This is a genomic window from Sphingobium sp. (assembly GCF_049304695.1).
Taxonomy (GTDB): domain Bacteria; phylum Pseudomonadota; class Alphaproteobacteria; order Sphingomonadales; family Sphingomonadaceae; genus Sphingobium.
In genome coordinates, this window is the sequence record NZ_JBAQOK010000078.1 from 57,672 (window position 1) to 115,342 (window position 57,671).

Consider the following 57,671-nt stretch of genomic DNA (forward strand, 5'->3'; position numbering starts at 1 on the left):
CGCCGCCGACGTAGACATCGACACGATCGGCACGACCCGGATGGGCGACATGGATGTCGAGGTGGTCGATCCCGTCACCCTTTACGCAGACCTGATGGAAAGCCTGTTCGACTTCCCCGCCATCCGCGCAAAAATCGCCGACGGCTTCGGCATCGCGTTCGATTCCATGAGCGCCGTGACTGGTCCCTATGCGGTCGAGATATTCGAACGGCGCCTCGGCGCGCCGCAAGGCACGGTGATGAACGGCACGCCTCTGCCCGACTTCGGCCATCACCATCCCGACCCGAACCTCGTTCACGCAAAAGAACTCTACGACCGCATGATGGCCCCCGACGCGCCCGATTTCGGCGCAGCGTCCGACGGCGATGGCGACCGCAACCTCATCATCGGACGGCACAGCTATGTCACGCCATCCGATTCGCTCGCGGTGCTGGCCGCCAATGCGCATCTCGCCCCCGGCTATGCGGCGGGCCTCAAGGGCATCGCCCGTTCCATGCCGACCAGCGGCGCGGCCGATCGCGTTGCGCAAAAGCTGGGCATACCGCTCTATGAGACGCCGACCGGCTGGAAATTCTTCGGCAACCTGCTCGATGCAGGCATGTGTACCATCTGCGGCGAAGAAAGCGCAGGCACCGGATCGGATCATGTGCGTGAGAAGGACGGCATCTGGGCCGTGCTGCTGTGGCTCAACATCCTGGCCGTGCGCGGGCAAAGCGTCGCGGATATTATGGCGGACCATTGGGCAACCTATGGCCGCAATTACTACGCCCGCCACGATTATGAAGCAATCGCCAGCGACAAGGCCGACGCCCTGATGGCCGCCCTGCGCACCAAACTGTCCAGCCTGCCGGGCACCACCAACAGCGGCGGCGTCGTAAAAAGCGCCGACGATTTCGCTTACACCGATCCCACCGATCAATCCGTGAGCCGCAATCAGGGCGTGCGCATCCTGTTCGAAGACGGATCGCGGGTCGTGTTCCGCCTGTCCGGCACCGGCACGCAGGGCGCTACCTTACGCGTCTATATCGAACGCTATGTCGCCCCGGACGGCAACCTTGGCCTCGACACCGGCGACGCGCTCGCCCCCCTGATCGCGGCAGCGCAGCAGGTGGCGGACATATCCGGTTTCACCGGCATGAACGCACCCAGCGTCATCACCTGACGCACATCAAAGCTCATGGTCGGGCAACATGATGGAAACAGCCCGGCATTAGAGGACAGGCTCCTCTAAAGCCCGAGTATTCCCGATGCGCCGCCTGATCCTCTGCCTGTCCCTCGCCTTCTCCATCCCCGCCATGGCGCAGACGCGGCAGGACGAACAACTCTGGGTCAACCTGACCGCGATGGGATCGGTAAAGGACGATCTGGTCTATTTCGCCGAAATTCAGCCCCGCGTCGGCGACGGCCTGTCGCGTATCGACCAGGCGCTGTTTCGCGGCGCGATTGGCTGGAAATTCTCGCCCACCATCACCCTCTATCAGGGTTACGCCCATGTCGTCGTGCCCGTCGAGGGCGGCAGAGACGTGAACGAGGAACGCAGTTTCCAGCAACTGAACTGGGCGCTAGGCCGCCCATGGCGCGGCGAACTTTCCTCCCGCACCCGGCTGGAGCAGCGCTGGCGATCGGACGGCGACGACATGGGCTGGCGCCTGCGCGAAATGATCCGCTACGAAAAGCCCCTGAAACCCGGCAGCGATGCCGTCAACGCACTGGTCTATGCCGAAGGCTTCGTGGCGCTCAACGACACCGACTGGGGCGCACGCGGTGGCTTCGACCAACTGCGTAGCTTCATCGGCGCGGAAGTCGGGCTACCGGGCGCATCCACGCTGGAAATCGGCTATCTCAATCAGGTCATCGACCAGACGCGCGGGCGCACCCGCATCAATCATGTGGCGTCGCTGACTCTGTTTTTTCGACATTAGAGCGTTTCTAATCAGACGGACTCGTCTGATGACTCGGAAATCGCGGCAACCGATTTTGGCCCATGAAGATTCGCCCATAGCTGTGCCGTCCCCGCCTCCTGCGCGGAGTTCGTGAACTGCGCCGCGATCAGCCATCCCTTGATCGGCCGCATCGGCAGCAACGTGGTCAGGATCAGCACCGGCACGCCAACGGCCAGATGCACCCACACACCCGGCCGCGCGATGATTTCCAGCATAATCATGAAGATGACGCCCGGCACGCAGGCAAAGAGCTGCACGAATACGGCGGGGCCATCGGCGGGATCGGCAAAGCTGTAATTCAGCCCGCACACCTCGCAATCCTCGCGCATCGTCAGAAACCCGGTAAAAATATGTCCTTCGCCACAGCGCGGACAACGCCCGAACACGCCCGTTTCATAGGCCGGGCGCTTTGGCCAACGCTTACCCGAAGCATCGACCCAATGGGTTTCGTCATTCTGTTCCATCGACCATCTATGACGCCACAATCGCGCGCTTGGCAATTGGCCCATTTGTCCTACCCCGACGACGATGCGCGGCGAAGGCTGGCCAAGCGCCCGGCAAAGCGCTATCGCGCGCGCCAATCCTTCCGATCTTAAAAGGCAGTCAAATGGGTTTTCGTTGCGGTATCGTCGGCCTTCCCAATGTGGGCAAATCCACCCTGTTCAACGCGCTGACCGAAACGCAGGCGGCGCAGGCGGCCAATTACCCCTTTTGCACGATCGAACCCAATGAGGGCCGCGTAGCTGTGCCCGACCCGCGCCTCGACATGATCGCCCGGATCGGCGGCAGCGCAAAGATCATCGAAACGCAACTGTCCTTCGTGGACATCGCAGGCTTGGTCCGGGGCGCGTCGAAGGGCGAAGGGCTGGGCAACCAGTTCCTGGCCAACATCCGCGAAACCGACGCCATCGTCCATGTACTGCGCTGTTTCGAAGATGACGACATCACCCATGTAGAGGGAAAGGTCGATCCGATCGCCGACGCTGAAACCGTCGAGACCGAACTGATGCTCGCCGATCTGGAAAGCCTGGAAAAGCGCGTCCCTGCGCTGGCCAAGAAAGCGGCCCAGGGCGACAAGGAAGCAAAAGCTGCCGCCGCCGTGCTGGGTCAGGCGCTCGACCTGCTGCGCGACGGCAAGCCCGCCCGCCTGACGAAACCCCGCGACGAGGAAGAAGAACGCCTGTTCGCGCAGGCGCAATTGCTGACGGCAAAACCCGTCCTCTACGTCTGCAATGTCGAGGAAGGCGCAGCGTCGGAAGGCAATGCATTTTCCGCACGCGTGTTCGAAAAGGCGGCAGCGGAAAATGCCAGCGCCGTCATCGTCTCCGCCGCGATCGAAGCGGAACTCGTCACCATGCCGGTAGAGGAACGCGGCGAATATCTCGAAGCGCTCGGCCTGACCGAAGCGGGCCTCGCCCGCATCATCCGGGCGGGCTACGAACTGCTCGGCCTCATCACCTTCTTCACCGTCGGGCCAAAGGAAGCCCGCGCCTGGACCGTATTCAAGGGGTCGAAGGCACCGCAGGCCGCTGGCGCGATCCATACCGATTTCGAAAAGGGCTTCATCCGCGCCGAAACCATGGCCTATGCCGATTTCGTCCAGTTCAACGGCGAAGCCGGCGTCAAGGAAGCGGGCAAATGGCGCTCCGAAGGCAAGGAATATGTGACGCAGGACGGCGACATCATGCTCTTCCGCTTCAACGTATAACCCGCTCCCCCCAAACCCGTCACCCCAGCGAAAGCTGGGGTCTCAGGCAGGCAATCACCGACGCCTGAACTGGACTTCCGCCTTTGCGGGAGCACGTCAGGAATAGAAATAATGCCCCTCAAATTCGCCTTCCCGCCCAGCGTGGACGCGCAGACCCGGCTGCTGATTTTGGGCAGCCTGCCGGGTGACGCCTCGATCAAGCAGGGCGAATATTATGCCCATCGCGGCAACGCCTTCTGGCATCTGGTCGGCGACATGCTGGGTGAAGACCTGCGTGCCACTCCCTATGCCATGCGCCTCAAACGCCTGCGCGTACGCGGTGTTGGCCTGTGGGACGTCATCGAAAGTGCCGACCGCCCCGGCAGTCTGGACGCTGCGATCCGGGGCGCTGAACTGCGCGACCTCGCTACCTTCACGACGCGCCTTCCCGCACTCGCCGCCATCGCCTTCAATGGCAAGGCCGCCGCGCAGCACGGGCGTGGCCAGCTGACCGGACGCCCCGACCTGACGCTGATCGACCTGCCATCGTCCAGCGGCGCCAACGCCAGCCTGTCGCGCGACAAGAAAGCGGAAATCTGGCGGCAATTACGCGAATGGATCGCCTAAGACCGTTGCGCCATCCTGTCATATTGCGAAGCTAGGGGCGATGGCTAATACAGCCGTATAACAGTCTATCCAAAAGGTCGCCTGTCGCATGTTCAACCGCCGCCAATTCCTGACCGCCGCCACCATCGCACCGACGCTGGGCGCACCCGCCATACTCAAGGCGCAAAGCTGGTTTGCTTGCTATCCCTTTTCGCTCGGCGTGACATCGGGTGATCCATCGCCGGACGGTTTCGTCATCTGGACCAAGCTCGCCCCCAAACCGTTCGAGCAGCATGGCGGCATGCCCATGGTCCCACTGCCGGTGAAGTGGGAAGTCGCCAGCGACGACCGCTTCAGGACCATCGTCGCGTCGGGCGAGGAACAGGCCCGCCCGGAACTCGGCCACAGCGTCCATGTCGAAGTCACCGGCCTGCAACCCGACCGCCCCTATTGGTATCGCTTTTTCCTCGGCAGCGACCGCTCGACGCAGGGCCGTGCCCGCACCATGCCGCTTGCCTCCTCCAGCCCCGCCGCGCTCAAATTCGGGGTGGCCGGTTGCCAGTTTTACGAGGACGGCCTGTTCACCGCCTTCCGCCATCTCGCGCGAGAGGACGACCTGTCCTTCGTCTATCATTACGGCGATTTCATCTACGAATATACGCAGCGGACACCCGACTATGACAAGGACGACCTGCCCGTCCCGCATGTACGCCAGCATATCGGGCAGGACTGTTTCGACCTCACCGACTATCGCCTGCGCTACGCCCAATATCTCTCCGACTATGATCTGCAAGCCGCCCGCGCGCGCCACACATGGTTCTCCACCTTCGACGATCATGAAATCGAAAATAACTGGGTCGGCGATATCTCCGGCAAGGGTCTGGCCCCCAATGATGTCTTCCGCCTGCGCCGTCAGGCGGGGCTTCAGGCCTGGTATGAATATATGCCGGTCCGCGCGGCCCTGCTGCCACGCAACGGCATCATCACAAACGCCTATCGCGAAGCGCGCTTCGGCAACCTCCTGTCGATCGACTTTCTCGACACCCGCTCCTTCCGCACGGACCAGCCCTGCGACGACGGCTTCAAACCCTATTGCCCCGGCATCGACGATAGCAAGGCGCAGGTGATCTCGGCAGAAGAGGAAAGCTGGCTGGTCCGCAACATGACACGTGGCCAGACCCGCTGGAACTGCGTGGCGCAGCAGGTGATGATGATGTCGCTCGACCGTCGCCGCTATGCTGATGAAAAGCAGAAAATCTACAATATCGATAGCTGGGCCGCTTATGCCAAGCCGCGCGACCGGCTGCTCGCCAAGATGCGCGGGCTGGACAATATCGTCGTACTGACCGGCGATGAACATCAGAATTTCGCCGGGCTACTCGACAATGGCGACCGCACCGTCGCGGTCGAATTTGTCTCCACGTCCATATCGTCGGGCGGTGACGGGTCGGACCTGCGCGTGGGCAGCGACATCATCCTGAAAAACAACCCGCAACTCAAATTCATCAACGACCAGCGCGGTTATCTGGTCTGCGAAGTCACGCCCGAAAGCTGGACGACGCAGGCCCGCGTGGTGGATCAGATATCGACCCCCGGCGGCACGATCAGCACCCGCGCGACCATGACCGTGCCGCACGGACGCCCCTCACTCCAGATTGGCTGACATTGACGTTAACGTCAACTTGACTTAGGCCGGTCCATGACGAAGGAGCCGACGGCAATGGAAGACATAATCTATTTCGAAGACATCGCAATCGGCGATAGTTTCGACTTCGGCCCACTCACCATTTCGCGTGCAGAAACCGTAGCGTTCGCTCAGGAATTTGATGCGCAACCTTTCCACCTGTCGGACGAAGCTGCCGCCACCACGCACTTCGGCACCCTGTCCGCCAGCGGCTGGCACACCACCGCTTTGTTCATGAAGATGTTCGTCGCCGAAATACAGAAAAACCCCGGCCGCCAGGCTGCCAGCCTGGGCGCGATGGGCGTTGACGAGTTGCGATGGCTCCGCCCTGTCCGCCCCGGCGACACGCTACGCGGCATTAACGAAGTCATCGACAAGAAAGCCTCGCGCAGTCGGCCTGAAATGGGCATCGTCCGCAACAAGGTCACCGTCTATAACCAGCATGACGAACCGGTCCTCACCATGATCCCCATCGCCATGTGGCGCACTCGCCCGCAGGCGGCATAGGCTCAGCGCACCGGCTGATTGGCCAGCTTGTCCGCGACCATCACGCGGATCGCCTCCGCCTTCGATCCAGCGATCTGCACCACATGCCGTCCAGCGGGCAGGTCGAACCAGACGATCTTGCGGATGCCCGAACAGGGTTCGCCATGGCCATGCTCCACCGATGCCTGCGCCTTGGTCCCCGTCACCACATCGACCCACGCCGGGCCGTCCAGCCCGATGCCGATCCGCCCCGCCACCTTGACCGACAGTGTAAACAGCCCGCCATATCCCACTTTTGCGCCCTTGCCGGGCGCCGAAGCGAACTGCACATAGTCGGCGGGCGTCAGCGTCGCCGTCACCGGCTTGCCCAGGATCAGCACAGGCGCCCCCAGCACCTGCGCCCCCGCCTTCGCCTGCCCACTCTGCGACCAACTCGTCCATGGCTCGGCAATCGCGCACGCCGGATCGACGGCAGGCGCAGGCGCAGCGGACAGCAGCAACGCGGCTAGGATCGTCATTGGCTCATTTCCTCCCGAACAGTTTCTCAATATCCCCATGGCCCAGCTTCACCCAAGTCGGGCGGCCATGATTGCACTGCCCCGACCGCGGCGTCACTTCCATCTCGCGCAGCAGCGCATTCATCTCCGCCACGCTCAGCACCCGGCCCGCCCGCACCGACCCATGACAGGCCATCGTCGCCGCCACCAGATCGAGCCGTTCCTTCAACGAAAGGGCACTGTCATAGGCCGCCAGATCATCGGCCAGATCATTGACCAGACCATGGACATCCGCCTGCCCCAGCATCGCCGGGACAGCCCGCACCAGCATGGCCGCTGGCCCAAACCGCTCCAGATCCAGCCCGAAGTCATGCAATTCCGCGATCCGCGCCTCCAGCCGATCGCAGGCCGGTTCGTCCAGTTCGACCACTTCGGGCAACAGCAGCGCCTGGCTCGCAACGCCCTGCCCCTCCATGGCCCGCCGCATCCGCTCCAGCGTCAACCGCTCATGCGCCGCATGCTGGTCCACGATCACCAGCCCGTCATCCGCTTCGGCCACAATATAGGTCCGCGCCACCTGCCCCCGCGCTACGCCAAGTGGAAAACTCTGCCCCTCTGGCGCTGGCGCAGCGGCAGGTTCAGCCCGTGCCTGCGGCGGCGGCGTGATGAATCCAGACCGACGATCACCAAAAGAAGACGCGGCAGACGGATTATACGCAACCGCCTCAAATATCGGCATCGCCCCGATCGGCGTGGGAGATACCGGCTCTGCCCGCCAGGCATTGAGCGCAGCCGCATCGGCATGCTGCACCGCCCGAAACCCTTCCGCATCCAGCGCCCGCCGCAAACCCGACACGATCATCCCGCGGATCATAGTGGGATCGCGAAAGCGCACTTCCGTTTTGGCCGGATGGACATTGACGTCCACTTCCAGCGGCGGCACGTCCAGAAACAGCGCGACCACCGGATGCCGGTCCCGCGCCAGCATGTCGGCATAGGCACCGCGCAGCGCCCCGATCAGCAACCGGTCGCGAACCGGACGACCATTGACGAATAGATATTGATGGTCGCCCACGCCCCGATTGTAGGTCGGAATCGACGCCACGCCTGAAAGGCGCACGCCCTCCCTTTCCAGGCTGACGATCACATGATTCTCTGCCAACGCCCGATCGGTCAGCGCCGCGACCCTTTCCTCGCGCGCTTCGCCAGCCTGCACGCCCAGCGCGCGACGGCCATCATGCTCCAGCGAGAAGGCAACAGCCGGATGCGCCATGGCCAGACGGCGCACGATGTCGATGCAGGCGGCATATTCCGCCTTTGCCGATCGCAGGAATTTGCGCCGCGCAGGCACCTTCGCGAACAATTGCTCCACCGTAACCCGCGTGCCGGGCGGCAGCGCCGCCGGTCCCTCCGCCACCAACTGCCCATTGTCGATCGTGCGGTTCCACCCGTCGGCGCCCATCACCCGGCTGTCGATCGACAGCCGCGCCACGCTGGCGATCGACGGCAACGCTTCGCCGCGAAAGCCCAAAGTAGCTACATTTTCAATGGCATCGTCGGGCAGCTTGGACGTGGCGTGCCGCTCCAGCGCCAGCGCCATGTCCACTGGACTCATGCCGCATCCGTCGTCGCTCACCTCGATCCGATCCAGCCCTCCACTGGACAGGCGGATGGCAATGCGAGTCGAACCAGCGTCGATCGCATTTTCAACAATTTCCTTCAGCGCGCTGGCGGGTCTTTCGACCACTTCACCGGCAGCGATACGATTGACCAGATGTTCGGGCAGGCGGCGTATTGACATTGATTAGGGACTAGCCCAATCGAGCCCTTTCCGCGACCCGCGAGCCTGATTTTTTTGCACTGCAAAGCGCAAGCATGTCCAGGAGAGCGGTAACAGCAGAACAGATTCCGGGCGTTCCCCATATCGCGTCGCGGGGACGACGGACGATACAGGATAAGGCATGTCGATCTTCTCGCGTCTCTTCAAATTCTCCTCGCAAGATATGGCCATCGACCTCGGCACCGCCAATACGGTGGTGTATGTACGCGGTCGCGGCATCGTGCTGAACGAACCTTCGGTGGTGGCGGTCGAGACGCTGAATGGCGTGAAGCGGGTGAAGGCGGTCGGCGTCGACGCCAAGCTGATGATGGGCAAGACTCCTGACTCGATCGAGGCAATCCGGCCTCTGCGCGACGGCGTGATCGCCGACATCGATGTCGCCGAACAGATGATCAAGCATTTCATTACCAAGGTACACGGCGGCAAGCACAGCCCGTGGCGTGCCCCTGAAATCGTGATCTGCGTACCGTCGGGATCGACCAGCGTCGAACGCCGCGCCATTCGCGACGCGGCCAGCAATGCCGGTGCCCGGCAGGTGTTCCTGATCGAAGAGCCGATGGCCGCCGCGATTGGCGCCGACATGCCCGTCACCGAACCGATCGGCTCGATGGTGGTCGATATCGGCGGCGGCACGACCGAAGTCGCCGTCCTCTCGCTGCGCGGTCTGGCCTACACCACGTCCGTGCGCGTGGGCGGTGACAAGATGGACGAGGCGATCGTCTCCTTCGTGCGTCGCCATCACAATCTGCTGATCGGTGAAGCCACGGCGGAGCGGATCAAGAAGCAATATGGCGTCGCCCAGCCGCCCGAAGATGGTGTGGGTGAAACCATCCATATCAAGGGTCGCGACCTGGTGAACGGCGTGCCGAAAGAAATCAGCATCAACCAGGGTCAGATCGCCGACGCGCTGGCCGAACCGATCAGCACGATCGTGGAAGGTGTGCGGATCGCTCTGGAAAACACCGCGCCTGAACTGGCCGCCGATATCGTCGATCAGGGCATCGTCCTGACCGGCGGCGGCGCTCTGCTCAAGGGGCTGGACGACGAACTGCGCGACGAGACAGGCTTGCCCGTCACAATCGCTGAAGATCCGCTGACCTGCGTCGCGATCGGCACGGGTCGCGCGATGGAAGATCCTATCTTCCGGGGCGTTTTACAGACCGCCTGATCGAAGGGGAAGCGTAGATGGCGCGGCCAACCAGCCGCCGCCCCGGAGTAAACCGGAAGGCGCAATATAGCCTGTTCGCCAGCTATGTCGTGGCAGTCACCGGCGCGGCTATCGGTTTGCTGCTGGTCGTCTTATCGATATTCGATCCTACCGGTTTCGCCGGCATCCGTACCCTAACGGCGGAACTGACGCGTCCGCTGTCCACGGGCCTTAAGAATATGGTCAGCGGTGTCGCGTCCACTGATGAACTGCTGGCCGCCTATTGGCGGGCGGGCGGGCAGAATATCGCGCTGCGACGTCAGGTCGAAGCCGACCGCAACCGCAGTATCGAAGCCAAAGCGATCGCGCAGGAAAATGTGCGCCTCAAACGCCTGCTGCGCCTCGTCGATGAAGACCGCAGCGAATTGCTGACCGCGCGCCTTATCGCGTCCTCTTCTTCCAGCGCACGGCGCTTCGCCCGTCTGAACGCGGGCAGTTGGCAGAATGTGAAGACCGGCATGCCCGTTCGCGCGGCCGAAGGGCTGATCGGACGCATCCACAGCACCACTCCCAACACCTCCGAAGTCCAGCTGCTGACTGATCCCAATAATATTGTGCCCGTTCGCCGCGCCAATGACAGCGTGCCCGCCATCTCAACGGGCGGGGGCGACGGATCGCTTGAAATCCGCGCGCTGACGGCGGGTCGCAATCCCTTCAAGCTGGGCGACCTGCTTGTCACCTCGGGTATTGGTGGCATCTATCAGCCCAATATCCCGGTTGCCGTCATCGTGCGGGTACAGGGCGAAATTGCCTGGGGCGTGCCGCTCGCCAACCCCTCTCGCGTCGATGCGGTCGTGGTGGAACGCGCATTTGAACAGGTGGTGACACGCGGGGATCCTGCTGCTCCTGCGCAAAGCCAAACCGCCGCTCCACCGCCGCCCGTCGGCGTCACAGGGCCATGATCGACCGGCACCTCAACCACGTACCGCGCCTTGGCCGCTATCCATCCCGCCTGCGTCTGGGCGGCATTCCTGTCGCGACAGTGATGCTGGGATCGACCATCACCGCCTTGCCGCTCATCGCGCAGGCGCCGGTCATGCCGCCCTTTGGCCTGTTGTTGCTGCTATCTTGGCGGCTGCTGCGGCCCGACCTGTGGCGCGCATGGATCGGCCTGCCGCTCGGTCTGTTCGATGACATGTTGAGCGGCCAGCCGATCGGATCGGCCATGTTCCTGTGGACGGTGATGCTGATGGGCATAGACGCGATCGAACATCGCATGATCTGGCGCAGCTATCGGCAGGACTGGCTAATTGCAGCGCTTGGCATTATCTTCTGCATCGCTGGTGGTCTGTTCTTCGTGCGGATTACCGGCGCAGGTCAGGTGAGATTCTCGTTGGTTGCACCCCAGATGCTCTGGACGATATTGCTGTTTCCCTTCGTCGTCCGGCAATGCGCACGGATCGACCGCTGGCGCGTGATGGCATGAAATTCTCCGGTTCCAAGCGCAAGATCATTACTGAAGCTGCCCAGACCTTCACCTTCACCCGCCGCGCCATGGTCGTCGGCGCACTTCAGGGTGGCGTAGGGGCAATGCTCGCTGCGCGCATGGCGTGGATCAGCGTCGCGGAAAACCGCAAATATAGTCTGTTGTCGGAAAGCAACCGGGTCAACCTGACGCTCATTCCGCCGCGCCGGGGCTGGATCATCGACCGCAACGGCCTGCCGCTTGCCAACAACCGCACCGACTTTCGCGTCGATCTGATCCCGCAGCGGGTGGTCGATGCCGAAGCAACCGTTCAACATCTGGCCCAACTTCTGGGTTTGGAGTCGGACGAGGTCGATCGTATCCGCGAAGAACTGGACAAGTCCGCCGGTTTCCGCCCCGTGCAGGTCGCCGACAAACTGACCTACGATCAATATGCCGCCGTCAGCGTCCGCTTGCCTGACCTGCCCGGCGTCGCGCCCAGCCAGGGCTTCTCCCGGTACTATCCCGCCGGATCCACCGTCGGCCATCTGCTCGGCTATGTCGGCGCAGCCACGGCGGAGGAGTATAAGGAACGCAAGGATCCGTTGCTCATCACGCCGGGTTTCAAAGTCGGCAAAGATGGCCTCGAACGCGCATTCGACCAGCACCTGACCGGCAAGCCCGGTGCCAAGCGTGTGGAAGTGACTGCGCGCGGCAAAATCGTGCGCGAACTCACCACGCGACCGGATTCCCCCGGAAACGCGATCAAGCTGACGATCGACGCGGGCCTACAGGAATATGCCGGCCGCCGCCTCGCCACCCAAAGCGGATCGATCGTCGTCATCGATTGCGCCAATGGCGACGTGTTGGCGATGGCGTCGATGCCCAGCTTCGACCCCAACAGCTTTTCCGACGGCATCGGCCATCTGGAATGGGACATGCTGTCGAAGGACGATCATGTCCCCCTGCGCAACAAAACGCTGCAAGGTCTCTATCCGCCAGGCTCGACGGTCAAGCCAATGGTAGCGCTTGCGCTGCTGGAGGCAGGAATAGGCCCGCAGGAATCCGTCAACTGCCCCGGCGCGATCCGCGTCGGCAACACCCTGTTCCATTGTCACAAAAGGCGTGGCCACGGCAGCGTGAACATGCGCACCGCCATCGCCCAAAGCTGCGACATCTATTTCTATCAAATGGCCCAGCGCGTCGGTATGGACCGGATCGCGGGCATGGCCCGGCGCGTGGGCATGGGCCAGAAATTCGACCTGCCCTTCCGCAGCCAGAGTTTCGGCACCGTACCCGATCCGGCATGGAAGCTACGCAAATATAATCAGAAATGGCAGGTGTACGACACCGTCAACGCCACCATCGGTCAGGGCTATATGCTCATCAACCCATTGCAGATGGCGGTGATGGCCTCCCGCCTCGCAACCGGCAGGCAGTTGATGCCCAACTTCATTCACGGCGCAAAAAGGCCCGCGCCCGAACCGGTCGGCGCGACGCCCGAACATCTGGTCGTCATCCGCGAAGCCATGAACGCCGTCGTCAATGGCGGCGGCACCGGCGGCGCGGCGCGCATGTCCATTCCCGGCGTGTTGATCGCGGGTAAGACCGGCACGGCGCAGGTGCGGCGCATCACCATGTCCGAACGCGCAGGCGGCGTGCGCGGCAACAGTTCGCTCGCCTTCAAGCTGCGCGATCACGCCCTGTTTCAGGGGTTCGCACCCTATGACAATCCGCGCTACGCCGTCGCCTGCATCATCGAACATGGCGGTCATATGATCCGCAACGAAGACGCGCCGATGATCGCGAGCGACACATTGTCCTATTTGTTCGATCCCAAGAAGGCGGTGGAGAAGCTGGAAACGCTGGAAAAGGGCTGGGGCGGCACGCCGACTGAGCGACAGGCGCGGCAAATGGCAGCCTTTCGCCTGGCACGCGCCATCGAAAAGGGCGAAGCCCCGCCACCAGCGCCAGCCCCCGCCGCAAACGCCGCCAGCGCGGACAATGCCGCAGTACCCATCCCCGCCGCCGCGCCTCCCGCCACTGCCGAAGACGACGACGTTCCCCCGGCAGCAGGCACGCCATGAGCATCGTCCCAAAGCCCCTGACCCAATTCCCATGGCGCGTTTTGGCGCTCCTGCTGGCGATTGCGATCTTCGGCACGCTCGTCCTCTACAGCGCGGCTGGCGGCAGCATCTTTCCATGGGCCGTCAATCAAGGCGTCCGCTTCTGTATCTTCTCCGGCATGGCGCTGGTCCTCAGCCGCATTCCGTTGGAAATCTTCGCCCGCTTCGCTTTTCCTGCTTATGGCGCGGTATTGGTCGCGCTGTTTCTGGTCGAACTGATCGGCGGTGTCGCAGGCGGCAGCCAGCGGTGGATCAATCTGGGCTTCATGCAATTGCAGCCATCGGAATTTATGAAACCAATCATCGTTCTGGCGGTCGCACGCTTTTATTCCATGTTGCCGGTCGGCGAAATCCGGCGCTGGAACGCCATCTGGCCTGCACTCGTACTGATCGGCCTGCCATGGTCGTTGGTGCTGATACAGCCCGATCTGGGGACCGCCACGATGATCCTGGCGGGCGGCATTACCGTCATGTTCCTCGCGGGCCTTCCCATGCGCCTGTTTGTCGGTTCAGGCCTCGCCCTCATGGCCGTCGTCCCGATCGCCTTCAGCTTCCTGCATGACTATCAGAAAAACCGCGTCCTCATCTTCATGGACCCCGAAAGCGATCCGCTTGGCGCAGGCTATCATATCAGCCAGTCAAAGATCGCGATCGGATCGGGCGGCGTCTGGGGCAAGGGGTTCCTTCAGGGAACCCAAAGCCATCTCGACTATCTGCCAGAAGGTCACACCGATTTCGTCTTCGCCACCATGGCGGAGGAATGGGGGCTGGCTGGCGGCATCTTGCTTATCGGCGCATTCATGCTGCTCTTCCGCTGGGGGCTGCGCGTGTCGATGCGATCGACGGACAAATATGCCCGTCTCGTCGCGGCGGGCCTCACCACCACCATCTTCTTTTATGTCGCGATCAACCTCATGATGGTCATGGGCCTGGCCCCCGTCGTCGGCATCCCCCTGCCCTTCATGTCCTATGGTGGATCGTCGATGCTGACGGTGATGCTATGCATCGGCATCATCATGGCAATAGACCGGGCGAACAGGCGCGGAAATCAACCGGGCAATTGGGGCTGATCGCACCGATCGTCGGGCCCGAGCGATTTTTATAGGCCGCATAACGATTTAGGGTTTGCGAATCCCAACGACGCTGCTAATTGCCCGCCCACGCCAACGGACGCTGATCAGTTCAGACAGTCCGATGCCGGTGTGGACGCATAGCTCAGTTGGTAGAGCAGCTGACTCTTAATCAGCGGGTCCTTGGTTCGAGCCCAAGTGCGTCCACCATATCTTTCAAAGGCTTAGAGGCCAGTTTGAGGTCGAAAGCTGGACCCACCCCCTCCAGTTTACAGCTTGGTTTACAATTTCCTCCGGTTTTCGAGCTTCGAAATGGCCGTTTCCGCCATCTCGGAATCCCGCTTGAGATAGTGCGTATCGAGGATCGTCTCGACGTCCTTGAGGCTATGCCCGGTGATCGTCGCGATCTGCGGAACACTCGCTCCTGCGATCGCGAGGCGGGTCACGACAGTGCCCCGCAGGTCATGGAAAGTGAGACCAGCGACACCGGCTTTCACACACGCCTTGCGCCACGATGTCCGAAAGCCGTCACTCGTCCAGGATTGCCCGCGTTCGGTGAGCAGGATCGTTGCCGGCAACGACTTCCCCTCGACGTCGTAGCGGGCCTTCAAAGCGTCCAGCGCAAGCTTGAGCGGTGCTCCCACAGGAACGATCACCCGCTTGGGCTTGCGGTTCTTCACCTTGCTCTTTGTCTTGCTCTGCGTGAGACGGATTTCCGCGCCGTCATACGCCGCCCAGGGCAGGTTGATGAGATCGCCCTGACGCTGCCCTGTCCACAATGCGAGCGTCATGGCCAAATGGAGGTGGGGCGGCGCGTGCTTGTAGAAGGCGTCCTCGTCACCATCTTTCCAGACGGAATCGACGCGGCCGGATTGATATAGACGGCCGGGCCGTTTGCAGGGGTTGGCGATGACCAGTCCGCGATCAAGCGCCCATGCAAGAATCCGCGCCAAAACCGCAAAGCGATAATCCGCCGTGCGTTCCGATGTGCCGGCAATGCGATCGCGCCAAGCCAGAAACTCGCCGCGCGTGCGCGGGTCACCCAGTGCGCCTATCGGAAAGTCTCCGAACTCCGTTTCGATGAATCTCAGATGCTTCCCATAGTCCTTGCGGGTGCGGGGAGCGAGACGGGTATAATCGGTGGATTGCTCGAAAGCCCGAAACACGCCGTTGAGCGTGTCGCTTGGTTTGGGCCTGCTTTTTCGCTCATGGTGCGCTGTGACATAAGCCTGATGGAATTCCGGTGTGCCGAACTTGGCCTCGATGCGGGGCCCTCCACGCCACGCATAATAGTAGGTTGCGTATAGGCCGCTTGCCAGTTTCTTGCGTACCCTGTGGACACCTTTAAGATTGACGCGCATCGCGCCGCGCCTTCCATTCGTCGAACGGGGTCGACGAAACCGCGGATGGTTCCGTTTCCAGATGCACGAGGATGATCCGCCCATCAGGGTGGATCTCGGTGCGCACGATCGTCAGTCCACCCTCGCAGGCCATACGGATGGCCTGGGCGAGACTGTGGCGTCGTGGTGAGGATTTACGCTGTCCGGCCACAGCACGCTGCCAAAGACCGCAGGACGCGAACCCAACTCGTGTTCCCCTGCCTGGCGCACTCCCCACTCCCTCCCTTGGCGAGCCGGTTGGTGAGATCTGACGTTATATCTGGCTGTGACGAAGAGCGCCGTATCCAGTTGAGCGCCGCTGTAGATGGATGGGCCTCAGCGTCCGGGCAGCGGACGATAGTCGCTGCAACTCCCACTGGGACAAGAGTCGGCCCCGAAGTCCGAAAGATGGCAAAACGCATTGTGCGCTCCTCACTGGAGCACCCACGCGATGTCACGAAGCAAAAGTAATAATATCATATTTTTTAGTAAGTTGAAGGCGGTTATTCGTTAGTGCTCTCATTTCAGTTGTACGGTAGCGGGCGAAGTTCCAGGCACGAACACATCGTTCCCGAACCTTCCGCTCAGGTGCATGGCCACAGAGGCGATATAGTTTCGCTGACGCCACGTTGTCGGGCTGTGGTAGACGCCAACGGCCTTCCAATAGTCCCCCGTCGTCCGCAGAGCGGACAGAAACACCCACCGTGCGGCCTCGGCGTTGAAACAGGGATCAAAACGGAGCCAATGACGCACATGGGCTTTGGGCCGGCCGATATGCGCTGCGATGCGTCCGACCCACCAACTGTTGATCTGCAAGGGCCCCAGGTCATGGGTGCCGTTGGTGTTGGCGACCTCGGCGCCGATCCAGCCTGCCTCCTGGTCGCGCAAACCCCAGAGCGTCTTTTCGAGCCAGGGCCTGCCAAGTGAGGCCTTGCGGATACACGCACCGATCAGACGTTCCTCATCCGGATTGCGCGTCCTGGCCTGCGCCAAGGACGGTGAAATTATCACTCCGCACAGCAATATACCGATGAGATAGGGAACGAAACGCATCATACACCCCTCATCGCCTTTGACGCCACTCGGTCATGGTGCCCTATGCCGGTGAAGTCTGGAAACGGCCCATCTGTCAGCAAGGCGAGAAGCGCGCGACCGGGAATGATTTCGATAGTGCTGCCATGCGCGACGGCGGCCCGGCTTTGCAGCCCGGTCCGTCCCGTATGGATGAAGAGGCCGCGCCGCCCCTTCGTGCGACAGAGCGCGTCAAATGCCGCGACATGTTCCGGCCGAATCGTATCAGCATAGCGCTTGGCCTGGATCAGCCAGACTGCGCCATTGATGACCACCTGTCCATCGATCCCGCCATCACCGGTGTAACGGCGGTTTCGAATGACCTTGTGACCACGGCGCTCGAAACTTTCGAGCAGAAGCTCCTCGAACGCGAGCGGGTCCATGGCGCGCAGGCGGGCATAAAGGAGTTGTGGCGGCTGCAACCGGTCCCGCCCGCGAAGTTGGGCCGCCATGGCCCTGGCCTGCCGCCTCCGCCAGCGATGCTTCACGGGCACCCGAAATCGACGGACGAAAAAAGCCAGAAGGATGAGCAGCAGCGCGGACAGGATAAACAGCATGGGAAAGGACCTTATCGCTCGGGACCGTGAGACGGCTCGGGGTGATGGACAGGAAATGGCGTTGGCCGCGTCGGCTGATTGTCCGGTGCCCCGCGATCGGTGCGGGCGCGGTCGAGAATGCCCTCGAGGAAGTGGTCTAGGACCTGTGCAATACTGCGCGCGCCCTCGGCGAGATGTTCGGCGGCGCCGCGCGGCGGACGCTCCCGGCGATCAAGATGCCGTTCGAGCATGCGATCTCGGCGTTGTGCGCGCAATTGCTCCTGTTCGGCCTTGAGATTGGCCAGATGCTGTCCATGGCGGTTAGAGAGTGCATCGACACGGTCTGCCTTCAGCCGCCCCAACCCTTCCGACGAAGATGTTTTCTCGCCCGACTGCCGCTCGAGCTTGGCGATCAACGCCTCGACGTCGTTGGTCCAAAGCCTCGCGCCGAAGGCCGCGCGGGTGATGGCCGTGTAGAAATTCTGGGCGTTGACCAGCGGCGATTCGACCGGGGCGAGAACGAAGACGCGCGGATAGGTCTTGGACTGGGCGGAATAAACGGTCTCGGCATAGCCGTGATCCCATGTCCTGTGTTCGGAGAGATCGACAGTTTGCACACGTCCCTCCCGGTCCCAGCGGATCGTTCCCAGCGCCCCTTCCAGCTTTTCCACGGTCCCACGCTCGGCGTTGCGCAGATCCAGTTCACGGTTGACGAGACGCCACTGGATACGGTCGCCCTCCGTAAGATCACGATGTTCCGGATTGAATATGTTGATGTGCCGGGCCCCGGTGGTCTGCGGATCCCATCGGATTGTGCGTCCTTGCTCATCGACGAGGCGCACGACCTGCCGGCCATTGGGTTCACGCCCCAGTCCGACGACGCGATAATCGGCATTGCGGGCGACACCGAGACCGACGATATCGCGGGCGAAACGCACGATCTGACCAGAGCCGTAAAAACGCGCCATATGCTTTTCAATGTCGGTCAGGCCGGCGGGTGCGAGGATGGACAGTCGGCTGTCCTGGGCGGCGAGACCATTCTCATCCTTCAGCGCATCGCGAATCTTGCTGTTGACGATAAGGCGGGTCGCATTGTCGAGGACGAGAATATTGGTGCCGGCCCGCGAGTCCGGCTTGAGCCGTATCCAGGCATGGACGACCTGCTCGGCCATCTTCTCATTGTCGGTGACAGTGCTGACGCTATCGAGCTTTGCCAATGCCTCGGCGAAGTTGCCCGAGCGTGCGGCAGTGACGGCCGCCTTGATCGATTTGGTTTCCTGACGCACGGCCTCGGTAAGTTCGACCGTCGGCAGGCCCAGTTTGCGCATCAGCCAGAACGGCTTGCCCTGCTCGATGGCGCCAGTCTGTTTCTCGTCGCCCAGCAGCAGCAATCGTGCGCCCGTCGTCCTGCTGATTTCAAGCAGCCGCTGTGCCTGGCGGTTACTCAGTTGCCCAGCCTCGTCGAGGACCAGCACATGACGGTCGGTGATTCCCTGCCCGCCTCGCGCGACGAAGCCAGCAACAGTATAGGAGGCGATATCTGCCTTCTTGCCAAGTTCGGCGGCCGCCGAAGATGTGGGCGCCAAGGCGATCAAGGTCGTGCCGGGCTCAGCCGCCTCTCCCAACACTCTGACCAGCGTCGATTTGCCGGATCCCGCGACACCGTGGATGGCGGTGATGCGATCGCGTGCCAGCGCCGTCTCGAGAAGGGCATTCTGCTGCTGTTTGTTGAGGCTTGTCCCCTCCAGCACGGTAAGTAATCGATCACTTGAGGCAATCGGGCGAGCATCATTCAGGCCGAGCGCGATATGCTGGGTGAGCGCCAGTTCCAGCCGCCAGGATTTGCGACTGGTTCTCCCGCGCGTCAGTATCTTGTCGCCGGTCTGCTCATGGGTCGGCAGCAGCTTGCGCACCAGTTCGTGGTTTTCAATCCGGGGACGGATATCCTCGAGCCGGACTTCGCCGACATGGGCGGCGAGACCAGTGCGCAGAATATCGCCCAGATTGTTGACCGCTTCCGTCGTCTCCAATTGCCGCAAGCCGAACAGCGCGGCACGCGATGCCTCCCGTTCGGTGGGTGGCAGGTGCCTGCCTTCTCGCTCATGCGTTTCGTCGGTGATCAACCGAAGCGCGTCGAGCCGTAGCCCGGTCCGCTGGTGCCACCGTGCGACAAGGTCATCCTTGCCGATCTTCACCTTGGCCTTGCGCGTGGCGTAGAATGAGGCGCGCTGGGCCTTCTGCCCGACCAGCCCGTGTTCGCGGGCATGTTCCTCGATCGCCTCGGCGCGCTGCGAGAATTGTTGAATCAGATCAACGGGAACACCGCGTATCTCGAAGAGGCCCGATCGCGGATTGGTGTCGATCTCATAGCCCGCCTCGCGCAACCCGAAGGCCAGGGCATTGCGATAGAGCTGACCCGCGACGCGCTGTTCGCCATACATGACCCTGCTTTCCAGGCTAGCCATGGGATCGCCGGGTTCACGGTTGGTCATGTTGAGGACGACCAGATGGGTGTGGAGATGGGGATCGAGTTCGCGACTGCCATGTTCGGTAAAGCGCGCGACGAGGATGCGACCGGTGGTTTCGTGAACGATTTTGCCTTCGTCCCGGCGGCGTAACTGTGCCTGTTCCTCCAGATAGGAAATAGCGGTGGTCACCGCTCCCTCATGGGCGGCAAGCACGCGTTCATCCCCGGCTACCAGCGCCATGATCGACACGGACTTTGGCGCGTTGACCGCGAAGTCCCAGCCGGGATGGTGTTGGATCTGCCCATCGGCGCGATGGCGCCCCAGTTGCTGGTCGCCAACCTTGCCAGTCAGAAGGTCGCGAAACAGCTTCGGATCGACCGCGCCTGACAGCCCAAGATCAGCCGCGAGGTTGCCGGCCCATTCCGAAGGCTCGTTCCCACTTTTGGTGTAATAGTCGCCGACCGTATAATAGCGGGCAATGTTGGCGGGCCGACCATGGAGACGCTGGGGCTGGATCATGCCGGCCTCGCCTGCTCACGCGGCCCATCTTCATGGCCATGCTGGACAAGTTCGGAGCGGATTTCTCCCTGCTTGCCGGCAAGGATGGTCCACAGGGTTCGCGCGGGAGCCGGAAGCTCGGCATGATCTTCATTCAGCAGGATGTCCTCGACCCGCTGCGGATCGATATCGGGCGCCGGAGGGCTAAACAGATCCGGCTGTGGTGAAGGCGGCGTTGGCGTCTCCTGGGATACCGGGGGCTTCTTCGACGGCTTTTCTCCGGCGTTGGGGGCTGGCGGCGTCTGCGCAGCCTCGCGCTCCATGGCTTCACGGACCCGAGATTCGGCGTGGGCAATGCGAACGAGTGTTTGCGCCTTGTCGATCTGGGCGGGCGGATCAGTACGTTCGGCGAAGGCCTCTCCCAGCGATGGAATGTTGTTGAACCGGCTATCGAACCGGACCACAGGCAAATTGCGGCCGAAGCGCAGGAAGCCCACCAGATTGGGCAGGTTGGTGACCTCGGTCGGCATGACCAGCGGCCGTGTCACCTGCATGCGCGACAGGTTGACGCCGTCGCGCATGTCGTTGACGCCATAGGACATGCCCTCATTGGCCTCGACCTGTTCGACCTGACCAAGGTTGATCGAGACATGATCGGCGGTATCCGTATCATTCGCCCGCAGCGCCACCCAGGTCGAGCAATAGCCGGTGATCGCCGCGGCATCTTCCTTGCCGTAGGTCGCCTTGAGCTGTGGATAGGACTGGAATCCTAATATGCCGCATCCGCCATATTTGCGGGCCCGCGCAAGAAAGTCCGAAAGCGACGGCAACTTATGCAGTGTCGGCAGTTCGTCGATCACGCAATAGAGCCGCCGGTCGCGATCCGGCGCCAGGCTCATGATCGCACTGATCGCGATATCGAGCCACACCGTGATCAGCGGTCGCAGCGAGGGAAGCTGATCGGCTTTCACGGTGATGAAGAGCCAGCTCCCCTCCGCGCCTTTCTCTACCCAGTCGCGGATCGAGAAGCCGTCCTCGGTATCGTCGAGATAGCTGAAGCTGCGCATGACCGAGGCGAGTTCGGCCTGGATACCGGCGGATGTCCGTTCGCCTTCCGTGCTGATGAAGGCTGCGGCGTCCGTGCCGGTGACGAAGGCGGCCAGATCCTTGAGCTTCGAACGCAAGAGCCGATCGAGCAGTACCGAAACATAGGTATGCTTCTGACGCGCGAGTTTGCGCATGACCGCGACCAGCGTGCCCCGCGCAGCCTTCGCCCAGAAGGGATCGCCATGCTTGTCGGGAATCGTCGACTCGGCGATTTGATCATAATGATAGTCGCGCGGCACATCGACCCAGGGCGACCATCGCGCCGTACGCTGGTCGAGCGGGTTGAGCAGCATGTCGGTGCCTTGCCGATAGAATTTCTCGACGAAGGTGCCGGCGGTGTCATAGACGATCGCGCGACGGCCTGATTTGCGGATACCCTCAAGCATGCCGACGATGAGATTGGTCTTGCCGGTACCCGGAGCGCCGCACAGCAGGATATGCTCGGGCTCGAAGGCTTCGGGAACTGGAACGGCCCCGATCACGAGCGGTCCCTTTTTCTGGCCCCACAGCGCACGTCGGACCTGGCGGATGGTGCCGAAGCGCGCGCCGCGTAGATATTCGTTGGAGCCGAGCCCCCTGCCCGTCCGCGTGAAATAGAACCACGCCCAGGCGAGCATGACAAACGCGAACAGCCCCGAAATTAGCGCCCCGTGCAGCAGATAGCCCTCGAAAGACCGCAGGGTCTTCGTCGCGAGCGCCGAGGCGACCAGCCAGTCCGCCGAAGTCCAGTAATCCAGGCCTTCCGGCGTGCGAAACTGTACCGGGTCATTGGTCCCGCCAGCCGCATCGACCTTGATCGTCGCCTCGACCAGCTTGAGCAGAACGAAACGCTCATATTCGGTCGATTTTTCGAACGCATACCAAAGCGTGCCGATGATCCAGATGATGAAGCCGGCTAATATCGTCTGGTAAAAGACCTGTGTGGTCATGCGGACGTTGTGGACGATCGCCTGCCCGCCGCGCGTCCAGGAGCCCAGCATATCGTTGCGGAAGATGCTCATGGGAGATCGTCCCCACCGAGCAGGCCGCGTTCGGCGAGAATAGCGCGGGCTTGCGCCATCCCCTGCTCGAGCGCCTTGGGAGACTGCTCGCCGACGGACGTCGCGACGATCGATAATATCTGGATCGAAGTGGCGAGAATCTCGTCCTGGGAGGAGAAGACGTAGCGCTTGCGTTCGTCGACCGCCTGCTCAAGCAGTTGCCGTATGAAGCCGGACAAGGACAGGTTCGCACCGCGAGCACGGCGCATCAAGGCAGCATGTAGCGACTCATCTAGACGGAAATTGAGCTTGGGCAAGCGAAGTGTCTCCTTGTTCGGAGACCTTCGCAGATGTCATGAAGCTCTGGCATGTTACCGAATCCGCATTCGCGACGCAAGTTACGAGAATTCAAAAATCTCTAGCCAGAAGAATTATAGAAACGCTTTTCGGCTGTTACCGACCGCGGGGTGTTTCAAGCGAGGAGTATGGATATGCTTCTTCGCGGCGATTCGCCTTGATCGCGTGCGGAGATTGCGCATTGCCAGATCGCGTGTTTGGGCAGGAGGAAGGCATCAGTGGAAGAATCAGACGACCTCTCCCGCTGGTCACGCCTTACTGACAAGCATCGCGCTTGCCTCGACCTTGTTATTGAACGCAAGAGTTCGAAGGAAATCGCACGGGTTCTTCAGATTTCCAAGCCCACCGTCGATCAGCGCATCACCGCCGCCCGAAAAATTCTCGGTGCAGCCGACCGCGATCAGGCGGCAGTCATCTACGCCAGGTTGAAGAGTGTATATGATCGCGTCACATATGATCCAGTGCAGCTTCCCCCGCTGCCTGTCCTGGTGCCATCCAACTTTTCGGACGGCGACCCGTCATCGGTTCTTTTGCTGAGCGATAGTATCGCGCCCAGCATCAGGACCGGGGACATAGGGAAGGATTTTCTGGCGCCGTTCCAGGAAGGGTGGAGACACGATTACGGCATCCCGGCGCGCATAATGATCATGGTGGCTATGCTCACCGCCCTGGTCATCGTCGTGTTTCTGGGCCTCGGCATTGCCGAGACGCTTACGCGCCTCGTTTCCAACTAATCCTGACAATCTGGCCCAACATTGCCCGGAAGCGCTTCGCGCTTCCGGCGAAGGAGAAACTATGTCCAATTCCGAATCGCTCGCGGTAGCCCGTTTGCAACGCGATGTGCCTGGTGCCGAAGCCCGGATCGACGACGCAATCATCGCGCTTTCCACGCTCATGACCAGCGTCGTGACTGCCCGGCGTGAGATCGGTGTTGCCGCGAAAACGGGACAGGCGACCATCATACGTCTCGCAAAGGCGCAGATGTCGCTGATCGATATCAGCAACGACGTTCTACGGGCCCATGGCGAACTTGCCGATATCGGCAAGGAGACCGCAGGTCTCGATCTCCACGAATGTCCTTCGATGGCCGTAGCGCCCCCTCACCTCGCCGCCGTTGCCTAAAGTCGATTGACCAGGAGCCATCGACATGATTTGGAAACGGAATGTTACGCATTGCCCTGTTTCTGATATTCCTGTCGATGGCGATCGGATACGCCATCTGGAAGGGAGGAATGCCGGAACGGGCTATGGCCGCTATCCTGATAGCCATGGCCCTGATGGATCAGGCTCTTCACCTCTTCATACCGGCCCACTTTGCGACGGTCGACACCGGCCATCTTGCGATCGATCTCTTTGCGGCGGCATCGACGATCTCGCTGGCCATCGTGGCGCACAGGTTCTGGCCGATGGTGGCTGCCGTCCTTCAGATACTTCCACTTCTGGCGCATTTCAGCCGGGCGCTGGATCTGAGCATGCATCCGATCGCGTATCTGACGATGCAGGTTGCCTCATCCTGGCTTCTCCCGCCGCTTCTGGCCCTCGGAACCTGGCGACATCGGCTGCGCCTGCAACGCAACGGCAGCGATCCATCCTGGCAGACTTCATTGAAATCATCGAGCCGGTCGATGGAGACCAGCTAGCAAACGCCCTCTTCGACGAATTTCGTAGCCTCGGGCGCATTTTCGCTCAAAGCCCCCAGTCGCTGGAGCGTGTGCTTGGCGGTCATACAGCCGTCGCCCGGATATTGTTGGGTGCCCGCCTGGTGCTCCTTGAAGGAATGCGGGAGGAATTTGCTTCTCTTCCGATCAGTCCAGACTGCCCCAATTTGCTTCAATATCTGATGGCTTCGATGGGCGCTCTGCCCGATGAGGTCTTGCGGGTCATATTTCTTGACAGCGCGGGGCATCTGATCGCCGATGAGCAACTGCAGCTTGGTTCTCTCCGGCAAATGGCACTTTATCCGCGCACTATTTTTCGCCGGGCTATGGAACTCGAGGCTGCCGGATTGATCCTTGTCCACAATCACCCAAGTGGAGATCCGCATCCTAGCGAAAGCGACGTTGTCGTCACACGGACCTTGTCGGAAATAGGTCGTTCTCTGGACATCGATATCGTTGATCATATCGTGGTTACCGCAACCCGGGCCATGAGCATGTCATCCCTCAACACGTTCCAGCCCCATCGACCGACTGAAAGCTCGCATGTCGTCCTTAAAGACAGCATGGGGCCCAAAGCTGGATCGCCCTATGATCGAGGTCCCGCGGCCCTTGAGAACGCAAGAGCCGTCCGCGAGCGCCGCAGCTTCCGTCGCGCCCTGATCGGATCGCCGGAACTGTTCGGTGAGCCGGCCTGGGAAATGTTGGTCGAGGCCTTTATCCAGGAAGCCGAAGGTGTCAAAATCGCGGTGAACGCCTTATGCAGCTCCTCCACCGCCACGCCCAGTACCGCGCTTCGTATATTCAACAAGCTCTGCCAGGCAAGGCTCTTGGTAAAGGTCAGCGATCCCAATGACGGTCGCCGTCACTTCGTTGAGCTGACGCTTCGGGCCAGAAAAGCGCTCGATGCCTATTTTGGCATAGAGAAAAATTGACTTGCAGGCGCGGATGCAAACACGTCATTAATTAAAAGCAGAACGGCTGTACTTGGCCTAGGCAGGCAAACCGACGGCATGGCGGGATTGCAATCATTTCCGAAAACAGGACTATATTGAGGACGCTGCCGCGGCGCAATTCAACCGATTGTCGCGCATCATCGTGCATGCCCCGGTCTTGGACTTTCTTGCCGCTAGCGCCGATATCAAAATAACCGCTGTTGTCAGAAACGGATGTGCCGAACGATCTCTCGGAGGTTCAGCTGCCGGCTTCGATGCAATTTGAACTGCATTCGCGAAATCGCGATCTTGTGCAACGGATGCCTGCGAGCGAGTCGGGCGGTGGCTAGTATCGAAAGCGTGTTAGGGGAGGTCGCGTGACAACCGAACTACCGATACCAGGAGCCAAGCTCGAAGGCGCCCTCGCGAATGTCGCCGAGGACGGCGGGAAGACATTGACCAGCGCGCTTCGAACGATTCTGTCGGCCTGGGCCGATAAGAAGGCGGCCGTGAATGCCGCGACGGCCGAACAGATCAAGCTGGATATTGCCGACGAGCATGAGCGTGCGCGGGAGCGCACTGCGATCGCAGAGCGTCGCAAACATGAAATTGAGGAGCTCGATCATCGCATCGGCTTGATCGAGCGCGCGCGTGGACGCGTGCTCAACGAAATCGCACACACCCAGCAGTCCATCGAATATGTGGCACAAAAGGCGATCGAGTATAACGCGGCCGAGTTGGACTCGTGCGAGGAACGTGACGTCGAGCAGGATTGGCTCCGTCGGTTTTTTCGATACGCGGCCGAGGTCGACGAGAAGACGATCCTCGACATTTTCGCCAAGGCGCTGTCCGACTCAGCGATCCGCGGACGCGCGCTTCTGTCGCCGCGAGCACTCGATACCCTGCGGTTCTTCGAATCCTACAGCTTCGAAATGTTCCGCCTTTGCGCTGGCGTTGTGGGGATGTTCGAGACCGTACCGCGCGGATTACTAGAGCGGCACGCTCATAACGTCGGACAAGACCTCGACCTGTCACTCATGCTGGAGATGGGGCTGATCAAGAATGACGTCCAGCGAAATCTAAACGCCGTGATCGGCGGGTTTGACCTCTCTTTTTACTATCCGCCGGCGAACCGCGCCCAGATTGAGATTGTCCGGTTGACGCATGTCGGCCGTTCCATCGCGGGACTCATGAACGGCGCACACCGCGAGCTTATCGACCCCGTCACCTTTGAGGGTTCGCCAGATGCATTGCTCGAGTTGCAAAAGGCGCTTGGGCTAACCCCTAGGGTTGCAAAGGACCTTGGCAGGTCGTTGGTCGCGACACTCGCGGATGCCGATGGGATCGAAGTCCAGGTGCGCGTGTGCCGGCAGCAGCGATACCGGAACACCAAGACCAATTATGATGATCCGTTCGGAGTGACGGCCTCGATCGACCTCTCCGGATTGTCGCAGGAAACGCGCGCGCTCGCGGCGATCGTCATCAGCGAGCTGGTCGATTTTGATACCAACCAACTGGAGTCGATGAGAGGTCAGCATGCTGTCTATGCGGACCAACCTCCTCAAGACGCGGGCGAATGATTTGCTGCGATTGGCAATAGGCGACTAGATTTGCAGCTCGTACGGATTTTGCGGGTCGTCCGACTGCTTTTTTCAGGAGCAGACGTTCATTCGTCCGACAATGAATGACATGGCGTAATCGCGGAAGGGCGATTCGCCTGATGCTGGTCGGCAATTTACGAAGCTGCGGATTTCAGGAGGGTAGCTGTTCCCCGATATGATGGAGAAACGGGCTCACGATTTGCACCGGGCCCAAGCATCGAACGGAGAACAGCCGTGGCGCAGTATATAGGCTTGGACGTATCGCTGAAAGAAACTTTCATCTCGGTTCGGGAGAACGGCCGACGGATCTGGCGGGGCAAATGCCCGTCCGATCCCAAGTTACTAGCAGAGGATATCCGCAAGCACGCTCCGGACGCCGAGCGGATTGTGTTTGAGACCGGCCCCTTGTCGACCTGGTACTATCATGAGCTCAAAGCTGCCGGACTTCCCGCCATCTGCTATCGGCTTCTCCGTGATTCCGTCTGCGCAGAGCGATCCGGCAAAGAGCAGGCCAATGTAGAAGGGCAAGTGGGTGGGCGTTGAGTTCCGGCAAGGCTGGGGGTGGCTAGTTCTTGCCGCCTTGACAGTTTCGACGATCGGCGACGAAATCACGCTGCTGACGCTGATGGTCCGTACCGCCGAGAAAGCGACGGCCTATGCGGTGCCTGTGCTGCTTATCATGGAGTTGGTGCCCGGCCTTTTTGCCGCCCCCTATGCGGGCCGCCTGATTGACCGCCGGGACGCGGCACGCATTCTGGTGATTACATCGGCGCTGCAGGCGGGCGTAATCGCGCTCATCGCCCACTATCCCACATTCACGCTAGCAGGGGCCGCGCTGTTGAGCGTGTTGTTCACGGTCAGCAGCGCCGCGACATTCGCGCTGATACCAGTGCTGGCAAGCGGGTTGGGTATGACCCTCGCGCGCGCCAACTCCCTTTTAGAAATGGTCCGCAGCCTTGGAATGCTCGCTGGTCCTGTCGCTGGCGGCGTGCTGGTAGGATGGATCGGATCGCGCAATACGCTTTTGGTCGATGCCTTCAGTTTTGCCCTTCTGGCGCTCGTCGTGATGGGAAGCGGTCTACGCCGCAAGCCGCAACGGGGCGATCAGGAGGAACAAACCCTGTTCGCGGACTATCTGCCGCTGCTTCGCAATCGACGCTTGATGGTGGTGACGGCCGCGCTCAGCCTCGAAGTGTTCGCGACCGCCATTGCCGACGTTGCTTTCGTGTTCCTCGTCATGGTGACACTGGGGAGCGGGCCGACCGCCTTCGGAATGCTCACGGCACTATGGGCGGGCGGAATGTTGATCGGCGCTGGGCTTGCCGAAAAGGTCATTGGCCATAGGATCGGCCTGACCGCGTTCGGCACTGCCACCGTCATGGGCGTGACAATGCTACTGATCGGCCTCGCGCCGATTGGATTTGCGATCGTCGCTGTCGCCTTCATTCTGGGCGGGGGCGCGAACAGCATCCACAATGTCGCTGTCCGCACCCTGCTTCAATCCGAATGCCCGCCCGCTGATCATGGAAAGGTAGCCGCGATCTATGGCGCGGTGACGCGCACGGCCGTAATCGGCGGCTATGTCGCCGGTGGCTTCTTCGTCCCGAACGGTGCGCCAACCGCCTACCTAGTCGGTGGCCTGCTGGGCGTTGCAGCGGGCGTAATAGGATGGCGCATATTCAATGGTGGATGGCGCACAGCACCAATCTAAAGTTCGAAGTGCCGAGATTGACCTGATTTCCGTACAAATAGACCTCACGGATTTCAAAGGTTATGCCAATCGATGATCGTCAGCGCCGGCCAGCAGCTCCGCCAGCGCGCGACCTTCGCCTCGTAGATGGCTTGCGTAATCTGAGCCTTGTTCGGCCGCACCGTGCAGCTCAGCAGATCGGATAGCCCAAAGGGGGCGAAGATTGACAGACCCGCCCCACCAGGCCGGATCGCCACCGCTCCGGCTGTCGTCGGAAAGGTTGAAATGGCATGTTCGCTCGATTGGTAGGGTGGAATCGGATAGCCGAACTTCGCTTCATACCACAGGTGGACGCGGGCCTCGTTCTTGGCGTCGATCCATAGCGGCACATCGGGAAACAGGGTGCGGATGCGCGTCGCTTGCTTTACCTCGCCCTCTTCCGACAGATCGGCATCGTCGAAATAGACCAGATCGATATCCGCCAGGCCATACTCCGGCGACAGGCCGAACGCGGCGTTCCATGCCGTTTGCGCGATGGCGCTGCCCGATAGCCAGCAGTCGGGCAAGGCGATGGCATCCCAGCGACCCAGGATGGTGCTTAAGACGGGACTAGCCGTCACGATTGAACTCAATCTGCTATCCGCCGCTGCGACATTGCGGTGGGGTCCTGAAGTCGTTGCTTCGACCCAATCTGCCAAGAATGAGGCCGCTGTATCAGCGGATAAATGCGTTATGTCGAGGCGCTTACTGAGGTCACCAGTCCTCTCGATCAAGCGGCGTGTGACGGTCCGGTCTACGTAGGAAGCATCTTGTAATTTTCCACGCTCAGCGCGTTCCGCGCTCACGATGCGTCGCCGATGTTCGGCAGCCTCGCATACAAGCGCTACCGAGAAGAATGGCCACCGTCGCTGGTCAGCCAAGTGCTCGATGGTCCCCCAGCTCTCCCAACCCCATTTTGAATCGTCGAAATAGGCGTCGGTGAAAATCACCGTTTCGTTGTCGGGCAGGCGTAGAACCTGCTGAAAAGCAGCGGCTCGCGAAGCGCGGACGGCATCATAAAAGCCGGGTGATCGAAACTCGGTCAGAGCGAACGCAACATTATAGATCGCATGGTTGTCGAGCACGCGCGCATTAAGACGGATCGCCATCTGACGCGCGATCGTCAGCTTGCCCACACCGGGGGCCCCGTTGATATGTATAAGCTTACCCATGCCCGTTGCGTATCGAACAGCCCCGGCGACCACCAGCGAGGATTAATCAAGTCATGCTCCCTGTCCGAACGGCGCTTCCGCAAATCGACTCGTCCTCTTCTCACGGCAAACACACATCGCGGGCGGCGGCTATCGCCTGATTTTCGTCGCACCGCCGATATCTTAAGAAAATGCCGTCACAATGCCGGGTCGGGAAGAACGGAAACGGGCGGACATGGCTGACATAGAATTACCACGACCGTTCGCGTTCGACGAATTTTACGCGATGCTCAAAAAGTATGTGAACGATCCCAAGGCACGGGAAGCACTCGCGGACTACGACGCCGAAGCTATCGAAGGCAGAGGGCAACTCGATGACTCATCAACGTCATCGGAATTGGCTTATGACGCTGACGGCATATTCCAACAGATTGGTTGGTCAATCTTGGTTAGTCATGGTTGGCCTATCTATTATGAGATGATTCAGTCAACAGGCCAAAATCACGAATTGCGGATGGAGTTCCTGTCAACAGCCGCAAACTTCAGGAGTATAGCAAAGCTGCTAATCCGCGAGCGCAAGGAAGATGATCTTCCGCGATGGTTGAGAGAGGGAGATACGTTTCCGGACAAGGACTTCGACATCTACGATCCCGCAAGCGTGCTTCACCTTCTGGGAATGTGGTCCGAAAAGCATCCGAGACATCTGCCCTATACTCTGACGGCATCTGAACGCGCACAATCACCAGACACATCAATTTCGGACAGCGATCGTTGCCAACGCATCCGGCATCGCGGTGCCGGCATCCAGGCGAGACATCGGCAGGCAATTGTGTTACAAGGTACACAGCGACCGGAGGAATGCGACATGGGTGCCAGCACGACGATGACCATTCGGGTGACGCCCGACCTCAAAGAGAAGCTCGGCCGCCTCGCGCAGAACACGCGCCGCACGAAGTCCTATCTCGCTGCCGAAGCTGTCGAAGCCTATGTGAATCGTGAATTGCAGATCATCGAAGGCATCCAACGGGGGCTTGCTGATATGGAAGCAGGCAGAGTTACACCGCACAAAGAAGCGATGGACCGGATTGATGCTGCAATCGCAGCCGCAGGCAACAATGCCGTATGAGGCATGTGCAGTGGTCGGATGACGCGCTTGATGATCTCGAAAAGCAGGTAGTCCATATTGCACGAGACAATCTGGCGGCGGCGCGGCGGGTCGCAAAGCGGATAAGTGAAATAGGCGACGCGCTCGGCGAGTTTGCGACCGGCCACCCAGGTCGTGTCAGCGGCACCTACGAGAAATCTGTCAACCGCCTCCCTTACATCGTGGCCTACGCGCTGAACGAAGACGACACGGTGCTGACGATCCTCCATGTCATTCACACCTCGCGCAATTGGCTGCCTAACGATTGGCCAGAATGACGGGAACACCTGTTTGTCGCACCTCACTAACGACGCATCACAGGCACCAGTCCACTATCGAACATGGTCCGAAGAATAGCTATCTGTTGGACGACGGACGACACCCATTTCGGCGGCGAGCGACAGCCTGCAGGTTCTGCAAGCCTGCCATTCAACGCAGGAAGAATTCCACTGGAACAACCAACTCGAGCGTATCGCCGACCCTCTCCGTCGGTGGCTTCGGCAGTGGCTGCGCGCGCGTCGGCAGGGCGACAGCCTCACGATCAAGATCGGGAACGCCCGATGAGCGTTCCAGCCGGACAGATAGCACCTTGCCCTCCCGGTCCATGACGAAGCGGATGTAGGGCACGCCCTGCTGTCGCCGGGCCTGTGCGATGCGCGGGTAGCGGCGATGCCCATTCAGTTGTGCGAGCACCCGTCCTTCCCATGTGTCGGAGGCGGGGTTCGAAACCTGCGGCGCGGGGGGAGCGGGCGCCGTCCTCGGCGCTGCCGTCTCCAGATCTTGCGGCGCGAGCTCGGTGGACGTGGGTTTGACAACCGGGCTCGGCACCATCACTGGCGAGACCATGGTCGGCTCGATGGGCATCACCGGAGCCGGTTCTGGCTTCGTCACCTTTTTCTTGACTGGCCTGGGCGCTTCCCGCTTCTCCGGTGGCGCTTCGGGTGGCGAGGTGGGAGCCTTGAGATCGAACATGGCCAATGCCGGAGGCGTGGCCTTTTGGCCGACCGTGGCTGTGATGGTGATGAAAAAGCCGATTGCGCCGATGGTATAGATCAGGATCGTGCCGCCCAACCCGATCCACCGGTTGCTGCCTGATGACCGGTAGCCGTGACGCGCCATTGGTTCCTGAGGTGTTACGGCCTCAAGCGCTAGCAAGTTTTGTGCCTGACTCACGACATCGCTCCGGGCTTCACTCAGCAGCATGGGCTTTTCCAGCCGTGGCAAACGCAGTTCGTGTAAATTCCCTCTGCGCTCGGCGTCGGGCAATCCGGGGCATTCGCTTCTTCCACCAAATAATGATGCCGGTCATCGACAGCATCGCGACGACGAGACCGGTGATGCAGATCAGGATGCGGCCCGGCAGCCCCGCCACCTGACCGGAATGGACCGGATAGATAAGTCCGTCCACCACATCGCCGGCGAGACCCTTGCCCGGCTCATCAATGGAAAGGACGTGACCGCTGTCGCTGGCGACATTTACGGACGGGTTGCCGAAGCCGGGTGCATGGGCCTGCCCCAGGCGAACCTGATAAAAGCCCTGTGCTCGCGCGAAGACTATCCGTTGGACAGATTGCGCTGGCCAGCCCCGCTTCGCCGCTTCTTCTCTCGCGATCCGCGCCGCGTTATCCCAGTCAATCCTTGCCAGGGGCGGGTCGATCGGGACTGGCCGGTCCCAAATTGTCGGGCTGGTCGATAGGAAGGTCGTGAGGATCGGACGGAAAACCTCGGTATTGAGATTGAAAGCGACGCTGGTGAGCGCAAGCACAAACAGGACTGGCCATAGCCAAAGGCCGGAAGCGCGGTGCAGATCGAGATTCAGTCGATAGGTGCCGGCGCTACGCTTAATCCGCCAGATCGGCCGCCATTTCCGCCAGAACGGTCTCCCACGCGGTAGCGTCAGATAGAAGCCGACAACGCAATCGAGCATCCACGCGAGGGCAATCCCGCCCATCAGCCAGTTGCCCCAGTTCCCCGGTATATGCAGCGAATAGTGTAGGCGGTAGAGGAAGGGGATCAGATGCGGTGCATCCACTCGCGCCGCGCCCCACAACCTGCCCCCCAGCACCGTACCTGTCGCTGGATCGACGAACAGGTTGTCGGCTGCTGGAGAGGTGCCATCGACGTTCTCGATGAAGATCTGAGCGCTGTCATGCATCAATGCCGGTGGCGCAATCGAGGTGACCCGAACACCCGGTATCGCCGTTTCAACTTGCCGCACCAGCGTGGTTGGCGGCAGCGCCGGCCAGCGCCCTTCGACGTGGAAGAGGCGCGGATTAAGCCACGCATCCAGTTCCGACTGAAAGGCGAGCACGCTACCGGTCAGACCCGCGATGATGAGAAAACCCGCCATCGCGAGGCCGGCATAGCGATGAAGATGGACGAGGATGGCCCGCATGTCGCCGTACCCGGCCTAGAGTCCAAACCTTGCCGTCAGCATCACGTTGCGCGGATCGCCGAAATAGCTCTGGCGCGACCAGCCTTCGATGCGTGTGTAGTATTTCCGGTCGGTGAGATTCTCGCCCGTCAGCCGCAAGCTGAATTGTTCACTGAACTGATACCCGACCTGGGCAGAGAGTAGCGCATAGGTATCCTGTTGCCACTTGAGATCGCCTGACCCGGCATAGACACCACTGCTGAGATTGAGGCCGCCGCCGAGGATGAAACCGCGACCGGTCGCTTTGCTGAAATCGCGCACTATCCACAATTTGGCATCATGTTTGGGTGTGCCGGGAGAGAAGACGAGGCCCGCAAGCCCTTCGTCAGCCGTAAGATAACGGGTCTTCGTAAAGGCATAACCCAGGGTGACATTCCAGCCCGGCGCTGGCTCACCCACGATTTCCGCCTCGAAGCCTCGGCTGCGGACCTTTCCAAGCGCCGCGGACGCATTGGGAAAGTCCGGGTCCGATACGGCGCGGTTGCGATCGACGATCTGATAAATGGCAGCGTGTCCGGTCAGTGCACCCTCCAGGAAATCCCCCTTGAGGCCAAGTTCGAACAGATTGCCGGTGCGGGGCTTCAGCAGATTCCCGTCTCGATCGACGCTCGCCTGCGGCACGAAAGTCGATGAATAGCTGGCATAAGCCGACAGCTCCGGTATCACGTCATAGCTGAGCGCCGCATAGGGGACCAGCTTGGCCGACACTTTCTGATCGGCGGTCTGCCAGTTCGCGGACCCCTTGTACCAACTCAGCCTGCCGCCTGTCGTCAGCGTCAGACGGTCGATCAGCTTGAAGCGCGCATTGGCATAAAGCCCGGTCTGGATCGTTCTGGCCGTTGTCGGTGGATCATAGACGAATATCGGTTCAGGCGTCGTCGGATCGGGATTGAAGATATTGCGGGTGATGACCGGCCCGTAGGTCCACAATGTATAGGTCGAATTACGGCTATGGTTGATGCCGATGACGAGACTATCCGCACTGGTGAACAGCGACGGTAGGGTCAGGCCCAGATCGACTGCCTCGTCGCGAGAATGGCCATTGCCGGCGATCTGCTGGATATCGACATCGCCCGTGGCGCGATCGATGTAGCTGTCCGTAAATGCCCCGGATTTGAAACGATAGGCGCGATCGGTCCGATCCCCGCGCAGCCGAATCGTGCCGCCATTGCCCAAGCGATGTTCGACATCGACGAAATAGCGTTCCGCATCGTCCCGCTTTCGGTCCCACAGTGAACCAAGGTAAACGCCACGTCGCCCCATGTAGAGGCCGCCATCGTCATAGTTGGGCAGTCCGAAGATAGGCCGCGAAGGGCCGCCCTGATGGACCGCGCCGATCGAAACGGTGGTGTCGGGTGTCGGATCATATTCCAGTGTGCCGTACAGTACGATCTTGCGGGCGAACACATGGTCCATATAGCTGCCGCGATCGTCATAGGCCGCGACGACGCGTCCGCGCAGGCTGCCGTCGGAAACGAGCGCACCGGTCAGATCCAGTTCGCCGCGATAGCGGTCCCATGATCCTGCCTGCACCGTGCCGTCGATCTGCGTTTCCGCAAGCGCGCGCTTGCGCACAAGGTTGATGGCGCCGCCGGGTTCACTGCTGCCCTGAAAGAGGCCGGCGGGGCCGCGCACCAGCTCCACCCGGTCATAGATGGCGGTATCGAAGCTGTCGGTCGTCCAGGCGCCCTGAGTGTCAGCCGTTTGCAGACCGTCCGTCTGAACGGTCGTTATGTCCAGCCCCCGCGACTTGAAGCCGAAATTTCCCAGCCCGTATTGAACAACTTGTACACCCGCGACCTGCTTCAAGGCGTCTGCGATGGTGTTGAGATTGCGATCCTCGATCTGCTGTCGCGTAACCACGCTAACAGAGTTCGGAATTTCCTTCAGCGTCTGAAGCTGGCGGCCAATCGTCACGGCGCGAGCCGCATAAGACGCCGTGCCTTCGCTCGCCAGCATCGCATCGGCGGAACCTGAGGCAGCTTTCGTTTGGCCCTCGACCCGCACCGGGCCCAACTGGATCGTACCGCCCGAAGTTTGCGGGGCGCGTTCGATCGTGAATTCGCGCGGGCCGCCCTGTCGAAAGGTCAGACCCGTTCCAGCGAGTAGCCGGGAAAGGGCTTCGGCCGTACCAAACCTGCCTTTGAGGCCAGGACTGGACACACCGTTGGTCAGCGCGGAATCATAGACAAGCTCGACATCGACAGCCTCGCCGAAACGATTAAGCGCGACCGCCAGCGGCCCCGCTGGAATATCATAGCTGCGCGCCTCTTGGGCGTAGGCTGTCGCCGGCACAACGATCATGCCTGTCACCAGTGCTGTTGTTGCGAGCAACGCCGGCATCACAGCCTCACGAAGCTCTCGGAATACAGCCGCTTTGGCCTTGATAATCGTCACCGTTCGTTACCCCCGCACGTCAAAAATGGGAGGCGGCTCTCTGCTAATGAGAATACCCCTCAATAAGTATGACGTTTGAAAATCGGGAGTGAGAACAAGTCCACGCGATTTTTCAGGTGTGGAGGAATATCAGCCTGTCAGTGAGCCGCGTCGAGCTGATCCCGAGCAGCCGTTGCAGCGTGTCGAGCGCCGCCATCGGATCGTCGGTGCGGAAAACGCCGCTCACCCGGCGCTGGGCGAGATCATCGTCCATGATGCGGATGTAGCCCGGATGATAGCGGTTCAGCTCCGCCACGACCTCGCCCAGCGGCCGATCGACGAATACGAGACGGCCGCGCGTCCATGACGCAGCCGCCTCGGCATCGATCGCACGGAGTCGCGCTATGCCGCCGGGACCGTAGCGGGCTGCCTGTCCCTCGCCAAGATCGAGGCGGCTGCTGGCCTCGCCGATCGGCAAGGCCACGCGCACGCGATGCTCGGTCACGGCAACCTCGGTATCCGCTCCATCGCGGCGGACGATGAAGCGCGTTCCCAGCGCGGTCGTCGTGCCTTCTCCGGCCTCGACGGTGAACGGCCGCGCGCGATCGGCGGCGACCATGAACGCCGCCTCGCCTTTGAGCAGGCGGACAATACGGTGGTCCCCGGACAAGTCGATGCTGATGGCGCTATTGGTGTTGAGCTGGACCAGCGAGCCGTCATCGAGCGTCACGTCGCGCCGCTCGCCGGTCGCGGTCATGGCGTCGGCACGCAGCCGCATCGGCCAGTCCTGGGCTGTGCCGACGAACACCAGCGCCAGGCTCGCCGCCAGCGCCGGGGCGATCCAACGCCGGCGAGACTGGTCCCGTCGGGGAGGCGGATAGCCGGGGCGGTGGGCGACTCCTCGCGCGCGCCGCTTGTGGACCGCCGCCTTGACAGGCGAGCTGCCCATCGCATCCCACACCTTCTCCGCCTTGGTGAAGGCCAGCGCATGCAGTGGATCCGCCGTGAGCCAGGCTTGCAGCGTGCGTTCGTCCTCGGCGGTCAATCCCGCGTCGCGCTCCACGACCCAGCGCGTCGCTTCCTCTTCGATATGATCTGGAATCCGCTTTTCAGTCGCCACGGTGCCCCCTCATCTGTCACGCTCGGGAGCGCGCGACAGCACGAGCCTCTCATAGCTTATGACGTTTGAAACTGGCGGGTGGATACTCTCGCGCCGAAAATAATGGCTCATTCGTCGTCGGTAAGCCGCGCCATGCAATGCCGGAGGGCTTGCTGCAAATTGCGCGTCACCATGCTGCGCGATATGCCCATGCGCCTCGCAATCTCATCCAGCGGCAATTCGTCGATCTTTCGCAGGATGAAGATTTCGCGGATGCGCGGGGCCAGTTCATCGACCGCGCCCATCATGCGATCGAGATTTTCGCGATCGACCATCCACTGATCGGCAGGCACCATGTCTGCCGCCACATGCTCGGGGGGCGCATCGGTCGTCTCGATCAGTTCGCCGTAACGGGTTTCGGCCCGCCGCCGGTCGGTGGCGAGATTCGTCGCGAGCCGGAAGAGATAGGCGCGCTTGTTGAGGATAGGGGGATCATCCTCGATGCGCTGGACGCGAAACCACAGGCTCTGCGTCACGTCCTCCGCCGCTGGCGCGTTGCCGACGATGCGCTGCGCTAGCCGGAGCAGCGATGGGCGCTCCGACAGCAACAAACGGGACAAGGCAACGGCGTTGGTCGGCATCACCAAATCGCCTTACCGTATTTTGCGAACGACTCGCAACTAACTTGCTAGCATTTTGCCCAAGCAATCGTAAAACACACGATGCGCGGGCTGGCGTCAAAAGCCTGATTTTCGTCACCTTGCTTCGCCGTCTTTCCCAAAAACGATCCAGATACGGGAACAGCAATGTGTTCTCGAATTGCGGTTGGAGTGGTGAAACGGGAAAGCGCCGCCTCGCTCAGCGCGTTATGCGGGCATCAACACCGTCGCCGTAATGGTCTGATGAATTTCAAAGCCAAGGCTTTGATATAGGGCAATCGCTCCCGTGTTCGTCGCATAGCAGTGCAGGAACGGCACTTCCCCGCGCTCGATCATCCTCGAAGCAACCACCCGCATCAGAAACCCGGCATAGCCTCGCCCGCGATGATCCGGATGCGTGCAGACACCACTTAACTCGGTGAAAATGCCGGGCTTCATCCTTTCGCCCGCCATCGCGACCAAAATCCCGTCTATGCGTATGCCGACGAAGCGGCCAAGATCATGTGTCCTTGTCGAGAAGGGACCGGGTTGTGTCATAGTCGCCAGGGCGAACATTTCCGCTGCATCGTCATCGCCTAGATCGCAGAAGGCATGATCGCGTCCGCCATCGGTGATCGTGCGGGCTACCATCTGAACACATTCGGCGCTTCGGGCGAGCTTCAGACCGACGGGTGGGACTATCCGATGTTTTTCGACGAGCCAAATTTCAGAATTGCCCGCCAAGTCGGCGAGGACGCTCGTATCGCCGGTGGGATCGAGTGGGGCGGCAAAGGGGCCATATTCGGGAGCAAAGCGCAGGCCCGTTTCATCGCCTTGAACAATATGTGCTTGCCGCCCGGTCAATGCGTTCCACACCGGGCGATCGAGAACGTTGATCGACGGCGTAGTTGATAGTGTCGCGGCAGGCGCTTTCCGATCGAGAAAGAGGCGCGCCTTCGTCAGCGCCTGCACGAGTTCGTCCTGTTCAACGGCGCTCAATCGCTTGAGGTCGTGAGCAACGGCAGCACGTTGGCGGTGATCGAGTTCGTAGAAAACTTCGCGCCCACCTTGAGTGAGGCTGATAGGACGGGTTCTGGCATCGGCTTCAAGGCGATCGCGGCGAACCCAACCCCGCTTTTCAAGCCGGACGATCATCCGGCTTAGATATCCGCGATCAAGGTTCAATTCGGCCTGTAGCGCAATTGCCGAGACGGGTTCGTGCCGCGCTATCTCGAACAGTAGGCGCGCTTCGAGCAGGCTCGCGTCAGTGTCGAGGAAGCGTGCGTCGATAGCACCTACATGGCGAGTGAAGAACCGATTGAAGGTCCGAATTGCATTGATCGCATCGTCCATGCTGGACATCAACCCTATTTAGTTGCCTTAGTCAACTACCTAGGGTTCAGCTTCCCGCAAAGGAACGTGCAGCGAGAATACTGCCACACCGATCGCGCTGACGGCCGCACCTGGGCTTCACTTTCCCAAAATCTGTTCCCGATTGCTGATTCCCAAAATGCTTCAGCGGACATGGAGAAATGGGAAAGTTTGGAGCGCCGGCAAACACATGAATCTCAGGCAGTCGTCACGCGGTTTCGCCGAAAATCCGGCGCGCACGGAATTGCGCGGTCCTTTGATCCCGTGGAATGTCCGAAAATCACTGTCGGATTGAGAAAGTGTCCGACAACGCCGGTGGCAGGGTTTTCCGTCAGGGGGCGTCGGCGCTGATCTGGCACCTGGCCGCGACCGCCAGCATGGACCGGCGCGCTTCATGCGTTTGTCGGCAGCATCGCTGCCGCTGGATAGAATTAAATCTTAAAAATGCGATCCAAATGTCATTGAACTACCTTCTCCACGCCTAAAATAAACACACGTTTATTGTCGCGGCGGCGTGGTGGCATAGTTAGCCAATTTGAAAAATCTTCCACACTTTCTCGGTACATAATCCATTCAGGAGAGCCAATCATAGATCTATGTTTCTTCTTATAAGAAGTATTATAGTGAGAAATCACATCGTCGAAAATTTTTACATTTGCCGTTTCGTATCCTAAATATGGGTAACTATAATTGTCGCGAAATTCATGATTATCAATTAAGTGAAACTGCAAGTTAATAATTGATGATTTTGGAGATATATTTCTCCCAAACATATTCAATCCGTAGCCTAGGAGGCCAAATCCTTTACTAACACTATTACCGTCTGTTCTGATGTGATGAATGACACCAGGGCATTCCTTCTTTTGCATGTCAGGAATAAAATTCATTAGGCCGTGAGGAATATAGAACCTGCTTCCTTCGAATAGTTTATGAACTTTATCCTCTGCGTCGTAAAAGGATCGCCTAATTAAGTCTGCAGGGACATACAATTTCGTACTTCGGAACTGAACAATCCGGACATCAGCAACCGTCCCATCCATCAAGGTGACATTCTCCAGTTCGGGAAGATCAGGACAGTGAGGTGGTATAGGAGGCGGGTTTTCCAGATGTCGATTCTCTTCACCTTGGGAAGTTCGATCACATCCTTGTAACGCCGCCAAAACTGCTGCGCTCATAGATGCTCGGACAATCATTCTATACCAAGACATTACGCCTCCAATCGGATATGGAATGGCGATAACAGAGGTTATTTCACCTTGCGTTAATTGTCTCAAAGGCGCTGCTTTTCGAGATGATGATGCGGCTCACTTGCCCGGAAACCCCACTCCACTCTGGAATCTATGACCGACAAACGGGCGGTTTGCGACGCTCGCCATGCGTTTCTCTGTCAGGTTAAGGCGCTGCTCGCAATCCATGCCGAGAATATCGTTTTGCTTTTCTCCGACGTGGAAATGCCAAGACGCGATGAACAGCTTTGCTCTTGCCCGTTACGCTGCCCAAGGATGAAAATGGATCGAGATCGTCATAGCCAGCAGTCTGGTCATGCCGTGCGATGGCGACATGCCCGAGAAGCCGACATTCATCCAGAAGCCATTCGATAACCAAATGCTCAGCGCCTGCCTGCGCGAGACCCTCGCGGAAGGGAAAAAGCCCGAACCTCTAAAACACTCCGTCTAGATTTTCGAAAGCTGCCAGCTTGCAGTTTGTGTAATCCGCACCAATTCGGAATGATCGCGTCCGGACACTTCATCCCTCTGAGAGGCAGTCGTCCAAAAGGCGCACTACAGTGGCAAGCTGGTCGGCAAGCTGATCATAGATGGTGTCCATGACATGACCCCAGCCACCCCTGGCGGCGGCAAGGTCGAGACCAAAGCGCTCCAATGCGCCGGCAATGAGCCCATCCATATCCTCCTTGCGATGACCGGTCACCTGCCGCAGATCGGACAAGGCGAAAAGCTTTTCAATGGGGCGCCCGACTGCCGTACCCGCGGCTTCGAAGCGCGAAACGATCTCCTCGGCCGAGTCCCACACCGATAGGCCCGCCTCATGCCCGATCTGACAGAAGCAGATTGTCCGATCGAGGAGCTTGAGTCCCCGCAGCTTGTCGATCTTATCGGCCTGGGGGCCAAAGGCGCGCACGAAGAGCCGCAAGTGGCGCTCTGCCAGACATTCGACGACGAGCTTGTCGAGGTCGAGGCAGCGGGCAAGAAAGGCCGATCGCGTCATGTCGAGCGGGATGTGCCGGGCAACCGGTTCGACATGGAGCCCTTGCCACCAGCCGTGATAGTGGAGCCAGGTTCGGTCAAGCTTGACGAATTCCTCACCGCTTACCTCGATCCCGAAACGTGCGGCAAGTGCGGACAGCCGCTCGCCGACATCGGCAATGCCGTAGGTCAGCGCCTTCGCCCGCGTGCCGACATTGGGAACCTTGCGTGCTTCTGCCGACAATTGTTCGGCGGTTGCTGCAACGGCGTAACCATGCCAATGCTGGACGACGCGGTGCGGCGTCCCACCGTAAAGCTTCCTGATCTCAAGTTGGATCAGATCTCGCCCGATCCGGCCGGCAGGCCCCACGTTCCACTGGTTCTGATAGCCGACCCCGCCGCTTTCAGGATGAACATGGAAGCCTGGCCGTCCCTCATAGGCGCCGAGCACGGTATCGCGGACGTAGATATAATCCCTTGGCCGAAATCGGTCTGCAATGCGCGACGTGACAGGCGTTGGATTGCCCGGCCAGACAAGCCCCTGCGTTTCAAGCGGATTGACCGAGATGGGGAAATCGCCAGGCCCCGCCACATGGCGCGCGCCCCACACCTGCGCGCAAAAACTCCCGTCGCGTCGGCGTTGGACATCGATCTCGCGCGTCAGAAGATGTTCGTTCAGTTGGTGGCTTGTTCCCAGCGCCAACTCCGCTGTTTTGTCAGAAGGTCCATGGCGACATTCGTAAAAGACCTGGACAAGCGCCATGTCGCGCAGCGAGAGGTAGTCTTGCAGATAATCGCGCGATACGATGGCGCGCATGTCCTCATAACGCAGATCGGCGTAGAGCGAGGGCCTATCGACCGAGGCGACATCGAACTCGGGCTCGGCGGGATTGTCCCAACGGGTGGAGCCGTCGACATGGACGCGCGGCATCAATCCATAGGTCATGGCAAACCGCGGATCAAGGACCATTGCGGTCTGGTTATTGCTGGTCCACCCCAGAATCAACGGTTCATAGTCCTCCCGCACCGAAGGCGCACCATCCTCGCCCTCCAGATAGGTCCCGATCCAGAATCGTGGATTAAAGCTCTGCGGGCCGTTCAAAAGGGGCGATGGCCGTCCACTCGATTCCACCTCATGGCCAAAGGCCCGGAGCCGCCCGCCTAACGCTTCAAGCTCTGCGACGGGGACCAGCGCAGACCACATGAAACGGACACCCGGCACGGAGGGGTCGTCGAAACCGCGCATCTCGGCGACGACCACATCGGATGCAGCCCAGGGGCATTCCTCAGGGACGTGGGCGAGAAGGTCCGGCCACCAGTTTTCGTGCATATAGTCCTGTCTTTTATCACGCCGTGCGCGCGTGCCCGCTTCGTCGAAGGGGTTCCTCAGGGTACGCCCTCGCGCCATCGGGTTTGCGCTCAGTAATCAAGTTCGAGCCCGTCCTGATGCCGGAAAACGCCGTTGGCAATGATCTATCGTAACGCATCTTGAGGCGCAGTGGCTCAGTGAGTTGAGGCCCCGAGGGCACCATCGGCTCAATGCCAATCAGGTGCATATAGTCGCCTTCAAGGCATCACCTTTTCCAGTTCCGCCATGCCCTTCCTTACATTCTGGGCTTGCGTGTCAGACATTCCGATATGCCGGGCCATCTGGGTCACGGCCGCCTCAACCTGTGGCCCGTTGGTGAACGCGAAGGCCGAAGTCGAGCGGTAGAATTCGGGTATCTGGGATTCGAGAATCGCGGCAAGCGATTTCGCGCCTGCGGCCGCTCTTGCCTCGACAAGGATGGCGGCAAGAATCCAGCGCGACAAGATCACGAGCGTGAGGATCGGTATGGGGACGTTCTCCAGTTCGCGGTCGAGGGGAATGCGGGCCATGAGTCCGTCGGTGAACCTGCGCCCCCAGATCAAGCTGATGAGACGGGCGCCACGCATGAGAAAGCCTTCGTCCTGCCTTCGGGTCCCAATGGCCGAGAAAGGCATCAGTACCTCGACCTCAGTTTCATCGACAGAATATCTGTGTGAGCAGCCGTGGAGCATGAGGTAGATCATAAAAAGGGCGCGCGTTACGAAGTCGAGATCGAGCTCTTGTCGGGATTTCGCGACCGTCCCGATATAGTCCTCGAATCGCTCGATCGCCCGCTCCAATGTCCTTTGGTTGCGCTCGAACGCCTCGCGGGGAACGGGCTGGGCAACAAGTCGTCTTTCCCTGACTCCGTTTGCCGGAGGAGCGTCCGCGGCATCTCCATCCTGGTCGTCGTCCGCCTCATCGCCCTCCTCATCGCTCCCCTCATCGTCCTGGTCCTCGCCGGTTTTTAGGGCGGCGGCCGACGCGGAGCTGTCGTGGTCGATCGTCTCGCTGTCCTCGAGCTGGACGATACCGCGCAGCACGATCTGCAGAAGGAGTTGGAGGGCCGGATTGTTCGCGTGCGAGAGTCCCCCTGCCATCAGATCGGCCTTGAGCCCCAGTGCCTCGCGAAATTCCTCGGGCGTGTCGAAATCCTCGCCAGCCACTGCGGCAACCGACGCGCCCCGTCGATCCGCGCGTAGCGCGGACCGTCTGATCGGATTGGCATCCCCAAAAAGCAAGTGGACGTCGCGGGCCAGGTCGATCAGGTCGCTTTCACCGTTCAGCACTGCGTCGAGCTTACGCCTTATTCCGCTTGCGAGCGGGCTCGGCGCCGCCGCCATCAGCCTGTTCGGCTCGTATACGATTACCGGGCGACTAATCCTGCCGTCGCACAGCGCTACTCTCGCGACGATCGTGGAACCGCTGCGCGCCCCTCCCAGTCGCGCGTAAGGCCTTACCTCGCCTCCGGCAATCAACGGATGGCGATCATCATCGATTAGCAGATCAGCCCCTGCGGGGTTGATGCCCGACGGGACGCTCCAGTAGAGCCTGTCGTCCTTGCGCTCAATCCGGCCGGGATTGAATCGCGGCGGCGCTGCGGATGGCTCGGGCGTCTCGGGGGCCGAGATGTCCTTGGGGCGAACGATCTCCGAAAAGTCGAGCCACAGTGTCTTTTCAACCGTGCCTCGCGGGAGGCGCCGGAAGATCGCCGCCTCATGGTTGAGTCCGGGCATGCCAGACCCGCCCAGGGCTCCGGCGGTGCAGTTCGTGCTACCAAAGAGCAGGAAGTCATATTTGCGCGTCTGCGCGACCAGAAGCTTGGCGTGCAGGAAGCGATGATTTCCGCTCGCGCCATGTGGATGGAAAGTCGGCTTCAGTTTCGAGCCGACCGCCTGGATCGGGAATGTCGATTGCCGCGCCCCGGCGACATCGGACAGGGTCATGAATATGTGCAGAGGTGGTTTGCCCAGTTCAGCGTGCACCCGCCGCAGAGCCTTGAGGTCTGAATCCCAGTAGGGTGAAATCACTACAAGGCGTTCCACCTTGCCTTCGACGTTCGCGAGAAAGCGGTCGCCGATCGGTTCGCGGGCGTCCGGAGCGGACAGCATCAGATCGACGAGGCTTCCATCGGCGAACACCTCTACCCCCTCCCCCCGGTCGGTACATGCCAGCCAAGGTGCCTGAGAGTTCAGGAGATCGAACTTATAGGAGAGGTCGGGATTCCTTGTCGCAGAAACCTGTGCGATCAGCCAGTCATGGGCTCTGGCTATAAGCCGGCGGCGGACGGCACTGTCCGGCGTCTCTGCTGATTGGGACCAATCGAGGCTTGAAACGAGTTCCCGGTTGCTGCCCCAACCTGCAGAGGTCGCGTTCGCCGAACCAAGGGTCAGGCTTGCCTTTGCCTTACCGTAGCGGATCATCATCTTGGGATGGAAGCAGCCGATCCCCTCGATCGGCTCGATCAGGTATTTCCGGCCAGCGTGGCTGAACGCCTCTGGCAATTGCTCAAGCGCCTGCGAGAGCATGGCCGCGTCCGCGATCAGCAGGTTGTTCTGGCACCCAACCGCGCGGAGCCGGTACTGGACGTTGGCGTCGTAGAAAGCCGGGTCTACACTGAAGGTAGTTGTAATCGAGCTGTGGAAGCCGGGCCTCTTGAGGTCGTCAAACAGATTGAAGGGCATCGAGCAGCGCCTTTCCTGCCTCGGCTACATCGCCCTCATCATCGAGCAGAGCGCCGTCATATGCGAACGTCAGAAGATTGCCGATGCGGGGGTTGGTGAAAGTATATTCGGCCGGTTGGCCGTCGACCAGTCCGCTTTCATCGACGATAAAGCGATAGGTGTAGGTTCCTGCCGCAAGCTTCTGTCCAGCGATCAGCAGGTGGTTCCCGATGACGAACTTGCGCACCAGACCCGTGAGCCCTTCCATCGCAGGTCTATCGGCCATCTTGTCGAGAAAGCGGAAGATGCCTTCCGCCGATCTATCGGCGACTGTTGCTTCAGCGAGTATCCCGTTGATCGCAGTATCATCGCTCCAGCGCCTCCACAACGTCAGCAGGAGATTGATGGCTTTGCGCACCTGTTTGCTGCCGGGCTCACTTGTCCCTCCCGCGATATCCGCGAGCTCCGCTCCGGCCTTATGCTCGAGGGCCAGGCTGCCGAAATCCCGTGCTTCGGCGATTCTGGCGAGGGTGGATGCCGCGTCGCCGCGGCGAAGCGCGAGGGTGGCTATGGCGCGCGACAGTTCATCCGCGGTCGCGCCCGACGTCTCGTTGATGCGGTGAGTCAACGCGTTGAGCACAAGCTCGAGTGAGATGTGGCAGAGCTCGTTCACGAAATAGGCGCGCCAGTGGGTCAGGTTCTGCGCGAGAAACTGGTTGGTGACGGTTCCGATATTGTCCTGGACGTAAAGCTCGCGGCGAAGGTCGTTGCCATCCTGATGACCAATGCGACTAATGATGTTGAGGACGTTCCATAGCGTCGCCCGACGTGCAGGCGCAGTGTCATCGTCTGCCCTTTCGCCGCGCAGGTAACGCAGCAGCAGCTGCGTCTCCCTCGACTGCACATCAAGATAGGCCGGATGTGCCTCGTTCGATATGGCGACGCAGTCTGCATAGTCGATCTTGCCGGTCCTGATTGCCTTGAGGATTTTCCTGCAGGCTGTCGGACATGCCTCAGCGAAGGCTTCGGCAAGATCGAGGCCATGATCGGGCGACACTGCCTGCACGCGGATGTTGGTTTTCAGGAGCATGCCCATCTGCAGCATGCTGGCCACATAGAACTGCCCGAAATTGCCCCTCACCGCCTTAAGATACTGGTTTTCTTCCCCTGGACCGTCCGTCCAGGGCGTGAAATCGAAGGCTTTGTCGATCCCGATGTTCTTACCTGCCCACGCTGAACCGGCCATGCCGTTGGCCTCGTCGCTGTCCCCGATCTGACATGCAAGCGCATATATCGCCTCCGAACGCCGCACGAAGATGCGCCACTTTTTCTCGTCGAGGCTGTGCTGCGTCAGCTCGAACTGCCTCACTACCCAGCAATAGAATGAGAAGTAGCGCAGCCGGTTGGTAACGTTGGTCAGTCCGGGAAGGAGGTCGGTGTATAACCGAACCGATGCCGCCTGCAGTCCGAGCGGATCTCTTCCCGACGAAAATGAGCCGGGCTTGTTCCAGTCGGGAAGGACTTCGATGCCCCTGGTTTCATTCGGCATCTATAGCCCTCTAACGAGATTTTTCGAGTGTCGGACCTCTCTCCTTGTTTAGTCTTGCGGAAGAGTGAGCGCGCCGAGGTTGGTCAAAAACTGTTCGAACAATGTCGCCCCTTTCCTCTTCAATCGCTGCCTGCTCAAACGCCAGCTCAGCAAGGATGCTCCGGGTTTGGGAAGAAGATTATCTGCTTCAACTTGCTCTACCGACCGTAATATTCGGACAGGGGCATACGGACATAACCCGGCGGCGGGGCGGCGCCCTGCGCGATCAGCGCAGGCTTTTCGACGCCGGCGGCGACCGCAGGCCTGGCTCTTGCCCAATCGATCTCGAAAGCCTTGAGAAAATAGGCAGCGATCTCAGCGTCGTCGAACAACAGGCTGGCGTCGCGATTGGTCGATACCGCCTGGTCGCTCCAGTTCTGGCTGCCGACAAGTACTCGTTGTCCGTCAGCCACGATCCCCTTTGTATGAGTGTTGGTGATGATGCGGACGCACCGCGCTACGTCGAGACCGCGACGACGAAGCTCGGTAATATCATCATCGACATCGCCGGCCCGAAGGATGATCCGAAGGTCCGCAATCTCCTTCGATTTCGCGATCAGCGCCTCGACGAGTTCATCGAGATTCCCGGCCATGTCCTTGCGGATCTTGATATACTGATTCTGAAAGACGAGTTGCCGCCTGGCCGGACGGATCAATGAGAGCACCGCGTCGGTATAGACCCGGCCGCGCCGATCTGGCGTCAGAACCGGCTGGACCTTCACGTTTCGTCCGGTAATTCGCAGCGGCTGGAGCCGTTCGACGGGCGCTTCCAGGAAGATTTCCTCCGGCACGTCGACCATGATTTCAACTGGAGCGATCGCCTCTTCTCCCCCGCCCAACTCTCCACATTGATCGAAGTCCGCATTGATATGGGCTTCAAACATGCGGGCCAGCTTGCGGTTCTCAAGCACGATATGCCATTCACGGTTGCCGCGCGCGCCGCCATCGACAGGCTTTGGCTGGCTGCTCCTGGTCCAGTTGCCGCTGGATAGCCAGACCCACTGGCTGTCGGCTACGCTGACCTTGATATGGTAGGCTCTGGTGACCAGCTTGCCGTTGCCGACAGGCACATAAACATTCGTGAAGGCGAAGTCGTCACGCCATTTCTCGAAGGTGGTATCTCGACGAAATTCACCGTCCTTGGGCCCGCCATCGCCACTATCGCGGGTCGCGGGATCGAGTACGATCTTCATCGTCAGACCGCCTGCGTCAAGGCGCTCCTTTACGGCTTCCATTACATGGGCCGCGAAGAACTGGTACATCGAACTGGTGAGCGTCGTTTGGACCTTGCCCAGAAACTCCTGGAGCATGGGAAAGCTCTCTTCCGGTCCGACATGGGCGATGACGGTCATTTCCTCTTCCACCGGATCGAAGAGAAATGGGGCCTTCGCGCGGCGCGCGTCGTCATAGGCAATCGTACCGGGCACCTCCAGCTGATCCACCGTCAAACCCAGTTGTTCATCGATCGTCGCATAACGAACATCGACGGGATAGCCTGCGAATGCCGCTGGAGCGGACGCGCGAACGACCTCGAAGCGTTCCGGGCGAGCTGCCAGGACAAGGACATCCGTTCGTCCGTTGAAGCCCGGCTTCACCCTGACGACATCATCCGGCAACGCTTGCGACAGCCGCGCAATTGCCTCGTCCAGAGATAGCGCTTCCACGGTCTGCGCTGCGGAGCCAGTATCCGGGACGCCAAGCGATACCGTAATTTGCAAAGGTATGCTGATCGTCACCGCGCCCCCATCTGGAACGTGCACTGCTGCGGGTGCCTGGACGGCTACTGCCGCGGGCGTGGACGGGACTCCGGCGGTTGTCGGCCTTTCGGGCGTCGCAACGTTGCGCCACCACTGCTCCCAGGGTCCGTCGCTTCGATGCCCACCGCCCCGGATGTTGACCCCGGCATCGATAATCCGCCCGTCACGTGCGAGATCAACGGCGGGGACCGCAAAGTTCGAATCCTTGTATATTCCGGCAAAGTGCAGGCCGACGACATCGCCCGTTTCCGCCGAGAGGACGAGCGAACCCGAATTTCCGCCCAGCGTGGAGCTGTCATGGCAGCCCGCGCTCATCATCTTGCCGAAGCTGTCCACGTTCCTCCGCCCGGCGAGAAGACCGGGCTGGAAGCGCTTGATGTTATAGACGCCGCGGAAAACCTTATCCTGTACATCGGCCCGGTTGCGCGGATCAAATGCGGGATAGCCGACGACCGCAATGCGGCGGGGTCGCGCCGCATCCAGCTCGACCGGTTCCAGCCAGAGGGGGGCATGTCCTTCAAGCCCCTCGATCTCCACAAGCGCCATGTCGAAATATGGATGGATCATGCGGATCTTGCGAAACGCGAACGGCGTTCCCGCCTGATTGTCCAGCTCACGAAGAAAGTCCACGGCCGGATCTATGCCCGAAATGAACTGGAGGCCATCGACGCCGAGCCCGCTCGCGAACAACTGGGCGACATGTCGATTGGTCATCAGCAGGCCCTCGCCCACAACGAAGCCGGTACCGCCGTATGGAACGCCGGGATTTCCCGGCAGTTCGATACGCCCTACTGATGGTATAGCCTGGACGAAATTGGCATGTGCCGGTGTATCAGCACCATAGTCGCGCCAGGCCGGATGGTCGATCGTGAAGTCGCCCCCGATGATGTCGATTGCGGGTCTCAGATCCGGCAGGATAATGGCCTCGGCGATAAAGCCTTCTCGCTCATCAAGCGGTTCGTCGGCCACTGCCTTGCGGGCAACGTTCGTGATTTCGTCTGCGGAAATGTCGGATGGTACATCATGAGGTTCGTATCGGCCGGCAACATGATACGCAGCTTCGGCAAGCGTAGCGGTCGATTCCGCCATCACCCCCGGAGTCCCGTCGACATTCTGAACCCTGCCAAGAAGCTGCCGCAAATGCGCGCCGATCGAGGGAGACTTTGCATTGGTCATGTCTTCGCCTTCCCTCATTACAGTTGCACATCGCCAGCATCGACCAGCGCACGCAGCATGACTGCCGCTCCGCACTGCTTCGATGTGGCGTTGGGATCGAACTTATGGTCCGCCACGAATTTGCCCTTCGTCCACTGGTCCGAAAAGCTCCACAGATAGGGTGAATTGATACCGATCGCGTGATACCCATATCCATTAAAGCCCTCGAACCGATAAAGGACGCGCGCCAGGGTCCAGTCGGCCTGATGCAGAAAGCCTTCCTGCTCCAATGCATCTAGCGCGCTGCTGCTCCATTCGCTTGGCGGGTTCCAGACTTTGGGACGTCCTTTGGGCACCTGAACCGTGCGGCTGCCCAAGGGATCGCCGTTATGAAGGTGACCCGTGAAGCTGAAGCTCGCTTCCATGCCATGCACAATGGCAATGAACCACCAGGGCACGCCGCTCTTTGCCGCGACCGCTTCATATTGCGCGCGCCCCTTGAGTATCTTCGCGACATACCAGGCGACGGTGCCTTTCCATTTGTCGAGGACCTTCGCCTGCGCGAAAAGCTTCTCATAGCCTTTCTTTAACGCCTCGAAACTGACGGCCGCCTCGGCGCCGACGCCCTCCAGTTCCGCTGGGATCCAGACGGCATGATGATTGGCCTGAAGCTGCGTGATCGCCTCTTGCAAAGCGTCGATCTGCGGCAGCGCCGGCGCATGTGTGATGATATTGGCCCCGAGCGCGGCCAGGGCCTGCAGGATGTCGGCGTCGGTATCAACGACCTCATTGACACCGAGGCTTTCTTCCATGCGCTGGATCGTCCAGGGTGCCTCGTCGTCATATAGCGCCTTGTCGGGCTTCACCGAGAGATGGAAATGATGATCATGCGGGTTTTTCCCGGTGTAGGATCGCCACGTCCAGGGCGCGACGCCCCCAATCACTGACGCATTGGCAATTCGCCGGTTCCAGATGAGATATTTGATGCGTTTGTCGCGGCTGGTGCGAAGAGCCTCGACGATCCGGCCGGCATCACAGCCACTGGCAGGATCATGGGTGATGTCGATCGCCGTCACCACTCCTTCGGCGCCATCGCTAACCCAGGGATTGTGGTCCGATGCGCGCGACTGGTGGGCTGCGTCACCCACGATGCCGTCGCTCTTAGTCTTGCGATCAGGGTAGACCGCATCGATCCGTGCACGCAAGGAGAGGAGGGATTTTGCCGGCCGTGAGGGGCGAACAGCCTCCGCAGTGACCCCGGACTCCGGAGCATCGGCCTCCCGATGCTCACAAGGATCGGTATGACCGTCCTCGTCGTCGACGACAGGTTCATTATTTTCAGGCTCGGCCATGATGTGTCTCCCCTTCTTCTCCCGCCTATGCGGATGGTGATTCAATTCTCCAGTCGCTGCCGCCGCCCAGGGCTTCGTCCCATGCGAGATAGGAGCGCGCGACACGGGCGACACGGGCGCCAGCGACATCGCTGGACGTGAGCGTATCGGCCAGATCGGCGCACAGTCCGGGCAGAAGGCGAGAGCGATCGGCATAGCTGACGAAGGCGCTGAGCCAGGCGCGCGGATTGGCACGCAGCCTTTCGTGGAAAGTGTCGGGTTCGAGTTCTGCGGGGCGAACCGTCATCGCCATCGTCGCCCGGTCAAGAATGGGACGCAGCCTCTGCATCCCCCCTCCGGCGATCACACCCGCCATCCCCTCGCGCAAAGGACGCAGAAACTCCGCCGTCATGCCCCGAAGCAGGAGCGTGCCCGCCGACAAATCGCGCCCTTCCCAATCGATCTCTATCCCCTCCCGCAGTTTCATAAACTGCTGGTTCACCATCGCGATCGGCTGGCCATGCAAGTCGTCTATCTGGCGCTGCACCCAACTGAGGGCCTCCGCCGACGCGACGGCACGTGTGCGGCGAATACGCGCCAGCCAGTCGCGCTGCGTCACAGCGAACTGACCGATCGCGAGTTCCGCGTTCAACTGCTGCCGCCGGACCAGATAAATCCGCCCCTCGCCTTCATTCCCCCTTATCCCGCCCATCATACGAGGAGACATGAGCCTCTCGTCACAGAAGGCCTCGGCAACTGCCAGCAGTGGCGGCAAGGTGGCGAGCCCCGGTCCCGTGAGATAATTGCAAACGGTCTGAAGCAGATCGATATGCATCCGTTCCAGCTTGCCGGTGTCGCGCTGGAGGGCAAAGCGCGTGACCCAGTAGATTCGATCGATGTTGGCGTTGACCGAGCGCGGGGAAAGCTTGCTCGAGAGATCATCGACGACCGCCGATATGTCGATATCCACGCAATCCCATTCGCCAAGATCGGCCACCGCTTGAATCACGAAAGTCGGCGGCACCCCCGGCTCGCGCGTCGGCCGTTCGCGATACATGACCAGCGCTTCAGCCGCCCGGTCATCGCCGACCAACTGGTCGCCCTGCCCCGGTTTGCCTTCGCGTCCTTCGAGATGGAAGCGCCAGTCGCGATCGTCCAACCGCATATTGTTCGGTATGGGTTCTAGCGGCTCTGAGATCGCCTCTGCCTTCGCGCCCCCAACTGCGTTCCCCCTTCCAACAGCAATGACTGGCGGCACAGGCCCGAAGCGTTCTCGCACGGCAATAAACTGGCGTGAGAGCAGGAGGGTATCGATCTCGGCAGCGACCTCCTCTTCCACGGCTTCCGGGAACTGGTCGAGCAGCCCGCGCAAGAGCTTGAGGCTCTTGTCGCCGCGCGGAAGTTTCGCGGGGGGCCCAAGTGACCGCTCGTGATAATAGGCAAGCGCCCGGTCCAGCGGATCGCGCCGACGCGCATGATAGACGAGCAGCGCCTTGTGCGCCCGGTCGTGCAGCTTGCGATCGTCATCAACCGCCTGGACCAAAGTCATCACAAACCGTCGAAGATCGCGATTAAACGTGAAGCGCTTCCCGTCCGGCGACACCCGGCCGAGCCAGGCCGTCCGCCCGATACCTGCAAATACCCTGCGCGGTTTGCGCCTCCCTGCTGCGCGGAGGGCTGCCCCGTCCTCGCCCTTTTCCTTGCCATCAACCAATGGGATGATCACTGTGCCCAGCATGGCCGATGTCAGGATCGGGCTGGCCATGGCGGCGATCACATAAGGGCGGACCAGAGGATCGGACACATGTGCGATGACGCGTCGCAACAGATAGATGCGCGCACTGTGTGGATCGACCTGCGCCTGGCCGTGAACCGCATGAATATCCTGGACGAGCCGGGCGTCACCATCCCGCAGCGCATCGGCTGTGATGCGCAGGAGAAGGGGGTTGCCCGGGACCGCGCCGGCCGCCGCGTGACGTAACTTTTCGTCACCGACACCGCAATTGGCGAGCAGTTCGGCCGCTTCGGAAGGGACAAGCTCGGGAAGGAAGATAGGCGGATCGAAACGGGCACCCATTCGCTCCAGCCGGGCAAACAGGGACATTTCTCCAATCTGCGGACCACCTTCTCGGGGCGGTGGATCACGCCCGGCTATGATCAGCCTGATGTCATAGGCCTTAACCTCGGTGGCGAGAAAATCCAGCCAGTCGGCAATCCCGGCAGCTGCCCGGCTATCGCCTTCCATTACCAGTTCCGCCGTATCGAGCACCAACACCAAGGGCCCATGCAAGCTATCGGGCGACAACAGGCCGAAGAGAATCGAGCCCTGGTCGGACACGCTTTCCGAGACTTGGCGCTGTCCGCCAAGCGAGCGGCGCCCACGTCGCCCGGACGACCATCCGGCAAGCGGGGTCCAACCGGCATAATCCGACAAACGCAGCGCCGACGCTGCGCCGCGCAATTGCGGTAGAAAATCGGAAACCCGGGCACGTATGTGCGACAGGCTACTTGCCAGTTGTTCGAACAGTGCCAGGTTGAGCGTGATCATGCGCGAGGGGTCAATGCCTGGTTCGTCGAAATCGATCCGCGCGATCGCGGCGCCGCCAGCCCTCTCCTGGAGCTTGCGTTGCAGATAGGCGAGCAAGGTGGTCTTGCCCCCGCCGCCCGCCGCCTGGACATAGATGGCTCGAAGTCGCGCGTCCTCGCCGGGCAGGACGAACCGTTCGAGAATGGCAAGGGCATCCCTATGGGCTTTGCCTATCAACGGCTGTGCCGTCATGCGTTCAAGATCGGCGGCAAGGACCTTGCCGGCGAGAGCCGCCCCGATCTCGTCCTTGTCGAAAGGCAGTCGCCAGCGATCCCCAAGCCAATCCCGAACATTGGCAAGTGCCCGCAGTGCCTTATCCGACAAGGCGGCAAGATCGACGGGCTTCTCGTCCAACGCCAGGCGAAACGCGCTCAGGATCACATCTTGCCCATCGGACCCAAGCTGCGGAGCCAGGGCACGGACGACTTCATCTCCGAAGGCCGTTGCAATCGCCTGGCGTCGAGGTTCGACTTGCATGAACCACTGTCCCGACCGCGTCGCCGCGGTGGTCTCGACCTCTCCCGCAAGCGCAGCGAGCATGTCGCCGCCGCGACCTCCCGCCAGATTGCGCACAAGGTTGGTCGGTGCCACCCATCCCCGGACGGCAAGGCAAAGCCGCGCGAAGGGAAGATCATCGCCGTAATGCCGGGTAGTTGGACCTGCAGCTTCCCGGGGCGCCGCGAACACGGCCTGTAGATTGACGTTCGCGGACGCTTTCATCTTCATGCTCATAGTCCCGCCTCCAGTGTCATGGCGGCCAGCGCGAAAAAGCTCGTTCGCAGCGCAGCATTGCCAGGAGGTGCATAGGGATAAGGTCCCAGGATCGGCGCAAGGCGCTGGCGAAGGTCCGCCGTTCTGAGCTTTACACCACGCGCGTCGGCTAACGCACCCACATAGGCCTCAAATTCGTCAGGCGTTACATGCGCGAGCCAGATCGGTACGGCCCGTATGTCTTCTGTCGCAGGATTGTCGAGCAACAGATCGTGAAGCACAGTCTGTTCGTCCGGCGTAAGGCCGATCAGCACCAGCCTCACGGCTTCCTCGGCAAGCAGGCGCGTGATGAATTCCTGCCAACTGGTGCCTATCAGGCGGTCTGGTCCTCCATCCGGACCGAAGTCGATGACGAGCGTGCGCGGCCCCGTGCTATAGTGCCCGCCTCCACGCAGTTGTGCGATTAGATCGTTCGCATCGTTATAGCGAAAATTGGCGGCGCCGGTACGGCTGGGTGAGGGAGTCGCGTCACTCCCTGCGGGAACGGCTTCACGCGGCGAAAAGGCCGCGACCTGGGTCGGACTGATCTCGATATAGTCGAGGCCCGACGGATCGAGCCGGGCTTTGAGGATATGCTTGCAGAAGCTGGCGCCCGCGCCGCGCTCCCCGCTCACGAAGCACAGCCGCTCGCGCGGCATTGCGCGGCGAATCCACTCTTCGAAGCGATCGCGCGTAAACCAGGGATGGAAAGCAGGAAGCCCCGCGGACAGCGACGGATCGGCAGCGCCCAGCACCGCGCGGACGGCAGCGCCCCAGTTTGCAGAGAACGCCGGATCGGCAAGCCGCTGGCCGGCACGATAGAGCTCACCGACCAGTTCGGCATCCTCGAACTCGACACCTTGCACAACGATCCGCGATAGCATCGGATCGCGGCCGGCGGCACTTTTCTGATGTTCCCGAATGGCGGCGATGCTGATGCCACGGTTGAAAGGCCTGTTCTCGCCTTCGACCGGTAAAGTGACGCTCCCCTCATGGATACCGGCCAGTTTCCCGAGGTCGTTTATGCAACATGCCCCCGACATGCCTTGAACGGCGTTCGCCTTATGGAGCCAGCGCCCTCCGCCTGCATTGGCATTGACCACCACGTCGATGTCGACGACGCCCGCGTTGCCGCCGGGATACCCTGTCGTCCAACATCTACGTTGAGCATCTACGCCAGCCGGCGGGTCTACGGCGACCGGTTTGATATGCTCGACACGCTGCGCCAGTCTGATGAGGGCATAGTCGAGCGTGGGTTCGGGCGGTGAAGCAAGGCTGAGATTGAGCAGGTTCGGCCATCGTCCCCAGGGCTTCGATGACGCTACCAGAGCATCCTTCACTGCCGCGCGCACCCGGACGCGATCAGGCGATGCTGCGCCGTCGCGGGGACTGAAACTGAAGATCAGGTCGTCGAAAATCCGATTGGACCATGTTCGCGCGTCGTCGTTTCCCTCGCAGTCGAGAACGACATGCGCGGCGGTGAGCACCATGTCCGGGCGCACCAGGAAAGCAGTTCCCCGGGGACCTTGTGGCCCCATGACCATGGCGCATGCATTGTAGGCGTCATAGACGGCCAGCAACGACCTGGGATCAAGAAAGCCCGTAGCATGGTTGATGATCGCCTGCATGATACCGCCGCCGCTCGTCAGGGGCAGCATGGCGGCGACGTCCGCGGCGGTGCGCCCGTTGTCCACTTCCCATTTGCCGACCACATCGGCGAGCCGGTCGAGGAAGCCGATCGCACTCGCCTCCAGACAGGCGGAGCGGATCGGGTCCGCCCCCCCGGACGCGACCAGTTCCTCCCAGGACAGTGCGCTGCCACGCGGATAAGTGGATTTGTAGCAGATCTTGAAAATGTCGGGCGGCAGCATCGTCCATCCCGCGAGATAGACGGCCGGATCGAAAGGGTGGTCTTGTCCGTCAGCCAAAGGGCACCCCCAGCGGCTCCAGGACAGCGCGCGCCTTTGCGAATGACAGGGCGTAATTGGACTCCACGGTCTCGCCGCCAAAATGCAGGGCGAAGCCTGGGGCGCCGTCATCAAGCCAGGCCACCACCAAGGCGCCCGACGCGCCGCCGAACGTCGTCGCATCATGACCGATCGCCCGCTTGCCTGTGTCCAGCGGATGGGTGCCAAGCCCGTGACGGAAACGGCCCGGCGCCAATCGCTTTACCCCGAACCGCCTGCCGAACAGCTCTGCGATCACAAAATTCCAGTCGACCTTGTCGCCTTTGTCCTTGGCCGGTTCGCCTGGAAAACCGATGAGCGCCATCGAGGAGATTTCGCCTGTCGCATATTGTGCGCTCGGGCTGAGCGGCCTGACCGCATCGGGCAAGGTTACCCCATCATCGAGCGGCTCAAGCCGGCAAACGGCGGCGTCGATCCCGCCAAAGACCGCGCCCGCGCCCTCAGGCAGGCGAACCTCCGTGATCCTGAAACGCCGCGTGTCGAGAACGCCCGACTCCGCGGCGAAATCGATCTCGAAATCACCCTCGACGACGAGACGTCCGCCATCGTCGTGCATGGCGATGCCGTGCAAGGTCCGTGCCTGCTCGATGACATGGAAGTTGGTGAGAACCAGCCGCTCGGTTCGATCGACCAGGGTGCCGCTTCCGATATAGTAACTGGCATTGCCACCGACCGGCTGGATGCGCCCGACAGCCTTCGCCACTCTCTCGACCGCGTCGCGCGACGCGACGAGGGATCCTTCCCATTCCCCAACGAACGGGTCGTGCATGGCGACACGCCCACCCGACAACAGGAAGCTCGGACGGCTTCCGTCGGCGATGATGATCGCCTCCATCGCGCAGAGTTCGTCAGGTCCAAGCGAGAAATCGCGGGATTTGATCTTCTGTAATGCCGGTTCAGCATGTGCGAGCAACAGGTCCAGTGCCCGTTTGCGGGCTGGTTCGTCGGCGGCGCACGTGCCAGTGCCCGGAGGCACCGCATCGCCGCCGCCCGATCCCCCGGACAGTGCCTCCAACTGTGCCGTCACCCGATCGAGAATGGCGTTGGAATCGGAGGGCACGCCCGCGCCCTCCGCCATCGACAGACATTCGGCCCGGGGGCCGCCGGTCGTCTCGCTCGCCGCGAGAATCCCTGCGAGAAGCTTTGCCCGTTGTTCGTGCATGCGAGCCTCCCCTCAAGCGGACAAGAGGAGATCACTGTCCGCGGCGAGCGGCGCTTCCCCCATACCCTCGGCAATCACC

Annotated in this window: 47 protein-coding genes, 1 tRNA gene and 1 pseudogene (2 of these 49 cut by a window edge); 22 read left to right on the plus strand and 27 right to left on the minus strand. The window is 60.9% G+C overall.

Features of this window, described 5'->3' with window-relative positions:
• Both WA070_RS13690 and WA070_RS13695 read left to right on the plus strand, forming a co-directional pair.
• Positions 1-1,162 carry the 3' portion of an alpha-D-glucose phosphate-specific phosphoglucomutase gene (locus tag WA070_RS13690; RefSeq protein WP_422634483.1) on the plus strand. It extends 470 nt beyond the left edge of the window, so the window shows 1,162 of its 1,632 coding nt (coding positions 471-1,632); its start codon lies beyond the left edge, outside the window; the stop codon is at positions 1,160-1,162.
• 85 nt (positions 1,163-1,247) lie between these two features.
• Positions 1,248-1,922 carry a DUF2490 domain-containing protein gene (locus tag WA070_RS13695; RefSeq protein ID WP_422634484.1) on the plus strand — a complete coding sequence of 225 codons (675 nt, stop codon included), beginning with the start codon at positions 1,248-1,250 and terminating at the stop codon, positions 1,920-1,922.
• A gap of 11 nt (positions 1,923-1,933) precedes the next feature.
• On the opposite strand, the gene WA070_RS13700 is transcribed toward WA070_RS13695, so the two are convergent.
• Entirely contained in the window at positions 1,934-2,407 is a 474-nt protein-coding gene (locus tag WA070_RS13700) for a DUF983 domain-containing protein (protein WP_422634485.1), read from the minus strand.
• Positions 2,408-2,550: 143 nt separating this feature from the next.
• Between WA070_RS13700 and ychF the strand changes: the two genes are divergently transcribed.
• The 4 genes from ychF (at position 2,551) to WA070_RS13720 (ending at position 6,427) form a co-directional block, all read left to right on the plus strand.
• Complete coding sequence (ychF, locus tag WA070_RS13705) at positions 2,551-3,651, plus strand: redox-regulated ATPase YchF (RefSeq protein WP_422634486.1); 1,101 nt, start codon at positions 2,551-2,553, stop codon at positions 3,649-3,651.
• Between the two features lie 111 nt (positions 3,652-3,762).
• Positions 3,763-4,257: a DNA-deoxyinosine glycosylase gene (locus WA070_RS13710; RefSeq protein WP_422634487.1), complete on the plus strand. Its 495-nt coding sequence runs from the start codon at positions 3,763-3,765 to the stop codon at positions 4,255-4,257.
• A gap of 88 nt (positions 4,258-4,345) precedes the next feature.
• Complete coding sequence (locus WA070_RS13715) at positions 4,346-5,899, plus strand: alkaline phosphatase D family protein (RefSeq protein WP_422634488.1); 1,554 nt, start codon at positions 4,346-4,348, stop codon at positions 5,897-5,899.
• Between the two features lie 57 nt (positions 5,900-5,956).
• Positions 5,957-6,427, plus strand: coding sequence for a MaoC family dehydratase (locus tag WA070_RS13720; protein ID WP_422634489.1), 471 nt, complete (start codon positions 5,957-5,959; stop codon positions 6,425-6,427).
• A 2-nt stretch (positions 6,428-6,429) separates the two neighbouring features.
• On the opposite strand, the gene WA070_RS13725 is transcribed toward WA070_RS13720, so the two are convergent.
• Entirely contained in the window at positions 6,430-6,924 is a 495-nt protein-coding gene (locus WA070_RS13725; RefSeq protein WP_422634490.1) for a hypothetical protein, read from the minus strand.
• A gap of 4 nt (positions 6,925-6,928) precedes the next feature.
• Positions 6,929-8,704: a DNA mismatch repair endonuclease MutL gene (gene mutL, locus WA070_RS13730; protein WP_422634491.1), complete on the minus strand. Its 1,776-nt coding sequence runs from the start codon at positions 8,702-8,704 to the stop codon at positions 6,929-6,931.
• A gap of 160 nt (positions 8,705-8,864) precedes the next feature.
• Here mutL and WA070_RS13735 point away from each other — a divergent pair, with 160 nt between their 5' ends.
• From WA070_RS13735 to WA070_RS13760, 6 genes are all read left to right on the plus strand, one after another.
• The gene (locus tag WA070_RS13735) at positions 8,865-9,911 is read left to right on the plus strand and encodes a rod shape-determining protein (RefSeq protein WP_422634492.1); all 1,047 of its coding nucleotides are present in this window, start codon (positions 8,865-8,867) and stop codon (positions 9,909-9,911) included.
• Between the two features lie 17 nt (positions 9,912-9,928).
• Positions 9,929-10,852, plus strand: a complete 924-nt coding sequence (gene mreC, locus WA070_RS13740) for a rod shape-determining protein MreC (protein WP_422634493.1) — start codon at positions 9,929-9,931, stop codon at positions 10,850-10,852.
• Complete coding sequence (gene mreD, locus WA070_RS13745; protein ID WP_422634494.1) at positions 10,849-11,376, plus strand: rod shape-determining protein MreD; 528 nt, start codon at positions 10,849-10,851, stop codon at positions 11,374-11,376. Before mreC ends, mreD begins: the two co-directional genes overlap by 4 nt.
• Positions 11,340-13,442, plus strand: coding sequence for a penicillin-binding protein 2 (gene mrdA / locus WA070_RS13750; protein WP_422634495.1), 2,103 nt, complete (start codon positions 11,340-11,342; stop codon positions 13,440-13,442). Before mreD ends, mrdA begins: the two co-directional genes overlap by 37 nt.
• On the plus strand, positions 13,439-14,551 hold the full coding sequence (rodA, locus tag WA070_RS13755) for a rod shape-determining protein RodA (RefSeq protein WP_422634496.1): 1,113 nt from the start codon (positions 13,439-13,441) through the stop codon (positions 14,549-14,551). Before mrdA ends, rodA begins: the two co-directional genes overlap by 4 nt.
• A gap of 134 nt (positions 14,552-14,685) precedes the next feature.
• Positions 14,686-14,761, plus strand: a tRNA-Lys gene (locus WA070_RS13760).
• A 71-nt stretch (positions 14,762-14,832) separates the two neighbouring features.
• On the opposite strand, the gene WA070_RS13765 is transcribed toward WA070_RS13760, so the two are convergent.
• The 7 genes from WA070_RS13765 to WA070_RS13795 all read right to left on the minus strand — a co-directional run bounded on the left by WA070_RS13765 (position 14,833) and on the right by WA070_RS13795 (position 22,907).
• Positions 14,833-15,912: a tyrosine-type recombinase/integrase gene (locus WA070_RS13765; protein WP_422634497.1), complete on the minus strand. Its 1,080-nt coding sequence runs from the start codon at positions 15,910-15,912 to the stop codon at positions 14,833-14,835.
• Positions 15,896-16,045, minus strand: coding sequence for a hypothetical protein (locus WA070_RS13770; RefSeq protein ID WP_177185005.1), 150 nt, complete (start codon positions 16,043-16,045; stop codon positions 15,896-15,898). Before WA070_RS13770 ends, WA070_RS13765 begins: the two co-directional genes overlap by 17 nt.
• Before the next feature lie 404 nt (positions 16,046-16,449).
• Positions 16,450-16,986, minus strand: coding sequence for a lytic transglycosylase domain-containing protein (locus WA070_RS13775; RefSeq protein WP_422634498.1), 537 nt, complete (start codon positions 16,984-16,986; stop codon positions 16,450-16,452).
• Positions 16,983-17,558, minus strand: coding sequence for a restriction endonuclease (locus WA070_RS13780; RefSeq protein WP_422634499.1), 576 nt, complete (start codon positions 17,556-17,558; stop codon positions 16,983-16,985). Before WA070_RS13780 ends, WA070_RS13775 begins: the two co-directional genes overlap by 4 nt.
• 11 nt (positions 17,559-17,569) lie before the next feature.
• Positions 17,570-20,524: a MobF family relaxase gene (gene mobF / locus WA070_RS13785; RefSeq protein WP_422634500.1), complete on the minus strand. Its 2,955-nt coding sequence runs from the start codon at positions 20,522-20,524 to the stop codon at positions 17,570-17,572.
• Positions 20,521-22,611 (minus strand): type IV secretion system DNA-binding domain-containing protein, encoded by a 2,091-nt coding sequence (locus WA070_RS13790; RefSeq protein ID WP_422634501.1) that lies wholly within the window; start codon positions 22,609-22,611, stop codon positions 20,521-20,523. The genes mobF and WA070_RS13790 overlap by 4 nt, the downstream gene beginning before the upstream one ends.
• A complete protein-coding gene (locus WA070_RS13795) occupies positions 22,608-22,907 on the minus strand; it encodes a ribbon-helix-helix protein, CopG family (RefSeq protein WP_422634502.1) in 300 nt (99 codons plus the stop codon). The genes WA070_RS13790 and WA070_RS13795 overlap by 4 nt, the downstream gene beginning before the upstream one ends.
• Before the next feature lie 258 nt (positions 22,908-23,165).
• Between WA070_RS13795 and WA070_RS13800 the strand changes: the two genes are divergently transcribed.
• The 7 genes and pseudogenes from WA070_RS13800 (at position 23,166) to WA070_RS13830 (ending at position 28,849) form a co-directional block, all read left to right on the plus strand.
• Positions 23,166-23,681 (plus strand): sigma factor-like helix-turn-helix DNA-binding protein, encoded by a 516-nt coding sequence (locus tag WA070_RS13800; RefSeq protein WP_422634503.1) that lies wholly within the window; start codon positions 23,166-23,168, stop codon positions 23,679-23,681.
• Positions 23,682-23,742: 61 nt separating this feature from the next.
• Entirely contained in the window at positions 23,743-24,069 is a 327-nt protein-coding gene (locus tag WA070_RS13805; RefSeq protein WP_066764627.1) for a hypothetical protein, read from the plus strand.
• 77 nt (positions 24,070-24,146) lie between these two features.
• Positions 24,147-24,587, plus strand: coding sequence for a hypothetical protein (locus tag WA070_RS13810; RefSeq protein WP_422634504.1), 441 nt, complete (start codon positions 24,147-24,149; stop codon positions 24,585-24,587).
• A 185-nt stretch (positions 24,588-24,772) separates the two neighbouring features.
• Positions 24,773-25,537, plus strand: coding sequence for a JAB domain-containing protein (locus tag WA070_RS13815; RefSeq protein WP_422634505.1), 765 nt, complete (start codon positions 24,773-24,775; stop codon positions 25,535-25,537).
• A gap of 377 nt (positions 25,538-25,914) precedes the next feature.
• Positions 25,915-27,117 (plus strand): DUF2806 domain-containing protein, encoded by a 1,203-nt coding sequence (locus WA070_RS13820; protein ID WP_422634506.1) that lies wholly within the window; start codon positions 25,915-25,917, stop codon positions 27,115-27,117.
• 255 nt (positions 27,118-27,372) lie between these two features.
• Positions 27,373-27,597, plus strand: a pseudogene (locus tag WA070_RS13825) (IS110 family transposase); the annotation flags it as partial.
• A 121-nt stretch (positions 27,598-27,718) separates the two neighbouring features.
• Positions 27,719-28,849: an MFS transporter gene (locus WA070_RS13830; RefSeq protein WP_422634507.1), complete on the plus strand. Its 1,131-nt coding sequence runs from the start codon at positions 27,719-27,721 to the stop codon at positions 28,847-28,849.
• Between the two features lie 53 nt (positions 28,850-28,902).
• Here the strand turns inward: WA070_RS13830 and WA070_RS13835 are convergent, their stop codons facing one another.
• Complete coding sequence (locus WA070_RS13835; RefSeq protein ID WP_422634508.1) at positions 28,903-30,039, minus strand: nucleotidyltransferase family protein; 1,137 nt, start codon at positions 30,037-30,039, stop codon at positions 28,903-28,905.
• A 214-nt stretch (positions 30,040-30,253) separates the two neighbouring features.
• Between WA070_RS13835 and WA070_RS13840 the strand changes: the two genes are divergently transcribed.
• Together WA070_RS13840 and WA070_RS13845 are read left to right on the plus strand one after the other, a co-directional pair.
• Complete coding sequence (locus WA070_RS13840; protein ID WP_422634509.1) at positions 30,254-31,144, plus strand: CopG family ribbon-helix-helix protein; 891 nt, start codon at positions 30,254-30,256, stop codon at positions 31,142-31,144.
• Positions 31,141-31,440 carry a type II toxin-antitoxin system RelE/ParE family toxin gene (locus WA070_RS13845; RefSeq protein WP_422634510.1) on the plus strand — a complete coding sequence of 100 codons (300 nt, stop codon included), beginning with the start codon at positions 31,141-31,143 and terminating at the stop codon, positions 31,438-31,440. The genes WA070_RS13840 and WA070_RS13845 overlap by 4 nt, the downstream gene beginning before the upstream one ends.
• 151 nt (positions 31,441-31,591) lie before the next feature.
• On the opposite strand, the gene WA070_RS13850 is transcribed toward WA070_RS13845, so the two are convergent.
• From WA070_RS13850 to WA070_RS13880, 7 genes are all read right to left on the minus strand, one after another.
• Complete coding sequence (locus tag WA070_RS13850) at positions 31,592-32,365, minus strand: TonB family protein (protein ID WP_422634511.1); 774 nt, start codon at positions 32,363-32,365, stop codon at positions 31,592-31,594.
• Positions 32,352-33,557 (minus strand): PepSY-associated TM helix domain-containing protein, encoded by a 1,206-nt coding sequence (locus tag WA070_RS13855; RefSeq protein ID WP_422634512.1) that lies wholly within the window; start codon positions 33,555-33,557, stop codon positions 32,352-32,354. The genes WA070_RS13850 and WA070_RS13855 overlap by 14 nt, the downstream gene beginning before the upstream one ends.
• A 15-nt stretch (positions 33,558-33,572) precedes the next feature.
• Positions 33,573-35,900: a TonB-dependent siderophore receptor gene (locus WA070_RS13860; protein WP_422634549.1), complete on the minus strand. Its 2,328-nt coding sequence runs from the start codon at positions 35,898-35,900 to the stop codon at positions 33,573-33,575.
• 205 nt (positions 35,901-36,105) lie between these two features.
• Positions 36,106-37,092: a FecR family protein gene (locus WA070_RS13865; RefSeq protein ID WP_422634513.1), complete on the minus strand. Its 987-nt coding sequence runs from the start codon at positions 37,090-37,092 to the stop codon at positions 36,106-36,108.
• Between the two features lie 107 nt (positions 37,093-37,199).
• On the minus strand, positions 37,200-37,712 hold the full coding sequence (locus tag WA070_RS13870) for an RNA polymerase sigma factor (RefSeq protein WP_422634514.1): 513 nt from the start codon (positions 37,710-37,712) through the stop codon (positions 37,200-37,202).
• A 225-nt stretch (positions 37,713-37,937) separates the two neighbouring features.
• The gene (locus WA070_RS13875; protein ID WP_422634515.1) at positions 37,938-39,062 is read right to left on the minus strand and encodes a GNAT family N-acetyltransferase; all 1,125 of its coding nucleotides are present in this window, start codon (positions 39,060-39,062) and stop codon (positions 37,938-37,940) included.
• Between the two features lie 476 nt (positions 39,063-39,538).
• The gene (locus tag WA070_RS13880; protein WP_422634516.1) at positions 39,539-40,354 is read right to left on the minus strand and encodes a hypothetical protein; all 816 of its coding nucleotides are present in this window, start codon (positions 40,352-40,354) and stop codon (positions 39,539-39,541) included.
• Between the two features lie 66 nt (positions 40,355-40,420).
• Here WA070_RS13880 and WA070_RS13885 point away from each other — a divergent pair, with 66 nt between their 5' ends.
• Positions 40,421-40,681, plus strand: coding sequence for a hypothetical protein (locus WA070_RS13885; protein WP_422634517.1), 261 nt, complete (start codon positions 40,421-40,423; stop codon positions 40,679-40,681).
• Positions 40,682-40,826: 145 nt separating this feature from the next.
• Here WA070_RS13885 and WA070_RS13890 read toward each other — a convergent pair whose 3' ends face one another.
• The 9 genes from WA070_RS13890 to WA070_RS13930 form a co-directional block, all read right to left on the minus strand.
• A complete protein-coding gene (locus tag WA070_RS13890) occupies positions 40,827-42,614 on the minus strand; it encodes a hypothetical protein (protein ID WP_422634518.1) in 1,788 nt (595 codons plus the stop codon).
• A gap of 236 nt (positions 42,615-42,850) precedes the next feature.
• Positions 42,851-45,316, minus strand: coding sequence for a hypothetical protein (locus tag WA070_RS13895; protein WP_422634519.1), 2,466 nt, complete (start codon positions 45,314-45,316; stop codon positions 42,851-42,853).
• Positions 45,297-46,844 (minus strand): hypothetical protein, encoded by a 1,548-nt coding sequence (locus tag WA070_RS13900; protein WP_422634520.1) that lies wholly within the window; start codon positions 46,842-46,844, stop codon positions 45,297-45,299. The genes WA070_RS13895 and WA070_RS13900 overlap by 20 nt, the downstream gene beginning before the upstream one ends.
• 197 nt (positions 46,845-47,041) lie before the next feature.
• Positions 47,042-49,816, minus strand: a complete 2,775-nt coding sequence (locus tag WA070_RS13905; RefSeq protein WP_422634521.1) for a phospholipase D-like domain-containing protein — start codon at positions 49,814-49,816, stop codon at positions 47,042-47,044.
• Positions 49,817-49,833: 17 nt separating this feature from the next.
• Positions 49,834-51,000 (minus strand): hypothetical protein, encoded by a 1,167-nt coding sequence (locus WA070_RS13910; RefSeq protein ID WP_422634522.1) that lies wholly within the window; start codon positions 50,998-51,000, stop codon positions 49,834-49,836.
• Positions 51,001-51,172: 172 nt separating this feature from the next.
• On the minus strand, positions 51,173-54,304 hold the full coding sequence (locus tag WA070_RS13915) for a hypothetical protein (RefSeq protein ID WP_422634523.1): 3,132 nt from the start codon (positions 54,302-54,304) through the stop codon (positions 51,173-51,175).
• Positions 54,305-54,441: 137 nt separating this feature from the next.
• Positions 54,442-56,391, minus strand: a complete 1,950-nt coding sequence (locus tag WA070_RS13920; RefSeq protein WP_422634524.1) for a trypsin-like serine peptidase — start codon at positions 56,389-56,391, stop codon at positions 54,442-54,444.
• Positions 56,384-57,592: a trypsin-like serine peptidase gene (locus WA070_RS13925; RefSeq protein WP_422634525.1), complete on the minus strand. Its 1,209-nt coding sequence runs from the start codon at positions 57,590-57,592 to the stop codon at positions 56,384-56,386. Before WA070_RS13925 ends, WA070_RS13920 begins: the two co-directional genes overlap by 8 nt.
• Positions 57,593-57,604: 12 nt before the next feature.
• Positions 57,605-57,671 carry the 3' end of a hypothetical protein gene (locus WA070_RS13930; RefSeq protein WP_422634526.1) on the minus strand. It continues 725 nt past the right edge of the window, so only the last 67 of its 792 coding nucleotides appear in the window; the start codon falls outside the window, past its right edge — the gene reads right to left on this strand; the stop codon is at positions 57,605-57,607.

Bases quoted from the DNA above. Each gene is read 5' to 3' on its own strand.
- WA070_RS13695 (WP_422634484.1), top strand. From the start codon at position 1,248: ATGCGCCGCCTGATCCTCTGCCTGTCCCTCGCCTTCTCCATCCCCGCC.
- WA070_RS13700 (WP_422634485.1), bottom strand. From the start codon at position 2,407: ATGGAACAGAATGACGAAACCCATTGGGTCGATGCTTCGGGTAAGCGT.
- ychF (WP_422634486.1), top strand. From the start codon at position 2,551: ATGGGTTTTCGTTGCGGTATCGTCGGCCTTCCCAATGTGGGCAAATCC.
- WA070_RS13710 (WP_422634487.1), top strand. From the start codon at position 3,763: ATGCCCCTCAAATTCGCCTTCCCGCCCAGCGTGGACGCGCAGACCCGG.
- WA070_RS13715 (WP_422634488.1), top strand. From the start codon at position 4,346: ATGTTCAACCGCCGCCAATTCCTGACCGCCGCCACCATCGCACCGACG.
- WA070_RS13720 (WP_422634489.1), top strand. From the start codon at position 5,957: ATGGAAGACATAATCTATTTCGAAGACATCGCAATCGGCGATAGTTTC.
- WA070_RS13725 (WP_422634490.1), bottom strand. From the start codon at position 6,924: ATGACGATCCTAGCCGCGTTGCTGCTGTCCGCTGCGCCTGCGCCTGCC.
- mutL (WP_422634491.1), bottom strand. From the start codon at position 8,704: ATGTCAATACGCCGCCTGCCCGAACATCTGGTCAATCGTATCGCTGCC.
- WA070_RS13735 (WP_422634492.1), top strand. From the start codon at position 8,865: ATGTCGATCTTCTCGCGTCTCTTCAAATTCTCCTCGCAAGATATGGCC.
- mreC (WP_422634493.1), top strand. From the start codon at position 9,929: ATGGCGCGGCCAACCAGCCGCCGCCCCGGAGTAAACCGGAAGGCGCAA.
- mreD (WP_422634494.1), top strand. From the start codon at position 10,849: ATGATCGACCGGCACCTCAACCACGTACCGCGCCTTGGCCGCTATCCA.
- mrdA (WP_422634495.1), top strand. From the start codon at position 11,340: ATGCGCACGGATCGACCGCTGGCGCGTGATGGCATGAAATTCTCCGGT.
- rodA (WP_422634496.1), top strand. From the start codon at position 13,439: ATGAGCATCGTCCCAAAGCCCCTGACCCAATTCCCATGGCGCGTTTTG.
- WA070_RS13765 (WP_422634497.1), bottom strand. From the start codon at position 15,912: ATGCGCGTCAATCTTAAAGGTGTCCACAGGGTACGCAAGAAACTGGCA.
- WA070_RS13770 (WP_177185005.1), bottom strand. From the start codon at position 16,045: ATGGCCTGCGAGGGTGGACTGACGATCGTGCGCACCGAGATCCACCCT.
- WA070_RS13775 (WP_422634498.1), bottom strand. From the start codon at position 16,986: ATGATGCGTTTCGTTCCCTATCTCATCGGTATATTGCTGTGCGGAGTG.
- WA070_RS13780 (WP_422634499.1), bottom strand. From the start codon at position 17,558: ATGCTGTTTATCCTGTCCGCGCTGCTGCTCATCCTTCTGGCTTTTTTC.
- mobF (WP_422634500.1), bottom strand. From the start codon at position 20,524: ATGATCCAGCCCCAGCGTCTCCATGGTCGGCCCGCCAACATTGCCCGC.
- WA070_RS13790 (WP_422634501.1), bottom strand. From the start codon at position 22,611: ATGAGCATCTTCCGCAACGATATGCTGGGCTCCTGGACGCGCGGCGGG.
- WA070_RS13805 (WP_066764627.1), top strand. From the start codon at position 23,743: ATGTCCAATTCCGAATCGCTCGCGGTAGCCCGTTTGCAACGCGATGTG.
- WA070_RS13810 (WP_422634504.1), top strand. From the start codon at position 24,147: ATGGCGATCGGATACGCCATCTGGAAGGGAGGAATGCCGGAACGGGCT.
- WA070_RS13835 (WP_422634508.1), bottom strand. From the start codon at position 30,039: ATGGGTAAGCTTATACATATCAACGGGGCCCCCGGTGTGGGCAAGCTG.
- WA070_RS13840 (WP_422634509.1), top strand. From the start codon at position 30,254: ATGGCTGACATAGAATTACCACGACCGTTCGCGTTCGACGAATTTTAC.
- WA070_RS13845 (WP_422634510.1), top strand. From the start codon at position 31,141: ATGAGGCATGTGCAGTGGTCGGATGACGCGCTTGATGATCTCGAAAAG.
- WA070_RS13850 (WP_422634511.1), bottom strand. From the start codon at position 32,365: ATGCTGCTGAGTGAAGCCCGGAGCGATGTCGTGAGTCAGGCACAAAAC.
- WA070_RS13855 (WP_422634512.1), bottom strand. From the start codon at position 33,557: ATGCGGGCCATCCTCGTCCATCTTCATCGCTATGCCGGCCTCGCGATG.
- WA070_RS13860 (WP_422634549.1), bottom strand. From the start codon at position 35,900: ATGATCGTTGTGCCGGCGACAGCCTACGCCCAAGAGGCGCGCAGCTAT.
- WA070_RS13870 (WP_422634514.1), bottom strand. From the start codon at position 37,712: ATGCCGACCAACGCCGTTGCCTTGTCCCGTTTGTTGCTGTCGGAGCGC.
- WA070_RS13875 (WP_422634515.1), bottom strand. From the start codon at position 39,062: ATGGACGATGCGATCAATGCAATTCGGACCTTCAATCGGTTCTTCACT.
- WA070_RS13885 (WP_422634517.1), top strand. From the start codon at position 40,421: ATGACCGACAAACGGGCGGTTTGCGACGCTCGCCATGCGTTTCTCTGT.
- WA070_RS13890 (WP_422634518.1), bottom strand. From the start codon at position 42,614: ATGCACGAAAACTGGTGGCCGGACCTTCTCGCCCACGTCCCTGAGGAA.
- WA070_RS13895 (WP_422634519.1), bottom strand. From the start codon at position 45,316: ATGCCCTTCAATCTGTTTGACGACCTCAAGAGGCCCGGCTTCCACAGC.
- WA070_RS13900 (WP_422634520.1), bottom strand. From the start codon at position 46,844: ATGCCGAATGAAACCAGGGGCATCGAAGTCCTTCCCGACTGGAACAAG.
- WA070_RS13905 (WP_422634521.1), bottom strand. From the start codon at position 49,816: ATGACCAATGCAAAGTCTCCCTCGATCGGCGCGCATTTGCGGCAGCTT.
- WA070_RS13925 (WP_422634525.1), bottom strand. From the start codon at position 57,592: ATGCACGAACAACGGGCAAAGCTTCTCGCAGGGATTCTCGCGGCGAGC.